The 55,447-nt window shown below is 59.5% G+C and carries 52 protein-coding genes and 3 pseudogenes (2 of these 55 cut by a window edge); 24 read left to right on the top strand and 31 right to left on the bottom strand.

What is annotated here, in order from left to right; genetic code table 11:
• Positions 1 to 1,143, bottom strand: partial view of an NCS1 family nucleobase:cation symporter-1 gene (locus CDA56_RS22020; protein ID WP_014228761.1) — the 5' portion only. It extends 345 nt beyond the left edge of the window; the window shows 1,143 of its 1,488 coding nt (coding positions 1-1,143); the start codon lies at positions 1,141 to 1,143; the stop codon falls past the left edge of the window.
• Positions 1,144 to 1,287: 144 nt separating this feature from the next.
• Between CDA56_RS22020 and CDA56_RS22015 the strand changes: the two genes are divergently transcribed.
• From CDA56_RS22015 to puuE, 3 genes and pseudogenes are all read left to right on the top strand, one after another.
• Positions 1,288 to 2,004: a GntR family transcriptional regulator gene (locus tag CDA56_RS22015; protein WP_014228762.1), complete on the top strand. Its 717-nt coding sequence runs from the start codon at positions 1,288 to 1,290 to the stop codon at positions 2,002 to 2,004.
• Positions 2,004 to 2,876, top strand: a pseudogene (locus tag CDA56_RS22010) (aspartate/glutamate racemase family protein); the annotation flags it as partial. The gene CDA56_RS22015 and the pseudogene CDA56_RS22010, both read left to right, overlap by 1 nt.
• A complete protein-coding gene (gene puuE / locus CDA56_RS22005; protein WP_004849698.1) occupies positions 2,764 to 3,696 on the top strand; it encodes an allantoinase PuuE in 933 nt (310 codons plus the stop codon). The pseudogene CDA56_RS22010 and the gene puuE, both read left to right, overlap by 113 nt.
• A 129-nt stretch (positions 3,697 to 3,825) precedes the next feature.
• Here the strand turns inward: puuE and hpxZ are convergent, their stop codons facing one another.
• The 4 genes from hpxZ to hpxW are packed head-to-tail and all read right to left on the bottom strand — an operon-like array spanning position 3,826 to position 7,384.
• Positions 3,826 to 4,212 (bottom strand): oxalurate catabolism protein HpxZ, encoded by a 387-nt coding sequence (hpxZ, locus tag CDA56_RS22000; protein WP_049071243.1) that lies wholly within the window; start codon positions 4,210 to 4,212, stop codon positions 3,826 to 3,828.
• Entirely contained in the window at positions 4,209 to 5,606 is a 1,398-nt protein-coding gene (locus tag CDA56_RS21995; RefSeq protein WP_048263105.1) for an AtzE family amidohydrolase, read from the bottom strand. The genes hpxZ and CDA56_RS21995 overlap by 4 nt, the downstream gene beginning before the upstream one ends.
• A complete protein-coding gene (gene hpxX / locus CDA56_RS21990) occupies positions 5,603 to 5,791 on the bottom strand; it encodes an oxalurate catabolism protein HpxX (protein WP_047725089.1) in 189 nt (62 codons plus the stop codon). Before hpxX ends, CDA56_RS21995 begins: the two co-directional genes overlap by 4 nt.
• A 9-nt stretch (positions 5,792 to 5,800) precedes the next feature.
• Positions 5,801 to 7,384: an oxamate amidohydrolase gene (hpxW, locus tag CDA56_RS21985; RefSeq protein ID WP_102802854.1), complete on the bottom strand. Its 1,584-nt coding sequence runs from the start codon at positions 7,382 to 7,384 to the stop codon at positions 5,801 to 5,803.
• 168 nt (positions 7,385 to 7,552) lie between these two features.
• Here hpxW and hpxU point away from each other — a divergent pair, with 168 nt between their 5' ends.
• The 7 genes and pseudogenes from hpxU (at position 7,553) to hpxK (ending at position 13,954) form a co-directional block, all read left to right on the top strand.
• Positions 7,553 to 8,392 carry a MurR/RpiR family transcriptional regulator HpxU gene (gene hpxU / locus CDA56_RS21980; RefSeq protein ID WP_025106228.1) on the top strand — a complete coding sequence of 280 codons (840 nt, stop codon included), beginning with the start codon at positions 7,553 to 7,555 and terminating at the stop codon, positions 8,390 to 8,392.
• A 214-nt stretch (positions 8,393 to 8,606) separates the two neighbouring features.
• Complete coding sequence (locus CDA56_RS21975; RefSeq protein WP_014838043.1) at positions 8,607 to 9,392, top strand: transporter substrate-binding domain-containing protein; 786 nt, start codon at positions 8,607 to 8,609, stop codon at positions 9,390 to 9,392.
• Positions 9,393 to 9,401: 9 nt separating this feature from the next.
• Positions 9,402 to 10,066 (top strand): annotated as a pseudogene (locus CDA56_RS21970) (amino acid ABC transporter permease).
• Entirely contained in the window at positions 10,066 to 10,722 is a 657-nt protein-coding gene (locus tag CDA56_RS21965; RefSeq protein WP_014228771.1) for an amino acid ABC transporter permease, read from the top strand. The pseudogene CDA56_RS21970 and the gene CDA56_RS21965 overlap by 1 nt, the downstream one beginning before the upstream one ends.
• Positions 10,703 to 11,443, top strand: coding sequence for an amino acid ABC transporter ATP-binding protein (locus CDA56_RS21960; RefSeq protein ID WP_025106229.1), 741 nt, complete (start codon positions 10,703 to 10,705; stop codon positions 11,441 to 11,443). Before CDA56_RS21965 ends, CDA56_RS21960 begins: the two co-directional genes overlap by 20 nt.
• Positions 11,444 to 11,453: 10 nt before the next feature.
• On the top strand, positions 11,454 to 12,695 hold the full coding sequence (locus CDA56_RS21955; protein ID WP_102802852.1) for a pyridoxal-phosphate-dependent aminotransferase family protein: 1,242 nt from the start codon (positions 11,454 to 11,456) through the stop codon (positions 12,693 to 12,695).
• Positions 12,692 to 13,954: an allantoate amidohydrolase gene (gene hpxK, locus CDA56_RS21950; RefSeq protein ID WP_102802851.1), complete on the top strand. Its 1,263-nt coding sequence runs from the start codon at positions 12,692 to 12,694 to the stop codon at positions 13,952 to 13,954. The genes CDA56_RS21955 and hpxK overlap by 4 nt, the downstream gene beginning before the upstream one ends.
• A gap of 64 nt (positions 13,955 to 14,018) precedes the next feature.
• Here hpxK and CDA56_RS21945 read toward each other — a convergent pair whose 3' ends face one another.
• The gene (locus tag CDA56_RS21945) at positions 14,019 to 15,728 is read right to left on the bottom strand and encodes a pectate lyase (RefSeq protein WP_103813995.1); all 1,710 of its coding nucleotides are present in this window, start codon (positions 15,726 to 15,728) and stop codon (positions 14,019 to 14,021) included.
• Positions 15,729 to 15,796: 68 nt separating this feature from the next.
• Positions 15,797 to 16,498, bottom strand: coding sequence for an oligogalacturonate-specific porin KdgM family protein (locus tag CDA56_RS21940; protein WP_004131233.1), 702 nt, complete (start codon positions 16,496 to 16,498; stop codon positions 15,797 to 15,799).
• 692 nt (positions 16,499 to 17,190) lie between these two features.
• On the opposite strand from CDA56_RS21940, the gene CDA56_RS21935 reads away from it, so the two are divergent.
• Together CDA56_RS21935 and CDA56_RS21930 are read left to right on the top strand one after the other, a co-directional pair.
• The gene (locus CDA56_RS21935; protein WP_102802849.1) at positions 17,191 to 17,727 is read left to right on the top strand and encodes a helix-turn-helix transcriptional regulator; all 537 of its coding nucleotides are present in this window, start codon (positions 17,191 to 17,193) and stop codon (positions 17,725 to 17,727) included.
• A 76-nt stretch (positions 17,728 to 17,803) separates the two neighbouring features.
• Complete coding sequence (locus CDA56_RS21930) at positions 17,804 to 18,118, top strand: chorismate mutase (RefSeq protein ID WP_014228778.1); 315 nt, start codon at positions 17,804 to 17,806, stop codon at positions 18,116 to 18,118.
• A 70-nt stretch (positions 18,119 to 18,188) separates the two neighbouring features.
• On the opposite strand, the pseudogene CDA56_RS21925 reads toward CDA56_RS21930, so the two are convergent.
• Positions 18,189 to 18,332: pseudogene (locus CDA56_RS21925) on the bottom strand (DUF2938 family protein); the annotation flags it as partial.
• A gap of 110 nt (positions 18,333 to 18,442) precedes the next feature.
• Between CDA56_RS21925 and CDA56_RS21915 the strand changes: the two are divergent.
• On the top strand, positions 18,443 to 18,757 hold the full coding sequence (locus tag CDA56_RS21915; RefSeq protein WP_103814061.1) for a nitroreductase: 315 nt from the start codon (positions 18,443 to 18,445) through the stop codon (positions 18,755 to 18,757).
• Between the two features lie 132 nt (positions 18,758 to 18,889).
• Entirely contained in the window at positions 18,890 to 19,792 is a 903-nt protein-coding gene (locus tag CDA56_RS21910; protein WP_064378455.1) for a GGDEF domain-containing protein, read from the top strand.
• 1 nt (position 19,793) lies between these two features.
• Here the strand turns inward: CDA56_RS21910 and CDA56_RS21905 are convergent, their stop codons facing one another.
• Positions 19,794 to 20,627 (bottom strand): helix-turn-helix transcriptional regulator, encoded by an 834-nt coding sequence (locus CDA56_RS21905; protein WP_049082348.1) that lies wholly within the window; start codon positions 20,625 to 20,627, stop codon positions 19,794 to 19,796.
• A 252-nt stretch (positions 20,628 to 20,879) separates the two neighbouring features.
• Here CDA56_RS21905 and CDA56_RS21900 point away from each other — a divergent pair, with 252 nt between their 5' ends.
• Positions 20,880 to 21,647: a phytanoyl-CoA dioxygenase family protein gene (locus CDA56_RS21900; RefSeq protein ID WP_102802848.1), complete on the top strand. Its 768-nt coding sequence runs from the start codon at positions 20,880 to 20,882 to the stop codon at positions 21,645 to 21,647.
• A 358-nt stretch (positions 21,648 to 22,005) separates the two neighbouring features.
• Here the strand turns inward: CDA56_RS21900 and CDA56_RS21895 are convergent, their stop codons facing one another.
• From CDA56_RS21895 to CDA56_RS21875, 5 genes are read right to left on the bottom strand one after another with little or no spacing between them, the layout of a single operon-like run.
• The gene (locus CDA56_RS21895; protein WP_004849743.1) at positions 22,006 to 22,347 is read right to left on the bottom strand and encodes a PTS fructose-like transporter subunit IIB; all 342 of its coding nucleotides are present in this window, start codon (positions 22,345 to 22,347) and stop codon (positions 22,006 to 22,008) included.
• Between the two features lie 15 nt (positions 22,348 to 22,362).
• Positions 22,363 to 23,238, bottom strand: coding sequence for a [formate-C-acetyltransferase]-activating enzyme (locus CDA56_RS21890; RefSeq protein ID WP_025106242.1), 876 nt, complete (start codon positions 23,236 to 23,238; stop codon positions 22,363 to 22,365).
• Positions 23,204 to 25,501: a formate C-acetyltransferase gene (locus CDA56_RS21885; protein ID WP_103813997.1), complete on the bottom strand. Its 2,298-nt coding sequence runs from the start codon at positions 25,499 to 25,501 to the stop codon at positions 23,204 to 23,206. Before CDA56_RS21885 ends, CDA56_RS21890 begins: the two co-directional genes overlap by 35 nt.
• Positions 25,502 to 25,550: 49 nt before the next feature.
• Positions 25,551 to 25,871, bottom strand: a complete 321-nt coding sequence (locus tag CDA56_RS21880) for a PTS fructose-like transporter subunit IIB (RefSeq protein WP_102802847.1) — start codon at positions 25,869 to 25,871, stop codon at positions 25,551 to 25,553.
• A gap of 20 nt (positions 25,872 to 25,891) precedes the next feature.
• Positions 25,892 to 26,968, bottom strand: a complete 1,077-nt coding sequence (locus CDA56_RS21875; RefSeq protein ID WP_004131253.1) for a PTS fructose transporter subunit EIIC — start codon at positions 26,966 to 26,968, stop codon at positions 25,892 to 25,894.
• A 309-nt stretch (positions 26,969 to 27,277) separates the two neighbouring features.
• Here CDA56_RS21875 and ptsP point away from each other — a divergent pair, with 309 nt between their 5' ends.
• Positions 27,278 to 29,779, top strand: coding sequence for a phosphoenolpyruvate--protein phosphotransferase (ptsP, locus tag CDA56_RS21870; RefSeq protein ID WP_104011428.1), 2,502 nt, complete (start codon positions 27,278 to 27,280; stop codon positions 29,777 to 29,779).
• A gap of 532 nt (positions 29,780 to 30,311) precedes the next feature.
• Here the strand turns inward: ptsP and CDA56_RS21865 are convergent.
• Positions 30,312 to 31,403 (bottom strand): tartrate dehydrogenase, encoded by a 1,092-nt coding sequence (locus tag CDA56_RS21865; protein WP_014838053.1) that lies wholly within the window; start codon positions 31,401 to 31,403, stop codon positions 30,312 to 30,314.
• A gap of 82 nt (positions 31,404 to 31,485) precedes the next feature.
• On the opposite strand from CDA56_RS21865, the gene CDA56_RS21860 reads away from it, so the two are divergent.
• Positions 31,486 to 32,433 carry a LysR substrate-binding domain-containing protein gene (locus CDA56_RS21860; protein ID WP_165795094.1) on the top strand — a complete coding sequence of 316 codons (948 nt, stop codon included), beginning with the start codon at positions 31,486 to 31,488 and terminating at the stop codon, positions 32,431 to 32,433.
• A 29-nt stretch (positions 32,434 to 32,462) separates the two neighbouring features.
• Here CDA56_RS21860 and CDA56_RS21855 read toward each other — a convergent pair whose 3' ends face one another.
• The 4 genes from CDA56_RS21855 to puuD form a co-directional block, all read right to left on the bottom strand.
• Complete coding sequence (locus tag CDA56_RS21855; protein ID WP_102802844.1) at positions 32,463 to 33,743, bottom strand: NAD(P)/FAD-dependent oxidoreductase; 1,281 nt, start codon at positions 33,741 to 33,743, stop codon at positions 32,463 to 32,465.
• 2 nt (positions 33,744 to 33,745) lie between these two features.
• Entirely contained in the window at positions 33,746 to 35,233 is a 1,488-nt protein-coding gene (gene puuC, locus CDA56_RS21850) for an aldehyde dehydrogenase PuuC (protein WP_103813999.1), read from the bottom strand.
• A gap of 244 nt (positions 35,234 to 35,477) precedes the next feature.
• On the bottom strand, positions 35,478 to 36,035 hold the full coding sequence (gene puuR, locus CDA56_RS21845) for an HTH-type transcriptional regulator PuuR (protein WP_104011427.1): 558 nt from the start codon (positions 36,033 to 36,035) through the stop codon (positions 35,478 to 35,480).
• Between the two features lie 25 nt (positions 36,036 to 36,060).
• Complete coding sequence (gene puuD / locus CDA56_RS21840; protein ID WP_014838055.1) at positions 36,061 to 36,813, bottom strand: gamma-glutamyl-gamma-aminobutyrate hydrolase; 753 nt, start codon at positions 36,811 to 36,813, stop codon at positions 36,061 to 36,063.
• 224 nt (positions 36,814 to 37,037) lie between these two features.
• Here puuD and puuA point away from each other — a divergent pair, with 224 nt between their 5' ends.
• The gene (puuA, locus tag CDA56_RS21835; protein ID WP_004849770.1) at positions 37,038 to 38,456 is read left to right on the top strand and encodes a glutamate-putrescine ligase; all 1,419 of its coding nucleotides are present in this window, start codon (positions 37,038 to 37,040) and stop codon (positions 38,454 to 38,456) included.
• A 352-nt stretch (positions 38,457 to 38,808) separates the two neighbouring features.
• Positions 38,809 to 40,200: an APC family permease gene (locus tag CDA56_RS21825; RefSeq protein ID WP_102802842.1), complete on the top strand. Its 1,392-nt coding sequence runs from the start codon at positions 38,809 to 38,811 to the stop codon at positions 40,198 to 40,200.
• 121 nt (positions 40,201 to 40,321) lie between these two features.
• Here the strand turns inward: CDA56_RS21825 and CDA56_RS21820 are convergent, their stop codons facing one another.
• On the bottom strand, positions 40,322 to 40,444 hold the full coding sequence (locus CDA56_RS21820; RefSeq protein WP_004849777.1) for a small membrane protein: 123 nt from the start codon (positions 40,442 to 40,444) through the stop codon (positions 40,322 to 40,324).
• 271 nt (positions 40,445 to 40,715) lie between these two features.
• Here CDA56_RS21820 and CDA56_RS21815 point away from each other — a divergent pair, with 271 nt between their 5' ends.
• Both CDA56_RS21815 and agp read left to right on the top strand, forming a co-directional pair.
• Positions 40,716 to 40,940, top strand: coding sequence for a hypothetical protein (locus tag CDA56_RS21815; RefSeq protein ID WP_009653459.1), 225 nt, complete (start codon positions 40,716 to 40,718; stop codon positions 40,938 to 40,940).
• A gap of 139 nt (positions 40,941 to 41,079) precedes the next feature.
• On the top strand, positions 41,080 to 42,327 hold the full coding sequence (gene agp / locus CDA56_RS21810) for a bifunctional glucose-1-phosphatase/inositol phosphatase (RefSeq protein ID WP_025106248.1): 1,248 nt from the start codon (positions 41,080 to 41,082) through the stop codon (positions 42,325 to 42,327).
• Positions 42,328 to 42,466: 139 nt separating this feature from the next.
• On the opposite strand, the gene CDA56_RS21805 is transcribed toward agp, so the two are convergent.
• Positions 42,467 to 42,694: a YccJ family protein gene (locus CDA56_RS21805; RefSeq protein ID WP_004849783.1), complete on the bottom strand. Its 228-nt coding sequence runs from the start codon at positions 42,692 to 42,694 to the stop codon at positions 42,467 to 42,469.
• A 20-nt stretch (positions 42,695 to 42,714) separates the two neighbouring features.
• Positions 42,715 to 43,311: an NAD(P)H:quinone oxidoreductase gene (wrbA, locus tag CDA56_RS21800; RefSeq protein ID WP_004100968.1), complete on the bottom strand. Its 597-nt coding sequence runs from the start codon at positions 43,309 to 43,311 to the stop codon at positions 42,715 to 42,717.
• Between the two features lie 374 nt (positions 43,312 to 43,685).
• Here wrbA and CDA56_RS21795 point away from each other — a divergent pair, with 374 nt between their 5' ends.
• Complete coding sequence (locus CDA56_RS21795) at positions 43,686 to 43,859, top strand: con-10 family general stress protein (protein ID WP_004131287.1); 174 nt, start codon at positions 43,686 to 43,688, stop codon at positions 43,857 to 43,859.
• 235 nt (positions 43,860 to 44,094) lie between these two features.
• On the opposite strand, the gene rutG is transcribed toward CDA56_RS21795, so the two are convergent.
• Genes rutG through rutA form a run of 7 tightly spaced genes read right to left on the bottom strand, consistent with a single transcriptional unit; the run spans position 44,095 to position 49,516 of the window.
• Positions 44,095 to 45,417, bottom strand: a complete 1,323-nt coding sequence (rutG, locus tag CDA56_RS21790; protein ID WP_104011426.1) for a pyrimidine utilization transport protein G — start codon at positions 45,415 to 45,417, stop codon at positions 44,095 to 44,097.
• Between the two features lie 21 nt (positions 45,418 to 45,438).
• Positions 45,439 to 45,933 (bottom strand): NADH-dependent FMN reductase RutF, encoded by a 495-nt coding sequence (gene rutF / locus CDA56_RS21785; protein WP_004849801.1) that lies wholly within the window; start codon positions 45,931 to 45,933, stop codon positions 45,439 to 45,441.
• 9 nt (positions 45,934 to 45,942) lie between these two features.
• Positions 45,943 to 46,533: a malonic semialdehyde reductase gene (locus CDA56_RS21780; RefSeq protein ID WP_014228796.1), complete on the bottom strand. Its 591-nt coding sequence runs from the start codon at positions 46,531 to 46,533 to the stop codon at positions 45,943 to 45,945.
• The gene (gene rutD, locus CDA56_RS21775; protein WP_025106249.1) at positions 46,530 to 47,333 is read right to left on the bottom strand and encodes a pyrimidine utilization protein D; all 804 of its coding nucleotides are present in this window, start codon (positions 47,331 to 47,333) and stop codon (positions 46,530 to 46,532) included. Before rutD ends, CDA56_RS21780 begins: the two co-directional genes overlap by 4 nt.
• Entirely contained in the window at positions 47,330 to 47,722 is a 393-nt protein-coding gene (gene rutC / locus CDA56_RS21770; protein ID WP_004131297.1) for a pyrimidine utilization protein C, read from the bottom strand. Before rutC ends, rutD begins: the two co-directional genes overlap by 4 nt.
• Positions 47,715 to 48,425 carry a pyrimidine utilization protein B gene (gene rutB, locus CDA56_RS21765; protein WP_004849808.1) on the bottom strand — a complete coding sequence of 237 codons (711 nt, stop codon included), beginning with the start codon at positions 48,423 to 48,425 and terminating at the stop codon, positions 47,715 to 47,717. Before rutB ends, rutC begins: the two co-directional genes overlap by 8 nt.
• Positions 48,425 to 49,516 carry a pyrimidine utilization protein A gene (gene rutA, locus CDA56_RS21760; RefSeq protein WP_032749627.1) on the bottom strand — a complete coding sequence of 364 codons (1,092 nt, stop codon included), beginning with the start codon at positions 49,514 to 49,516 and terminating at the stop codon, positions 48,425 to 48,427. The genes rutB and rutA overlap by 1 nt, the downstream gene beginning before the upstream one ends.
• 284 nt (positions 49,517 to 49,800) lie before the next feature.
• On the opposite strand from rutA, the gene rutR reads away from it, so the two are divergent.
• Entirely contained in the window at positions 49,801 to 50,439 is a 639-nt protein-coding gene (rutR, locus tag CDA56_RS21755) for an HTH-type transcriptional regulator RutR (RefSeq protein WP_004849813.1), read from the top strand.
• Here rutR and CDA56_RS21750 read toward each other — a convergent pair.
• A complete protein-coding gene (locus CDA56_RS21750; RefSeq protein ID WP_014228800.1) occupies positions 50,436 to 50,831 on the bottom strand; it encodes a lysozyme inhibitor LprI family protein in 396 nt (131 codons plus the stop codon). The two genes, rutR and CDA56_RS21750, sit on opposite strands and share 4 nt — an antisense overlap.
• 192 nt (positions 50,832 to 51,023) lie before the next feature.
• The gene (gene putA / locus CDA56_RS21745) at positions 51,024 to 54,986 is read right to left on the bottom strand and encodes a trifunctional transcriptional regulator/proline dehydrogenase/L-glutamate gamma-semialdehyde dehydrogenase (protein WP_102802841.1); all 3,963 of its coding nucleotides are present in this window, start codon (positions 54,984 to 54,986) and stop codon (positions 51,024 to 51,026) included.
• A gap of 427 nt (positions 54,987 to 55,413) precedes the next feature.
• Here putA and putP point away from each other — a divergent pair, with 427 nt between their 5' ends.
• Positions 55,414 to 55,447 carry the start of a sodium/proline symporter PutP gene (gene putP / locus CDA56_RS21740; protein ID WP_104011425.1) on the top strand. The gene runs 1,475 nt beyond the window's last position, so 34 of the gene's 1,509 nt are visible here — the first part of the coding sequence; it begins with the start codon at positions 55,414 to 55,416; its stop codon lies off the right edge, out of view.

Raw genomic sequence — 55,447 nt, 5'->3', positions numbered from 1 at the left:
GTGGATCAGCTCCGGCGAGTTAAACAGGTTCCACGGCGTCAGCAAAATCGATCCCACGGCGGCAATCATCCCGCCGGTGCGGAAGCTGATTTTCTGCGGCGAGCAGTTAGAGAAATCGAACGCCGGGGAGACAAAGTTGGCCACGATATTAATCCCGATGGTGGCGGTGATCATGGTCAGCAGGCCAATGGCGACCGCCAGGTCGTTACCCACGCGGCTCACGGTCTCAATCGGGTCGGTGATCATGCGGCCAAACAGCGACTGCGTGCCGGAGACAATCACCACGGTCACGATGGAGAACAGCAGGAAGTTAAACGGCAGGCCCCAGCGGTTGCCGCGGCGGATCTCGCCCATGCTTTTGCCGTAGCGCGAGAAATCGCCAAAGTTGAGCAGCGGGCCGGAGAAGTAGGAGACCACCAGCGCGGTGGCGGTGATCATCTGCCAGGTCTGCTCCCCGGCGCTCAGCGATTTGCTGGCGAGGGTAAAGGAGATCCCGTCAAAACCGGTCTTGTATACAATCCATCCCGCCAGCGCCAGCATTACCACGTAGACCGCCGGGCCGGCGATATCGATAAAGCGCTTGATGGCGTTCATCCCGTGCCAGAACACCATCGCCTGCAGTAGCCACATGGTGGCGAAGCAGAGCCAGCCCAGATGCGACAGGCCAAGGAAGCTGGAAGCGGTGAGCGTCGACAGCGAGGGCCAGAACTTCAGCAGCACCAGCATCAGCGCGTTGGCGGCGAGATAGGTCTGAATGCCGTACCACGCGAAGGCGATAAGCCCGCGGATCACCGCCGGAATATTGGCCCCAAAGACGCCAAACGCCTGACGGCAAATGACCGCGTAGGGCACCCCCGCCATCTGGCTGGGCTTCGCCACCAGGTTGGCGCACAGCTGAACGATGCAAATCCCCACCAGCAGGCACAGCAGCACCTGCCAGCTCGCAAGACCAAGGGTAAAGAAGCTCGCCGCCACCACGTAGCCTCCCATGCTGTGCACGTCCGACATCCAGAAAGAAAAGATGTTGTACCAGCTCCAGTTCTGGTCGCGCGTCGGCGCCAGATCCTCATTGCAAAGCCGTGGGCTGTATCCAGCGTGGGGATCAGCGGCCTTAACCTGATGCGTATTTTGTTGATTTGGCATGAAACCTGCTCCTGTAAATGAACACCCGTTTAAATGGATTGCCGAGGCTGTTGCAGGAATCAGGCCAAAACAGTTAATTTTGTATGCAAGAATTAAATTTTATGTATACGATTCGATATCAAAAAGTGAAAGTCGGAGTGGTTAATGAGCAACCAACATCGTCTGCAGGCCGCGCCAGAACTGCAGGATAAAGACGAATCCATCTATCAGGCGCTGATGACCGCGATCGTCGAGCATCAGCTGCCGCCGGGGAGCAAACTGCCGGAGGAGGCGCTGGCGGAGGTGTTTGGCGTAAGCCGCACCGGGATCAGAAAAGTGCTGCAACGACTCGCGACTGTGCAAATGGTCGCCCTGACGCCCAAACGTGGTGCACAGGTCGCCAGCCCAACGGTCGAAGAGGCGCAGGCGATCTTCCGTACCCGCGCGCTGCTGGAGGTGGCCAACCTGCCGGATGTGCTGACCCGCTGCCAGCCGCCGCACCTGGCGGCGCTGGAGGCCATTATCCGTCAGGAGCAACAGGCGCATGAACGCTATGACGGCCCGGCGGCGATCCGCTATTCGGCCGAGTTTCATATCCAGCTGCAGGCGATCTCCGGCAATCAGGTGCTCACCGAGATGGTGACCCGCCTGAGCCAGCGTTCATCCTTGGTTATCGCGGCGTGGGGATCGCCGTGGCGTCAGGGCTGCCGCTGCGACGATCACGAACAGCTTGTCCAGCTGCTGCGTGACAAGGCGCTCCAGCCCCTGAGCGACGCCTTAAGCCACCATTTTGAACATATTGTCGCCAGCCTCTGTTTTGAGCGCTCTGGCGTGACCCTGCCCGATTTTGCCCGGCTGTTTGCCGGCTATAAGGAGCCGTAATGGCCGCTGTTTGTATACAAGTCATCAACCCCAACACCAGCCTGGCCATGACGGAAACCATCGGTGCCGCCGCGCGGGCGGCTGCCGCGCCGGGAACCGAGATTCTGGCGATCTGCCCCCGCGAGGGCGTGCCGTCGATAGAGGGGCACTTTGATGAAGCCATCGCCGCCGTGGGCGTGCTGGAGCAGATCAAAGCCGGTCGTCAACAGGGGGTAGACGGGCACGTGATCGCCTGTTTTGGCGACCCCGGGCTGCTGGCGGCGCGCGAGCTGGCGCAGGGGCCGGTAGTGGGGATTGCCGAAGCGGCGATGCATATGGCGACGCTGGTGGCCACCCGTTTTTCCATCGTGACCACGCTGCCGCGCACCCTGATCATCGCGCGTCATCTGCTGCACCAGTATGGTTTTCATGACCACTGCGCCGCCCTGCACGCCATTGATTTACCGGTGCTGGCGCTGGAGGACGGCAGCGGTCTGGCGCAGGAGAAAGTACGAGCGCGCTGTATCCAGGCGCTAAAAGAGGACGGCTGCGGGGCTATCGTGCTGGGCTGCGGCGGGATGGCGACGCTGGCCCAGGAGCTGACCCGCGAGCTGCGCGTGCCGGTGATCGATGGCGTCAGCGCGGCGGTCAAAATGGTTGAGTCGCTGGTGGCGTTAGGCCTGTCGACCAGCAAGCAGGGCGATTTAGGGTTTCCGGAAGCCAAGGCGTTGAGCGGCAAATTTCAGGCATTAAATCCCTTTTAATATGAAGAGGTAGCAGATGGCATTTTTGGCAGACGATTACCCGCGCGACCTGCGCGGCTACGGTGGACAGCCGCCGCACGCGCGGTGGCCGAACAATGCGCGCATCGCCGTGCAGTTTGTTCTGAACTACGAAGAGGGCTCGGAAAACCACGTGCTGCACGGCGATGCCGGTTCTGAGCAGTTTCTGTCCGATATTATCGGCGCCGCCAGCTATCCTGACCGGCATATGTCGATGGATTCGCTGTATGAGTACGGCAGCCGCGCCGGTTTCTGGCGCATCCATAATGAGTTCAGCCAGCGGGGACTGCCGCTGACCGTGTTTGGCGTCGCCATGGCGCTGGCGCGTCATCCCGAGGTGGTCGAGGCGATTAAGTCGGCGAACTATGACGTGGTCAGCCACGGCTGGCGCTGGATCCACTACCAGAATATGCCTATCGAGCAGGAGCGGGAGCATCTTCATAAAGCCGTGCAGGTGTTAACCGATCTGTTTGGCAAACCGCCCACCGGCTGGTATACCGGGCGCGATAGTCCCCATACCCGCCAGTTGGTGGTGGAGCACGGCGGTTTTGATTACGACAGCGACTATTATGGCGACGATCTGCCGTTCTGGAGCGAGGTGGCCTGCGGCGACGGGACGCGTAAGCCGCACCTGATCGTACCTTATACCCTCGACGCCAACGATATGCGCTTTGCCACCGCCCAGGGGTTCAATACCGCCGAGCAGTTTTACACCTATTTGAAAGACAGCTTCGATGTGCTGTACGCCGAGGGGGCCAGCGCGCCGAAGATGATGTCCATCGGGATGCACTGCCGCCTGCTGGGGCGCCCGGGCCGCTTCCGCGCGCTGCAGCGTTTCCTTGATTATGTGCAGCAGCACGACCAGGTTTGGGTCTGCACTCGTCAGCAGATTGCCGACCACTGGCGCGACGTTCATCCGTTCCGGGGGTAAAGGCGTTCCCCGGGTCGCGCCGCAAGCGGCTTACCCGGGCTACAGCTCTGCAAACGGCCGCAATCCGGTAGGACCCGTAGCCCGGGTAAGCGCAGCGCAACCCGGGGGATACCGGGAAAGGCGCGGGGCTTAACTCATCAAACTCACCTGGGCGGCGACGATGCGCCAGCCGAAGGGGAAGCGCACCCAGGTTTGCTGCTGTCGGCCAATGCGTTCGCTGCCTTCGCGGGTGAATTCGGTGCTGCACACCGCGTAATCCTCGCCGAAGGTGGTGATGGTGGTGTGCCGCAGCGCGCGCTGCAGGCCGGCGGCCGGGCGGGCGGCGCGAAAGGCGCGGATTTCGTCGATACCGTAGAGATTTTCCCCGGCCCCCAGCCGCACCGTGCGCTTATCGTGCCAGAACAGCTCATCCAGCACCGCGATATCGTTGCTCACCAGCGCTTCCTCATAGCGGTAAAACGCCGCCGTCACCTCCGCGAGAACCAACGGGCGATTAATCTGCTCTTGCGTCATCATGCTGCTATCTCCACCGGGCGGGCGTCGGTAATGCCCATCTCTTCCAGCGCCCGCGCCGCGCGCAGACAGGCTTGTTCATTAAAAGGCGCGGCAATCAGCTGCAGGCCAATCGGCTGACCGTTCGCCGTACGCAGCGGCACGGTGACCACCGGCAGGCCAAGGAAGGAGATGGGCTGGGTCAGCATCCCCATGCTGGCGCGAATCGGCAGCGGCTGGCCGTTAATCTCCATGGTCTGCGCGCCGATGAGCGTCGCGCTGCACGGCGTGGCCGGGGCGATCAGCACATCCGCATGGGCGAACAGGGCTTTAAACGCCTGCTGCGCGTGGCGGCGGAAGCGCTGGGCCTGAAGATACCAGGCCGACGGGATCATCGCGCCCGCCAGCAGTCGCTCGCGGGAGTTCGGCTCAAAACGTTCGGGCTGGCTACGCAGCGCGGGCAGGTACTGATTTCCGCCCTCGGCGGCGCTGATAATAAACGCCGCCGAGCGGGCCAGCTCCGCCTCCGGGAAAATCACAGCCTCATGCGCCGCCAGCGCCCCGGCGACGCGAGCGACGGCCGCACGGGCGTCGTTATCGCACCATGTCGTAAAATAACCGCCGAGCGTGGCGCAGCGCAGGCCTTCGAGACCGCGCGACAGCAGATTCGCCGTGCGCTCGCTGGCCTTGTCGGCCTGAAAACCATCGCCCGGATCGCGACCCTGCAGGGCATCGTAAACCGCGGAAAGGTCGCTGACGCAGCGGGCAAACGGACCGATATGGTCGAGGCTGGCGACGAAAGGATGGCTCCCGGAGCGCGACAAACGGCCAAAGGTCGGCTTGAGGCCGAAGATCCCGCACAGCGAGGCCGGGACGCGAATGGAGCCGTTGGTATCGCTGCCCAGCGAGAAATTCACCAGCCCGGCGGCCACCGCCGCCGCCGACCCGCCCGAGGAGCCGCCTGCGATCCGCGAAAGATCGTGCGGGTTACGCGTCGCCCCGTAGTGGCTGTTCTCGGTGGTAAAACCGTAGGCGTAGGCATCCATATTCAGCATCCCGGAGAGCAGCGCGCCCGCGCTATGCAGCTGGCGCACCGCCCAGCTGTCGGCGGCGGCGGCGGGGCGATCGCTCAGCAACTGCGCCCCGGCAAGGGTGGTATTGCCGGCGACATCGAACAGATTTTTCACCGCGTAGGGAACGCCTGCCAGCGCGGGCAGGGGCTTTTTTTCCCGCCGCAGGGTATCGATATTCTCCGCCTCAGCGAGCATGCGCTTTTCGCTGACGTGGGTCCAGGCGTTGATCTGCGGGTTAACGCGGGCGATGTTCTCCAGGGTGTGGCGGGCGATCTCTTTGGCGCTGAGCTCGCCGGCGGCCAGCGCGCGCTGGATTTCGTGAATCGTCATTTCAGGTAGCTTCATGCTTTATAGACTCCGGCGATTTCGACGCGATCGTCGAGGGGAAAGGCCAGCAGCGGCCCGGCCATGGCGGCAATGCGGCTAAACTGCATCCTGAGCTCTGCGCGCCGCGCATCGTCCAGCTCCAGCGCCAGCAGCTGTTCCATTTGTGTGAGGTAAGCGTCCCATTCGTTGTGCGGTGTGTTCATCATCAGCTCCTAATAGCCGGCGGCGGAGCCGTTGCTGCGCGGATCGCTGGCCCCCTCAAACAGGCCGTTGGGATGGCATACAATCGCCCCGGCGTGGCCCATGGCTTCGCTAAAATCGGCCAGCACGTCAACGTCGTGCCCCAGCTGACGCAGGCGGGCAACGCTTTCGGCGCTGAAGCGGCCCTCCAGCTTGAGCGAGTCGGAAGTCTGCCCCCAGGTACGCCCCAGCAGCCAGCGCGGCCGGGTGATGCTCTCCTGTAGCGGCACGTTTTGCATGACGTAGCGGGTGAAAATAGCGGCCTGAGTTTGCGGCTGGCCGTCGCCGCCCATGGATCCGTACACCATCACCCGGCCATCGTTCAGCCTTGCGGCGGCGGGGTTGAGGGTGTGAAACGGCTGCTTGCCGGGCGCCAGCGCCAGCAGGTGGCGCGGGTCGAGGCTGAACGATGCCCCGCGGTTCTGCCAGACAATGCCGCTTTCCGGCAGCACCACGCCGCTGCCGAACTCGTGGTACAGGCTTTGGATAAAGGAGACCGCCAGCCCGCTTTTATCGATAACCCCCATCCATACGGTGTCGCCCGGGCCTTTGCCCGCGCCCCACGGGGCCGCCCGCTGGTCGTCGATATTCTCCGCCAGCGGCTGCAGCGCCGCCGGCGCCAGCAGGCTCTGGATATCGACATCAAGGTGGCGGGGATCGGTGATATGCGCGTCGCGCAGGCCGAAGGCCAGCTTGGTCGCCTCCACAATTCGGTGGACGGTCATCGCATCGTCGGCATCGGCCATCGCCAGCCTGTCGGTGATGCCGAGGATCGCCAGCGAAACCAGTCCCTGGGTCGGCGGCGCGAGGTTCCACAGTTCGCCGTGCCGGTGCGCCAGCCTGAGCGGCTGGGGGCGGCGAGCGCGATGCTGCCGCAGGTCGCTAAGGGTGACGGGCAGTCCGTACTTTGCCATACCGCGAGCCAGCTGCTCCGCCAGCGGCCCGCGATAGAAGCTGTCTAAACCGTCTTCGGTTAATCGGCGCAGGGTGTTCGCCAGCGCCGGCTGCAAAAAGCGGCTCCCGGCCTTCGGCGGCTGGCCGTCCACCAGAAAGGTTTCGGCGAAGCCGGGCTGGTCGCGCAGTTCGCTGAATTTATCGGCGGTCGCGCTGGCCTGCGAGGCGGTCACCGGGATACCGCCGGCGGCGTAACCGATGGCATCCTCCAGCAGACGCGTCAGCGGCAGCGATTTCCCGGTTAACTCCCGCGAAACCTTAAGCGCTTCGTCCCAGCCGCTGACGGTGCCCGCCACGGTCAGGGCCGCCTGCGGGCCGCGGTGGGGGATCTGCGCGAGGCCGGCGTAGGCCTGCGGCGTCGCCAGCGACCCCGCCGCGCCGCTGGCGTCAATGGCGATGGGATCGCCCTCGGGGGGCACGATAAGCCAGAAGCCATCGCCGCCGAGGCCGTTCATATGCGGGTAAACTACGGCGATGGTCGCAGCGGCGGCGACCATCGCTTCGATGGCGCTTCCGCCTCCGCGCAGAACCGCCAGCGCGCTCTGGCTGGCCAGATGATGGGGCGCAACCGCCATCCCGCGGGCGGCAACATGACTTTGCATGGGGTGTCCTCAATTAAGCGAAATGTCCGCAGAGGGTTGCAAAAGCTGTTCCATGTCTGAACGTAAAGTTTCAATTGCTGCTGGCGATGGGCGTTTTTTGTCGAACTGGCATGCATTATGAAAGACGTTAACGGTATAGTGCGGTGAAACGAAAGTTACAGAGGTCTTATGCAACAGCTTGATGAACGACTGAAAGAGCAGTACCCGTCATTATCGCCCCAGGAGCAGCGGGTGGCGGATTTTATTTTCGATCATTTTGATGACCTGATTAGCTACAACAGCGCCGAGCTGGCGCAGCTGAGCGGCGTATCGAAAGCCACGGTCAGCCGTCTGTTCAAGCGCCTGGGCTATGAAAAATATAAAGATATGCGCGATGAGCTGCGCACCCTGCGCCAGAGCGGAATGCCGCTGACCGATAATCGCGATGCGGTGCAGGGCAACACGCTGCTGGCGCGCCACTATAAACAGGAGATGGCCAACCTGACCCAGTGGGTTAACGCCCTTGATGTCCAGCAGTTCGCCGAGGCGATTCAGGCGCTGGTGAGCGCCCGGCGTATCATGATTATCGGCATGCGCAATGCTTATCCGGCGGCGCTGCATCTGCGCCAGCAGCTCCTGCAGGCGCGCGGGCAGGTGCTGGTGCTGCCGCAGCCGGGACAAAGCTTAAGCGAAGAGCTGGTGGATTTAACCGCCGACGATCTGGTGGTGGTGATGGCGTTCCGCCGCCGCCCGCGAATTATTCGCCCGCTGCTGCAGCAGCTGCAGAGCAGCGGCATTCCGGCGCTGCTGATGTGCGAGCCGCAGGCCCACGGCCTGTTTCCGCTGGCGCGCTGGCGGCTCTGCGCGCCGCTGGATAGCGTATCGGCCTACGACAGCTACGCCTCGGTCAATAGCCTGATCAATCTGCTGTCGAACGCCTTTCTGCACGAAATTCTCGATAAAGGCCGCCCGCGCATTCACGACATCGCCACCCTTTATCAGCAGCTGGACGAGCTGGAGCAACGATAATGGGGCGCCAGCGTGGTGCTTTGCATGATTTTGGTGCGTTAAAATAATGGGGGAACGCGCGGTCGTTCCCTCTTAATTCCTCAATTTCCCTTGTTTTACGTTCGCTTAGCCAAACGACGGGCTAACCCGATGCGCGGCGCTGTATCTGGCATATTAGTTGCAAAAGTGACTTCAAAGAATCTTTTGTTTCATGCTAACGTAACGGGTAAACATCATGAAGAAACTGTTGATCGCACTGGCCGGGGCCGCTTGTCTGTTAACCAACCTCCCGGCGGCGAAAGCTGACCAGCTCCAGGATATTGAAAAGCGCGGCACGATCCGCATTGCGGTGCCGCAGGATTTCCCGCCGTTTGGCTCGGTGGGTACCGACCTTCAGCCGCAGGGCTACGACATCGATATGGCGCGCTATCTCGCCAAAGAGATGAAGCTCAAGCTGCAGCTGGTGCCGGTGACCAGCGCCAACCGCGTGCCTTATCTGCAAACCGATAAGGTGGACCTGGTGATTTCCAGCCTCGGTAAAAACGCCGAGCGCGAAAAGGTGATCGACTTTAGCCGCGCCTATGCGCCGTTCTTCCTCGGCGTGTTTGGCCCGAAAGGCGCGGAGCTGAAAGACCCGGCGGCGCTGAGCGGTAAAAGCGTGGGCGTGACCCGCGGCGCGGTGGAAGATATGGTGCTGACCAGCGTGGCGCCGAAAGAGGCGCAGATTAAGCGCTACGAAGATAACAACACCACGCTGTCGGCCTATTTATCTGGCCAGGTGCAGTATGTGGCCACCGGCAACCTGGTGGTGGCGGCCATCTCCCGGCAGAACGCTGACAAGGCCCCGGTGCCGAGCTTTATGCTGAAGGATTCGCCGTGCTTTATCGGCCTGAAAAAGAACCAACCGGCCCTGAAGGCGAAAGTGGATGCGCTGATTGAGCAGGGCGTAAAAGACGGCACCCTGAACGGTTTGTCTGAGAAGTGGCTGAAAGCGCCGCTGCCTGCCAGCCTCGGCGCGTAAGGTCCGGGCATGACGGAGCAACTTCATTTTTCTGCGCTCTGGCCGCACTGGCCGGAGCTGCTGGCGGGGCTGTGGGTGACCATTCAGCTGACGGTGCTGGCGACGATAGGTGGCCTGACGATTGGCATCTTCGGCGCCGCCATCCGCAGCGGGCGACCCACGTGGTTCAGCCGGATTTGGGGCGGGTATGTCGAACTGATTCGCAACACGCCGTTTGTGGTACAGCTGTTTTTTATCGTCTTCGGCTTACCGAATCTGGGGCTGAAGATGACGGCGGGCGAGGCCGCGCTGCTGGCGATGGTGGTCAATCTTGGGGCCTACAGTACCGAGATCGTGCGCGCCGGGATTCAGGTGACGCCGAAAGGTCAGTGGGAAGCGGGGCGCGTACTGGGGCTGACCCGGACGCAGACCTTTATTCAGGTCATTCTGCCCCCGCGCTGCAGCGCATTTATCCGGCGCTGGTGAGCCAGTGCATCATCGTCATGCTCGGTTCATCGGTGGTGTCGCAGGTCTCTTATGAAGAGCTGACCTTTGCCGCTAACCTGATTCAGTCGCGCACCTTCCTCAGTTTTGAGGTCTATCTGGTGACGACGGGGATTTATTTAGCGCTGTCGATAACGATGCGTCAGCTGCTGATGGCGGCGGGACGTAAATGGCTGGGGGTGCAGGCATGATGACCACCTTTACCGATTGGGACATTGTCCGCAATCTGCTGCTGGCCGGGCGCTGGACGGTGCTGCTGTCGCTGGTGGCGTTTCTCGGCGGCGCGCTGGTCACGCTGCCGCTCCTGCTGCTGCGCATGACCGGCGGGCGTCAGGTAAAACGCCTGATCCGCGGCTATGTCGAACTGTTTCAGGGGACGCCGCTGCTGATGCAGCTGTTTCTCGCCTTTTTCGGCGTGGCGCTGTTCGGCATCGACGTTTCGGCGTGGACCGCGGCGTCGCTGGCGCTGACGCTGTATACCAGCGCCTTTTTGCTCGATATCTGGTTTGGCAGCATCCGCGCCCTGCCAAAAGGGCAGTGGGAAGCCTCGCGCTGTCTGGGGCTGAGCTTTGGCCAGACGCTGTATCGGGTCGTCGCCCCGCAGGCGCTGCGGATCGCCATCGCCCCGACGGTGGGGTTTGCCGTGCAGGTGATCAAGGGTACCGCGCTGGCGTCGATTATCGGCTTCGTCGAGCTGACCAAAGCGGGAACGATGCTGACCAACGTGACGTATCAGCCGTTTAAAGTCTTTGCGCTGGTGGCGCTGGGCTATTTCATTCTGTGTTACCCGCTGTCCCGCTACAGCCGCCATCTGGAGAACAAATTCAATGCCTCTCATCACCATTAATCAGATGCAGAAGTACTACGGCGATAACCACGTGCTCAAGGGCGTCGATCTGGATATCGATATGGGCGAAGTGATCTCGATTATCGGCCGCAGCGGGTCGGGCAAAAGCACGCTGCTGCGCTGCATCAACGGCCTGGAAGGCTATCAGGAAGGCAGCATTAAGCTCGGTGGGATGACCATTACCGACCGCGAATCGCAGGCGCGGGAGATCAGCCGCTCTATCGGCATGGTGTTCCAGAGTTTTAACCTGTTTCCGCATATGACGGCGCTGGAAAACGTGATGCTGGCGCCGCGTCGGGTGCTGAAGAAGAGCGCCGCCGAGTGCCGTGAACTGGCCCAGCGGATGCTGGAAAAGGTCGGATTGGGCGACCGGCTCGATTACTACCCGTCGAGTCTCTCCGGCGGCCAGCAGCAGCGCGTGGCGATTGCCCGTGCGCTGGCGATGTCGCCAAAAGTTTTACTCTGTGACGAGATCACCTCGGCGCTGGATCCGGAGCTGGTTGGCGAAGTGCTTAAGGTGCTGGAGCAGCTGGCGGCGGAGGGCATGACGCTGATTCTCGTGACCCATGAAATGAATTTTGCCCGCGAAGTGGGCGACCGCGTCGTGTTTATGCATCAGGGACGCGTCTGGGAGCAGGGCGACAGCAAAACGCTGTTCGCCAACCCGCAGACCAGCGAACTGAAGCAGTTTATTTCCTCCGTGCGCGGCCTCAATCAATAAGGACTTAAAGATGGATATCACTCAGTTTCCGCAACTCAATCCGCCGTCGCGCCTGCTGATGGGGCCCGGCCCGATTAACGCCGACCCGCGCGTGCTGCGCGCCATGTCGAGCCAGCTGATCGGCCAGTACGACCCGGCGATGACCCACTATATGAACGAAGTGATGGCGCTGTACCGCGGCGTATTTCGTACCGAAAACCGCTGGACGATGCTGGTGGACGGAACCTCAAGGGCCGGGATTGAGGCGATCCTGGTTTCGGCTATTCGGCCGGGGGACAAGGTGCTGGTGCCGGTGTTTGGCCGCTTCGGCCATCTGCTGTGCGAAATCGCCCGCCGCTGCCGGGCGGAAGTGCACACCATTGAAGTGCCCTGGGGTGAGGTGTTTACCCCGGACCAGGTGGAGGATGCCATCAAACGTATTCGTCCGCGCCTGCTGCTGACGGTGCTGGGCGACACCTCCACCACGATGCTGCAGCCGCTGGCGGAGCTGGGGGATATCTGCCGCCGCTATGACGTACTGTTTTACACCGACGCCACCGCTTCGCTGGGCGGTAACCCGCTGGAAACCGACGCCTGGGGGCTGGATGCGGTCTCGGCCGGGATGCAGAAGTGCCTCGGCGGCCCGTCCGGCACCTCGCCGATTACCCTCAGCGCGCGCATGGAAGAGGCGATTCGCCGCCGCAAATGCGTGGAAGAGGGGATTCGCACCGATGCCCACCGCGACGGCGACGAGGAGATGATCTACTCCAACTATTTCGATCTCGGCATGGTGATGGACTACTGGGGGCCGGAGCGCCTTAACCATCATACCGAGGCCACCACCGCGCTGTTCGGCGCCCGCGAATGCGCGCGGCTGATCCTCCAGGAGGGGCTGGATAACGGCATTGCCCGCCATAAGCTGCACGGCGACGCGCTGGTCAAAGGCATTCAGGCGATGGGGCTGGAGACCTTCGGCGACCTGAAACATAAGATGAACAACGTGCTTGGCGTCGTTATCCCGCAGGGTATCAACGGCGACCAGGCGCGCAAGCTGATGCTGGAAGATTTCGGTATTGAAATCGGTACCTCGTTCGGCCCGCTGCACGGCAAAGTGTGGCGGATCGGCACCATGGGGTACAACGCGCGTAAAGACTGCGTGATGACCACGCTCAGCGCGCTGGAGTCGGTGCTGAACTATCTCAAATTCCCCACCACTCAGGGCGCGGCGATGCAGGCCGCGTGGGATCACTATCGCAGCGAGAGCGCCCAATGAGTCCAGCACAACGCCAGCAGGCGGAAATGCAGCAGGCCGCGGCGCGGGTGATGGCCCGCGCCGATGAGCTGGCCGCGATCAGCGAAACGCCGGATGCCCTGACCCGGGTTTATCTCTCCCCACAGCATCTCGAGGCCAACCAGCGGGCGGCGCGGTGGATGACCCAGGCCGGAATGACCGTCTGGCAGGACAGCGTCGGCAATATTTGCGGCCGCTACGAGGGAGAGCAGGAGGGAGCGCCCGCCATCCTGCTCGGGTCGCACCTTGATACGGTGCGCAACGCCGGGCGTTACGACGGGATGCTCGGCGTCCTGGCGGCGATCGAAGTGGTGCACGGTCTGCATCAACAGGGGCGGCGGCTGAAACAGGCCATCGAGATTGTCGGCTTTTGCGATGAAGAGGGGACGCGCTTCGGTATTACGCTGCTCGGCAGCCGCGGGATAACCGGTACCTGGCCCGAGAGCTGGCTGGCGCAGACCGATGCCGACGGCGTCAGCGTGGCGCAGGCGATGGTGCTGGCGGGGCTGGATCCGGCGCGCATTCATCTTGCCGCCCGCCGCCCGGAGGAGATTGCCGCCTACCTGGAACTGCATATCGAGCAGGGGCCGTGCCTCGAGCAGGAAGGGCTGGCGCTGGGGGTGGTCGAGGCGATCAACGGCGCGCGTCGCCTGAACTGCCGCTTTACCGGCGAGGCGGGGCACGCCGGGACCGTGCCGATGAGTCATCGGAAAGATGCGCTGGCCGCCGCCGCCGAGTGGATGGTGCGGGTAGAGACTCTGACCCGCGAGCAGGGCGTAAACCGGGTCGCCACGGTGGGTACGCTGCGCTGCGCGCCCGGCGCGGTTAACGTGATACCCGGCGACGTTACGCTGACCCTGGATATTCGCGGGCCGCACGACCAGCCGCTGGATGCGCTGCTGGATACGCTGCTGAAGGAGGCGCAGGCCATTGCTTCTCGTCGCCAGCTGCGGTTCAGCGCCGAAGAGTTTTACCGTATTGCCGCCACCGCCTGCGATAGCGGATTGCAGCAGGTACTGAGCGAGGCGGTGCAGGCGGTGCAGGGGCGTTCGCTGACGCTGCCGAGCGGCGCCGGGCATGATGCCATCGCCATGGCCGAACGCTGGCCGTCAGCGATGCTATTTGTGCGCTGCAAAGGCGGCATCAGCCATCATCCCGCCGAGTCGGTCACCGCCGACGATGTGGCGCTGGCGATAGCGGCCTATTCGCGCGCGGTGTCGGCGTTGGATGCCGGGAAGTAGCGGCTATCGTTTCGCTTCAGGTAAAGCGGCCACAGCGCAACCCCCACCACGGTGGGGGCCTGTTTTACCTTTTGCCGTTCGGTTTGAGCTGTTCGCCGGGTCTGAGCCTGAACAGCTCGTCATCTCGGGTGGAGTAGCGAACCGTCCCGTCAGCCAGCCGATAAGCACCCTCGGTGAATCCCGCGCCGTTCAGGAACGGCGCCACCGCGTTCGGCGTGTTGCGGAAGGCGGCTTCCAGGGCGAGAAGCGCATAGGGGGCAATACTATCGATACTGGCATATCCGGCCTCAGCATCATCGACAAAAAAACCGTTGAGGCGCTGCTTGTTGATGATGTTCGCGCCGATGCGATCCGCCAGCGTCAAATAGTCCTGCTGCCCGGTGGCCTGCCACAGGTCGATAAGCGCGAAAATCGCATACGGCTGATGGTTCTCCGTTTGGCTATTCAGCCTGCGGTTTGCGCCGCCGGGTTCACCGATATCGCCTAAACCCTGGCCTTTCGCGATGCCGCGGGCGACTTTCCAGATGGCACGATCCGGTTCAAGCGTCCAGGCGCGGGCGTAGGAGAGAAGAAATTCATTTCCCGCCGGATAGGCTTTGAGCACCGTGCCTTTTTTCCCATAATAGCCATCGCGTTTTAACACGTAGCCGGAGAGATCCGTACCGTTGGCCAGCATCGGGCGGAAGGTATTGTTCTGCTCATCGTAAGCGTAGGTCGCGAAGGCCTTGAGGCCATCAAGGGTCCATTTTTTGAGATCGTCACCGTCTTTGCCGAGCGATTTTGCCAGGGCAAGCTGCATCAGCGCATTTTCTGAGTAGAGCGTGCTGGTCCGGCCCTTCAGCAGCATATTGCCCTCCAGCGCGTCCGGGCCCAGTTCGGGGCCAAACTGACGCTGCGCGCGGTCGCCGTATTTCGAATGCGTGTCGCTGTCATCGGTGGTGTCGGCGCGTTTTAGCGGTTGGGTAAACTGGTAGACGCCCAGCCCGGTCTTCTTATCTCGCGGCAGAACGTACTGTTCGGCCAGACGCTTCGCCCACGTCAGCGCGCCAGCGTCACCATCGTATTGATAGAGCAGCGATGCGGAGTAGATAAGGTCGTTGCCGGCATTGAGAAAGCTCAGGCCTTTGGTGGCGAAAAAGGGCGGCTGTTGGACAAAATCACTTTGCCAGAGCGCGCCCATCGCTTTGCCGTACTCCCCGTGACGGCTGGTTTCCAGCGTTTTCCAGTCGTAAACATGAGCGTTCCAGAAAGCCTTGATAAAGCGCGCGGTAGCCTTGTCATCGACGGCAAACATCATGTCGTAATAGGGATACGCGTTCTTAAGTTCATGGACCATCTCCTTTTCGCTCGGGCCTTGAGGCTGCAGCGTTTTCAAATCAACAAAGCGATGGCCTCCCCACAGCAGTAGCCCGCTGGCGTCCTGATAGTGGTCAAAGTAGTAGCGAATATTTTCCGCGACCCGCTGCTTATATTTTGCTTCGCCGGTCAGGTTGCTTAACCCTACCAGCACCCGCATCAAGTTTTGCTGGGCCGAGAAGTTCGACAGTACGGTCACTTTACCGTCCGGAAAGACCCATTCCATTTGCTTGCCGGTGCGAGGATCCACGCCATTGGCCAGCAGAGGAGAGTGATGGCCGTACCGATCTCCCGCTTTATCCAGCACGACGTCAGCGAACTGCTTTACGCTGCTCAGGCGCGCGTTCTCCTGGGCGCCAGCACTCAGTGAGAAGAGACTCAGAGCGCCCAATGCCAGGGTGATTTTTGCAATCTTCATTATTTTCCTCTTAATGAAAATAAGGGTTTAATGAAACCCTTATTTATTATCTGGCTGACAGGAAGTTATCAGAAGGAGTATTTCACACCAACGCGATAACGCGTTTGGCGTTCATCGGTGGCTTTACTGCCGGAAACGTTGCCGATGGCCATATAAGGGGACCAGTTTTTATCGAATTTATAGGTCAGCTTAAAATCATGGGTCCAGTCGTAGCTTTCGTTATCCGCTAAAATAACCCCGGCGGAGTTGGCTTTTTTATAGTCCAGTTCATAATCGAGCTGATAATCTTTGAGGAATTTCCAGGAAATAACGCTGGTCAGATTATAACCGTTCTCTGAGGTATCTTTAGATGTACCGATATTGCCTGAATTGCGCTTGTAGTAAGGGCGGTAGCGCAGTGAGGCGCTGAGGTCATCCGTCAGGTTGGCTTTGCCGCGCAGATAAGGGCGGTAGTTGTTTGAAGACGAACTGGTATCCAGAGAGAAGCCGGGCTCAATCTGGAAGGTTTTATTTATTTTATGCACATAGCTCGCCACCACTTCGGTGCCGTTACTCACGGTTTCATCATAGGCTTTATTTTTATCCTGTGAACCTTTCCATTTCCCTTCCAGCGACAGGCCAAAGCCATTGGCAAAACGGTGAGACATCAGCAGTCTGTCTTTATGATTATTGCCGGCTTTGTCATTGGTTTCATGACGATAATCAAATGTCACCGCGTGGGCAGCAATACTGATAAAAGGGATCGTGACTAATAATAAGGAACGAAACATAGGGTGCCTCTACTTTTTTTATTTTCCAAAGGTACAAGAAATTACCTGCCGTAAAGCAGGCAGTACGATACAAATGAAATTATTAGATGGTAGTGTGGTGCCGGGTGCCTCCCGGTGAATCAGGCGCTGACTTCCTGATTCGTCTATAAAAACGAAACGTCGATGAGGGCATTCCTCAATTCAGCATGACCCCGCCGCTTAGGGGGATTCACCACACATTATTCTTTATTCCCTGGTGATGACTAATTAGTACTGTCCGTAATTTTATTGAAAATTACTTTTACACAAAATGAAATGATGTTTTAAGATCGAGATCTGAATATTAAAAATAGAGGGAAAATATTTTTTATGTCATTTATAAAGATAATCCTAATAATTAATTATTCTTTTGAATCATCTAGTTGAGTGGTTTCTTTGGGTTTATTTTGCGTTTTTATTTGCGAATATAAGGATTTTTTGTGAATTGACGGTAATCTTATTCCTATATTTTTAAGCGCTCAGTTTGTTAAAACTTAAAAGTAGTTAGATGGTTTCAATGGTTAAACCGAAGCCAGTACTGCCGATTCCTTTAAGCTAAACGAAAGCTAAACGGAAAAGAGGGCGGTATTGATCTGCCAGACTGACGACATAACACTCTCCGAAAAGTATCCATATGGAAGGATAATAAAAGACGGTAACCTCGGGACTTCAAGATGACTATTCATGGAAAGGATCGTGTATTTATTTCTGGCGTAGAGAATATAGTGCAGGAGCTGAGCGATGGCGCGGATGCGGGGTTAAGCAACTGCGTGTATGTCACCTGCGGGATGGATATCCAGGAGATATATGCTTTGTTCTCTCGCCATCCGCCGGAGCACTACGCCATCTTCATCACCTCTGAGCGCCATTTTGAGACCATCAACCGGCTGTTTCCGGGCCTGTTAAAGCTCTGTTTGTCAGAGAGGTTGACGGTCGAAGAGCTGCGTCAGGCGTTAAAAGTGATGGGCCTGTTATCGGCCCAGAACCAGAGCGTTGCTTATCTGCCCGATACGTTTAATTTTACCCATGCCGAGCAACAGATCATGAGGCTCAGTTTACGCGGCCATTCTCTGGATGATATTGCCCGTATCCGCGGGGTCAGCCCGTCCACGGTCAGCGTCCAGCGTACCCGGCTGATGAAGCGCATGGGAACCAAAAGCCTGCAGGAGCTCTGCTCCCTCTATGCGGCTATGCGTACCAGCGCTTTCTGAATAAACGCAGGGCTGGAATCTGGCGAAATTTGAGATATTATTCTGAGCCATTGTACTAGTTTAAAGGTTCAAAGTGATGACGTTTTCCACCCTTGCCGATGTCAGAAGCCAGATCGATTCGATTGATAGCGAACTGGTTAGCCTGATTGCTCAACGTGCTGAGTGCGTTAAAGCCGCTGCCGCATTCAAAACTGACCACTCCGCCGTTCGTGCTCCCGCGCGCGTGCAGCAGGTTATTGATCGGGTTCGCGAAAAGGCGGCTGCCGCAGGGTTACCCGAAGTGATTATTGAGAAAGTGTATCGGTCCATGATAGATGCATTCATTGAATATGAGCTTGAGCAACATAATCAGCTACAGCGGCAAAAAAGTAACGGTGTGTTGGGTGAGTGACCCACACGATATTCTCCTGGCGTGAAGGGTCAGTTAGCCTCATTCTGACCCCCGACGGGCTGCTAAGCTATTATCCCCACGCTCTGATAGCCAGTGCCGCGATATAGAGCCCGAATCCCCAGGCCAGATGTGTGAGCACGCTTAGCAAGCGAGCCAGCCACGGGCGAGGTGTTTGCGACGCCGCAATGCCGAAGCCCAATGCGGGCTGAAGTACGCTGCACGCAGCCGGAGCATAGGCATTGTGAAGAGTTTAAAAGGATTGTGGCGAGAGAGCTGAGGCTGGTCAGCTAATTAAGAACCTTATACTTTGACGAGAGCATAATGATGGAAAAAAATTTTACGCCTGAGCAAATCGAAATCATTAATCGCGTGGTTTTTGCGCGTATCGAGCATATGAAAGAGAAAGTGATTGAAACCATTGAGCAGACAGAGCGCGATGCGCACCAGCAGCTGGCGGATTGCGGGATTGATATGACCGATTTCTGTCCGGCTAATCAGCACTTTCTTATGATGACAATCGTCCAGACGCTGATAGATCGGGGGCACGGCGGCGACAGGGCCCTTGCCCGGAAGATAATAACCATGGAGGCGAAGAGACTGAACGTCAGCGTTAACGTTGAAGCTGATAGTTCGAGATAGCCTTGAGGCTGAGTCTGCGGCGGACCAGGAAATCCGCGCCCGTCGCCCTGCATCGCACCTTTACAGTTCGCGCAAACGCTCTGCGCTGTTATGCTAAAAACCCGGCAAGCCGCGCTGTAATGAGACCTGACCATGCCCGAACGCGAAAAAAACATCCATATTCAACCCTCTTCCTCTATCTCTCGAACGCATATTCTTCCGGCACTGCTGGCGATCGTCGCCGTATCGAGCCTGTGCGCGTTCGTCTCGCCGCCGCTGGGGCCGTGGCGCGAAATTTTGACCAATCCAGGGATGTATATCGATCTGCTGGCGCTGCTATTTCTGCTGTTTATGCTCTGGAGTTCGACCAAGGTGCGGATGAACCACGTGGCGGTTAACTGGGTACGCTACGGCCTGCTGCTGTGGATTGCCGGGGGCACTTTCGATCTGATGGACGAAATATTCCACCAGCCGCGCTGGATGGGGTACTACTGCGAAGATCTGCTGCGCCTGTCCGGCATGCTGCTGAGCGCGGTCGGGGTCTACAAAATTATTGAGCGCATCAATCTCCTGTACGTCGACGCGCGTTCGCAATCGCTCAAGGATGAGCTGACCCAGCTGCCCAACCGTCGCTTTTTTATCGACACCATCCGCGAGAAAGAGGGGCGCAGGCTGGCGCTGATGATTGTGGATATCGACTACTTCAAGAAAATTAATGACACCTGGGGACATCTGGTGGGGGACGAAGTGCTGTTTGCCCTTGGCAAACAGCTGGCGAAGCTTACCAGCGATAAGGTGTTGCCTTCGAGGATTGGCGGAGAAGAGTTTGCCATTATTGTCGATGGCCTGTCGGCGCAGGAAGTGGATGAACTGGCGCAGTCGATTTTGCAAAACGCCCGCGCGATCCTGATCAACCACGATAACCCGCTGTCGATCAGCATTGGCGTCGGTCTGCGCCATAAAGACGAGCCGCAGAACCTGTTTATTAAAAAGGTCGATGACGCGCTCTATAAGGCGAAAAATAACGGCCGCGGACGGGTTGAATGGGCCGCGTGAACTATCCCTGCTGCGCGCTGCGGCAGTGGCGACGATATTCGGAAGGCGAGCGCTCGGTGTAGCGTTTAAACACCCGGCAGAAATAGTTGCTGTCGACAAAACCGCAGTTGTGGGCGATCTCTTTGACCTTGAGGTCGTAGCCGCGCAGCATCTTTTTCGCCTTTTCCAGGCGGACGCTGGTGAGAAACTCATTAAAACCGACGGAGCCGGATTTCTGAAATATATGCGACAGGTAGTTGGGCGTAATATGAAAACGCTTCGCTACCGACTCGCGGGTCAGCGGCTGGGTGAGATGCTCTTCGAGATAATCCTGTACCGCCAGAAACAGATCGCGGCTGCGGCTGACGCGCATCTCCAGCCCGACCAGCTGCTCAAGGCAGTGGCTCAACAGGGCCGCGACCACCAGCCTGGCGGTTACCGGGTCCGGCTGCAGGCAGATTTCATTGAGCGACAGCAGCAGGTAGGAGCCCACGCGCGGTCCGAGGCGGGCGACGTTCTGCTTTTCCGTGCGCAGCTGCTTGCCGTCCCAGTGCTGAACGCAAAACCCGAGCTTCTGGCGACCAAACAGAATGCTTAACGTCGACGCCGGCGCGGTCCATTCCGGCAGCGTCCATTTACCCGCCTGAACGTAGAGCACCTGCGAGGCGGAGAGCATTGTCTCCGACAGCGGCAGCCCGCTCTCCTTAAGCTCGCCCTCAAGCACAATTTCCAGCCGTGGAAAGGGCACCTTAAACGCCAGCTCGGGCTCGGAGATATCCGGGTCGGGGAACCTGACGTGCAGATTATCTTTCTGATTTACTAAACGATTTAAAATATCCGCCAGATCGTCAATCATTCCGTATGCCTTAGAAGAGAGCAATTATCCTGTTGATTATAATCTATTTTATCTGCACAGGCTTGTTCTGTATCAGGCGGCTTCGCTAATGCCTGCCCTGCAGGAAGGGGGAAAAAGCTGGATTTTGATGGCCATCACACTTTTCCCTGCCGCGTACGCTCGTCCAGTTTTTCGTAGTTTTGCCCTCATGTATTCCCGCCCGCCGCCGATTAGAGTTTGTTTTGTGTTATCGATAAGTTAAGGAATATAAATATGGAACAACAATCTGCGGTTTATCTGGATGCGCTGGGGGCGAACGTTGCGCTGAGCCCGGCAATGAAACAGGAGCTGGATACCCTGGGCTACACCGTCGTGCTTAACGTGGCGGACGCGGAGTGGCTGGCGGCGATGCGCGCGCTTATCGACGCCATCGTCGAGAGAGAGGGCGATAATCTGGCGATGGAGCACCACCAGGAAGCGACGGCAACCCGCATCGCCAACCTGATTAACAAAGGCGCGATTTGGGAAAAGGTCTGGTCCCATCCGCTGATTCTCTCCGCCTGTCGGTATGTTTTTCAGGGGGATTTTAAAGTCTCCAGCCTGAACGCGCGGGAAGCGTTGTTCAACGGCGGCCATCAGCCGCTGCATGCGGACTGGAAAAAGCCGCGTCACGATTTTCCGAAAGTGCATCTGGTAAATACCATCTGGGCTATCGATGATCTGAGCGCTGAAAACGGCGCGCCGCGCATTATTCCCGGCACCCATTTGCGTCCGGAGCTGCCGGAAGCGGTGCTGGATGACCCGGAGCTGGCGCATCCTGATGAGGTGGTGTTCGCCGCGCCGGCGGGCAGCGTGATGATTTATAACGCCCACGCCTGGCACGGCGGGACGCGCAACCGCGTCGGCAGCAGAAGGCGCGTGCTGCACGGTTTATATATCGACAGGGGGGATACCGCGCAGCAGGATCAGCAGCGCTGGCTGACGCCGGAAACCGCCAGCCGCCTGACGCCCGCGCAGAAATGGCTGCTGGGCGTGGCGTAAAAATCGCATGGAATTGTAGCCCCGATAAGCGCAGCGCGACCGGGGGAAGTCTGAGCAGGCGAAGTGCTATTTCCCCGGGCCGCGGCGCAGGCGCCTTGCCCGGGCGACAAAACGGCAAACGGCGGTGAACCTGTAGCCCCGGTAAGCGCAGCGCGACCGGGGGAAGTCTGAGCAGGCGCAGTGCTATTTCCCCGGGCCGCGGCGCAGGCGCCTTGCCCGGGCGACAAAACGGCAAACGGCGGTGAACCTGTAGCCCCGGTAAGCGCAGCGCGACCGGGGGAAGTCTGAGCAGGCGCGGTGCTATTTCCCCGGGCCGCGGCGCAAGCGCCTTGCCCGGGCTACAAAATCACCGGTGTACTCACGGGATCTCAAGATAAACCACCGGCTTTTTCATAATGCATTTCACCGCGTCGACAATCTGCTGCGGCTGCAGCAGAAAGGTTTTGATGCTGGTCTTAATGGTGCGGATGCCGCTAAAGCGTCCGGCATCGTCAATTTCAATATCCGTCACCAGCAGAACGACATCGGCATGGGCGATGTCGTCGGCCATTATTTTGTTCTCAACCCCCAGCGCGCCCTGGGTTTCAATTTTGATATTCCATTTCTCCTGGTGGCCGACTTTTTCCAGCCGCTCGGCCGCCATATAGGTGTGAGCGACGCCGCTGACGCAGGCCGTGACGGCAACGATAGTGAAATCCATAGCATCCTCCTGGCGTTATCCGCCGACGGTCACGCTAAAACCGGCCCGTTCGGCCAGCGTCCTGAATGGCTGAATCTCAGATTCTGCAGGGGCTTTAATCATCGACATCGACCATTTTTTTCCCAGTAAGTGATATTTGGGTTCGCCGTACTGATGGAACGGCAGAAGATGAATTTCCGGCAGCTTAAAGGGGGCCAAAAACGCCAGAATCCGGCGGAAATTCGCTTCATCAAGCGTGAATCCCGGAATCAGCGGCACCCGGGGGATCACGTGAATATGCGCTTCCACCAGACGGGTAAAGTTATCCAGCACCCGCGGCATATTCATCCGCAGCTGCTCGCGGGCCAGCGTTTCATCCATGATTTTCAGATCGAACAGCACTTCATCGCAGGCCTGCGCCAGCGGAAAAAAGCGGCGGTAGGCGGTATCGCCCGCCGTTTCAATCGCCGTTCTGATCCCCCATTCGCGCAGGCGGCGCAGCAGGCGCGCGGCGAATTCGGCCTGCATCAGGACTTCGCCGCCCGACAGGGTCACGCCGCCGCCGGAGGCGCGGAAGAAGACCTCATCCTTCAGCACCTCTTTAAGCAGATTATCGAGGGTGACGTCGCGGCCAATCTGCTGCCACGCGCCGGAAGGGCACTCGACCACGTCCTGCTGGCAGCGGGAGCAGCGCAGGCACTTGCTCTCCCGGCGTACGGTCTGAATTTGCGGCGAGATCGACTCCGGATTGGCGCACCAGGGACAGGTATGCGGGCAGCCTTTAAAAAACACGACGGTGCGGATCCCCTGACCATCATTCAAAGAGTAGCGCTGGATATTAAAAATGCGCGCCTTATCGGCGCGCGTTTCCAGGACTTCACAGCTGATGCGCGGTGCGGCGGATAATGTCATCCTGAATCTCCTGCGACAGCTCGACGAAAAAGGCGCTGTAGCCCGCAACGCGCACCACCAGGCCGGCAAAATCCTGCGGCCGCTGCTGGGCTTCGCGCAGCGTATCGGCGTTAACCACGTTGAACTGAATATGCTGCAGCTTCAGCCTGGTGAATGCCTGCAGGAAGTCGGCCAGCTTATTGAGGCCGCCGTCGCCGGCAAGGGTCGCCGGGATGAATTTGACGTTCAGCAGCGTACCGTTGGAGAGCAGAAAGTTATCCAGCTTGCTGACCGACTTAAGCACCGCGGTCGGCCCCTGCACGTCCTGGCCGAGCATCGGCGAGAGCCCGCCGTCCGCCAGCTGCTCTCCGGCCAGGCGTCCGTCCGGAGTGGCGCCGACGACCGAGCCGAGCGGCACGTGGGCAGAGACGGTATAGGAGCCCGGCGTAAAGCGACCGCCGCGCGGGTTGCGGTACTGCTCTACCTCTTTGCAGTAGAATCGCAGCAGATCGGCGCTGATGTTGTCCACTTCGTCAATATCGTTGCCGTATTTCTCGAAGCGGTTGATCAGGCGCGCGCGGATTTTTTCCCCTTCCGGCGTCTGGAAGTTGGCTTTCAGCACCGCGATCAGTTCAGCGAAGCTGAGCCGTTTTTGCTCAAACACCATCCCTTTAAGCGCGTGCAGCGAGTCGCTGAGGTTAGCGATGCCGATGCCCTGGACCCCGGAGAAGTTATAGCGCGCGCCGCCTTCGGTGATATCCTGGCCGTGCTGCACGCAATCCTCAATAAAGGAAGAGAGCAGGGGAACCGGCGCCCAGTCGCGGTGGCCGATATCGCAAATATTGCTGCCTTCGACCATCAGCCTAATGTAATAGCGAATCTTGTCGCGGATCTGGTTGATCAGCCCGTCCCAGGTGATGTCAGGGTTACTTTCGTTTTCCAGCATCACGATTTCCATCACCTTCAGCAGGTTGAACATGGCGATATCGTGCAGGCCGTAGGTGCGCCCCGGGATCGACAGCTCAACGCAGCCAACCACCGAGTAATCCCGCGCGTCATCCAGCGAGACGCCGCGGTTGAGAAACGCCGGGATCACCACTTCATCATTGAAGATTTGCGGAATGCCGGTGCCGAGGCGAATGGTCTCGGCGGTTTTGCGCAGGAAAGGGCGATCGACCAGCTCGTTGACCCGCACGCCGAGGTTCGGCTGCGGCAGGCGAACGTTCTGGTAGGCGTCGAGGGATAAAAACGACAGGATATTGACCGCGCTGCGTCCGGTCTCGGTCAGGCCGCCGAGCAGGGCGGTATAGCCGGTCGGGAAGCCAGCGAAGTAGCGCGCGCTGCTGGTGGAGCGCAGCAGGACAATATCGTTGCACTTCACCCACAGCGACTCCAGCAGCTCCTGAAGAAACTGCGGATCCTGGCCGCGATTCAGCGAAGCCTGATAGTACGGCAGCATGTACTGGTCAAAGCGGCCCAGCGAAATGGAGCTGGCGTTGGATTCATACTGCAAAATGATGTTCATATACCAGAAGAGCTGGCAGGCCTGCCAGAAATCTTCCGGGCGGTGCACCGCGTTATGGCGGGAGATGTCCGCGATGGTCTCCAGCTCTTTGCGCCGCTGCCCGTCGCCGCAGCCGGCGGCCATGTCATCGGCAAGCGCCGCATAGCGCAGAATATGGCGCTGGGAGGCTTCCAGCAGGATCAGCACCGCCTGATAAAAATTGTTCTGCGGGTGCCGCTGACTCACCGCTTTCATCTCCGCCACCAGCGCGGCGAGGCCGTTTTCCAGCAGGCGAGGGTAGTCGATGATGATATGTCCCTGGCCTTTATCGGTCTGGTTGACGCTAAAAATCTGCGTGCTGACGGCGGCCTTCACTTCATCGGTCATCTGGGCGTTGATGAAGTCCTTCATCGAGCGATTTTCCCAGTAGGGGAACAGCACTTCGCGGTAGATGCGCTTATCTTCTTCGCTGATGTTGAAGCGGTCCTGCGGGCGGGTCGGGAACTGGTCCAGCTCCTTGAGCAGCCAGTAGGGATCCATCTCCGGGGACATAATCCCGGCGCGCGGCTTGATGGTCCGGTTGCCGGCAATCAGTTCATCATCACGAATCGAAATCTGCACATGATCGAGGACCCATGCGGTCGCTTTCGCCCGGCGGATCATCACCGGCTCCCCCTCGGTCTGTTTATGGCTGGCGGTGTAGAGCAGCGCTCGCTCGAGGGAGATTTCGCGCGGGTTGGCGAACAGACGATCTTTTAAGCGTTGAGTGCGATTGGTCATGACAAACTCCATGTTATTTTGCGGGGCGCAGGGCGCCCCGGGCATTCAGTCAGGCATTCTGCGAAAGGTGGCTGTCGATTTTGTTCATAATGGCTTCGGCGCGCTTCACGGCATCGCTGATGTTGACGCGCACGATGGTTTTACCGGCAAAGCGCTTTTCGAACTTGATGCCGATATCTTTGGTCAGAATCACCATATCGGCGCTGGCGACGTCTTCCGCGGTCAGCTCGTTTTCGATGCCAATGGAGCCCTGGGTCTCAACTTTGACCTGCCAGCCTTTGGCTTTAGCGGCGCTCTCCAGCGATTCGGCGGCCATATAGGTGTGGGCGACGCCAGACGGGCAAGCGGTAACGGCGATAATTTTGGTCATACAATATTCCTTCCCGTGTCTCAGTTAATTTCGAAATCAAGATCCATCTCGTCATCGGCTTTGGCGTCAGACGTTTTCTTTTTCGCCAGGGCCTTAAGCAGGATGACGCAGGCGGCGCTGACGATGGCGCCAACCGCGAGGCCGGCAATAAATCCGCCTTTACCCTCAACGACCGGCAGAACGATAAGCCCGCCCCAGCCGGCATAGCACTGGGCGCCGAGCAGCGCGGCGGTGACGCAGCCGGCGGCGGCGCCGATCATATTGGCCGGGATAACGCGCAGCGGGTCGGCGGCGGCGAAGGGGATCGCGCCTTCGGTCACGCCAACGCAGCCCATCACCAGCGCGGCCTTACCGGTTTCGCGCTCTTCCGCGGAGAAGTATTTACGCCCAATCAGCGTTGCCAGGCCCATGCCCAGCGGCGGCACGGCGATGCCGACGGCGGCGATGGCCACCACGCTGTAAACGCCCTGGGAAACGCAAATCAGCATGAAGGCGTAGGCGACTTTATTCACCGGACCGCCCATGTCGAAGGCCAGCATCAGGCCCATGATGATGGCGAGAATCACGATGCTGCCTTCGCGCATGCCCTGCAGCCATCCGGTCAGGCTGGCGGTGAGCGCGCCAATCGGCTCGCCGAGGCCCCACATCATGATCCCGGCGGTAATAAAGGTGCCGATAATCGGGATAACGAAGATGGGCATCACCGAGCGCAGCACCTTATGCACCGGGATTTTCTTCAGGTAGTAGACCACCAGCCCGCCAATGATCCCGGCAATCAGCGCGCCGAAGAAACCGGCGCCGAAGCTGTTGCCGACCCAGGCGCCGATGGCGCAGGGAGCCAGCGCCGCGCGGTCGGAGATGGAGTAGCCGATATAGGCCGCCAGAAACGGCACCATTAGCGTCAGGCCGGCCACGCCGATATCAAACAGTTTTTTCAGGTTAGGGTCGGTGGCGGCATCGGGCACCGCGCCCTTGCCGTACAACATGACGGAGACTGCCAGCAAGATCCCTCCGGACACGACAAACGGGATCATATGTGAAACCCCGGTCATGAGGTGCTGGCGGGTATTTTTTAATATTTGCACCAGTTCATTCATTGTTATTCTCCTGAGCGCTGCGTGGCCCGTGACTGAGTTGATGCTTCAACCTTAGAAAAAGGGCGGCGCATAAAATAGTAGAGAAAAAGTGCATTTACTGGATATTTGTAAGGCCAGAGGAAAATTGCGATCCACCTCAAATCTTAGCGCTGGTGGGTTTTTGGCGCCGTTAGTCAGGCGATTTGTGACCGCGAGCATAAAAAAGAGTCGGGCATACAATTATCCAGTAATTGCCACTTTTATCGTGTAGTGGCGGGCCGGTTCTTTCTTTACCTTTTGGCTAAATACGCATTATTCAGGAGGAAGGCGATGGCTCTGGTAATTGAATTCATATGTGATTTGCCCAACGGCGTGCATGCGCGTCCGGCAAGCCTGGTAGAAACCCTGTGCAATACTTTTTCGTCTTCGGTCGAATGGTTAAATACCCGCACGGAAGGACGCGGAAACGCGAAAAGCGCGCTGGCGATTATCGGCACCAATACCTTGAAGGGGGACCGCTGCCAGCTGGTCGTCAGCGGCGAAGATGAACAGCAGGCGTTTGACGCGCTGTCAGCATTCATCAGCGAGGAGTTCCCGCACTGCGATGCGCCGCTGCCGACGGCGGAATCCATGGACGTTCAGCCGGTTCCTGAATCCCTCTCGCGCCTCAATCCCACGCTGTTTCACGCCCAGCCGGTCTGCGCCGGCAGCGCGGGCGGCAGGCTCACCCATCTTAAGTCCCTCGACCTGCGCGATTCAGGCGCGCTGCCTGCAGCGGGCGCAATTGAACAGGAACAGGCGGCGCTGGACAGGGGCCTGACCCTGCTGGTGAAAAATATTGAGTTCCGCCTGCTGGATAACGACGGGACCGCCAGCGCGATCCTTGAGGCGCATCGCTCTCTGGCCACCGACGCCTCGCTGCGCCAGCATCTGCTGGGCGGGCTGCTGAGCGGCCTGAGCTGCGCTGAGGCGGTGGTCGCGACCGGCGAACATTTTTGCGCCCAGTTCAGCGCTTCCGGCAATAGTTATTTGCAGGAGCGGGTGCTGGACGTGCGCGATGTTTGCTTCCAGCTTCTGCAGCATATCTACGGTGAGGATCGTTTTCCGGCACCGGGTAAGCTGACGGAAGAGGCTATCTGCCTCGCCGATGAACTCACCCCCAGTCAGTTTCTTGAACTGGATAAAACCCTGCTTAAAGGTCTGCTGCTGCGCAGCGGCGGCACCACTTCACATACGGTGATCCTCGCGCGTTCGTTCAATATTCCCACTCTGGTGGGCGTCGATATGGAGGCGCTGCTGCCGTGGGTCGATCGGCGAGTGCAGATTGACGGTAACGCCGGGCTGGTGGTGGTGAATCCCGATGAAGCGGTGGCGCGCTACTATCAGCAGGAGGCCTGGGTGCAGGCGCAGATCCGCCGCCAGCAGCAGACCTGGCTGGATAAAGCGGGGCGTACGGAAGACGGTATTCGCCTGGAGGTGGCGGCCAACATCGCCCATTCGGTAGAGGCGACGGCGGCCTTCAACAACGGCGCGCAGTCGGTAGGCTTGTTCCGCACCGAAATGCTCTATATGGACAGGCCCAGCGCGCCGTCGGAAAACGAGCTGTATAACCTATTTTGCCAGGCGCTGGAGCCGGCCAACGGGCGCAGCATTATCATCCGCACCATGGATATCGGCGGCGACAAGCCGGTGGCCTACCTCAACATTCCGGCGGAGAACAACCCGTTCCTCGGCTACCGGGCGGTGCGTATTTATGAGGAGTATCAGGCGCTGTTCCGCACTCAGCTGCGGGCGATTCTGCGCGCTTCCGCGCACGGCGTGCTGAAAATCATGATCCCGATGATCTCCTCGATGGAGGAGATCCTGTGGGTGAAAGAGCAGCTGGCGGATGCTAAACAATCGCTGCGCAGCGAACAGATTCCGTTTGATGAAAAGATCCCGCTGGGCATTATGCTCGAGGTGCCGTCGGTGATGTTTATCATCGACCAGTGCTGCGAAGAGATTGATTTCTTTAGTATCGGCAGCAACGACCTGACCCAGTATCTGCTGGCGGTGGATCGCGATAACGCCAGGGTGACGCGCCACTACAACAGCCTCAATCCGGCCTTTTTGCGCGCGCTGGATTACGCGGTTCAGGCGGTGCATCGCCAGGGTAAATGGATCGGCCTGTGCGGCGAGCTGGGGGCCAAAGGTTCCGTGCTGCCGCTGCTGGTGGGGCTGGGGCTGGATGAGCTGAGCATGAGCGCGCCGTCGATCCCGGCGACCAAGGCGCGTCTGGCGCAGCTTGACAGCCGCGCCTGCCGTCAGCTGCTGAATCAGGCGATGCAGTGTCGTACTTCGCTGGAGGTCGAGCACCTGCTGGCCCAGTTCCGTATGACCCAGCAGGACGCGCCGCTGATTACCCCTCAGTGCATTACGCTGAACAGCGACTGGCGCAGTAAAGAGGAGGTGATTAAGGGCATGACCGACAATCTGCTGCTGGCCGGGCGCTGCCGCTATCCGCGTAAGCTGGAAGCGGATCTGTGGGCCCGCGAAGCGGTGTTCTCCACCGGGTTAGGGTTTAGCTTCGCCATTCCGCACAGTAAATCGGAGCATATTGAGCAGTCGACCATCAGCGTCGCCCGTCTGGCGCAGCCGGTGGCGTGGGGCGACGACGAGGCGCAGTTTGTGATTATGCTGACGCTCAATAAGCATTCGGCGGGGGATCAGCATATGCGTATTTTCTCGCGGCTGGCGCGGCGCATTATGCATGCGGAGTTCCGGCAATCGCTGGTGACGGCGCAGAGCAGCGAGGCGATCGCGGCGCTGCTGCAGCGCGAGCTGGAGCTGTAATTCGGTCCGGAGAATCTCCCCGGTGGCGCTGCGCTTACCGGGGCTACGGGTTTCCAGCCGTCTGCGGGGCAGTAGCCCGGATAAGGCGTTTACGCCGCGACCCGGGATTTCCGGGCCCGGAGCCTGAGGGAGGCAGATTGGGTAGCCCGGACAGGCGCGTAAGCGCCGCCTCCGGGACGATGTTCTTGCAGCTACGATATGCCTCTGAAACAACGTGTTATGCAGCGATGCCCTGGTGCCCGCTGAAATCGGCGAACCGGAGGTCCGAAGACAAGGGCTGGCCGCCAGGGATGGCGGACAGAGGCGAATCGAGACAGCGATGTCGAGTTGAGCCGACCGCAGGCTGAGGTCCGGGAGGTGAGCGCAGTGCGCAGCACCGATTTCTTTGCGGGACCGCGGGGATTGTAAAGGGGGAGACGGTTTTCTCCCCCTTTACCCGTTCACCTACCACGGTGAGACATTTTCTGCGGGATAATAGTGAACGGAACCCTTGCACACTTTCCCGGAGGCGGCGCTTACGCGCCTGTCCGGGCTACTTTTGTTCAACAATCGCCCGACAAATCGCCTCGCCCACCTGCTGGGTGGAGGCGCTGCCTTGCATATCCGGCGTCTTCGGTCCGCTGGCAATGGTCTGCTCAATCGCCGCCAGAATACCGTCGTGGGCGGCCTGATAGCGTGCGTCCCCGTTGCCGAGGAAGTCGAGCATCATCGCGCCGGCCCAGATGGTGGCAATCGGGTTGGCGATATTTTTGCCGTAAATATCCGGCGCCGAACCGTGTACCGCTTCAAACAGCGACGGAAAGGTGCGATCCGGATTGAGGTTTGCCGACGGGGCAATGCCGATGGTGCCGGTACAGGCCGGGCCGAGATCGGAGAGGATATCGCCGAACAGATTGGAGCCGACCACCACGTCAAAACGCTCCGGCTGCAGCACGAATCGGGCGCACAGAATATCAATATGCTGCTTATCCCATTTCACCTCCGGGTAGTGCTGCGCCATCGCTTCGACGCGCTGGTCCCAGAAGGGCATGCTGATGGCCAGACCGTTGGATTTGGTCGCCGAGGTCAGGGTTTTGCGCGGGCGGCTCTGCGCCAGCTCGAAGGCGTAGCGCAGGATCCTGTCAACGCCGCGACGGGTAAATACCGACTCCTGAATCACCACTTCATGCTCGGTCCCCGGATTCACATGGCCGCCGAGGGCGGAATATTCCCCTTCGGTGTTTTCACGCACCACGTAGAAATCGATATCGCCGGGCTGTTTACCCGCCAGCGGGCAAGGGACGCCGGGGAACAGGCGCACCGGACGCAGGTTGACGTACTGGTCGAACTCGCGGCGGAACTTCAGCAGCGAGCCCCACAGGGAAATGTGGTCCGGCACGATATCCGGCCAGCCGACCGCGCCGAAGTAGATCGCATCAAACGTTTGCAGCTGCGCGCGCCAGTCGTCGGGCATCATGGCGCCGTGCTGCGCGTAATAGTCGCAGCTGGCCCACTCAAAGTGCTCGAAGCTTAACGCCAGCCCCCAGCGTTCGGCGGCGGCCTGCAGCACGCGGACGCCTTCCGGCAGCACTTCTTTACCGATGCCATCGCCGGGGATGGCGGCAATACGTAAGGTTTTATTCATTGTTATTCTCAGTTTGAGGTAAGGAAAATTGACTTCACCGCTATCCTATAATTGACTGATTCATAATTAATCCCGTTAACTGGTGAAACATAAAACACGAATCATGAATAATCTGCCGCTGCTGAACGATTTACGCGTATTTATGCTGGTTGCCCGCCGCGCCGGTTTTGCCGCCGCCGCGGAAGAGCTCGGCGTCTCGCCAGCTTTCGTCAGCAAGCGCGTGTCGCTGCTGGAGCAAACGCTCAACGTCCAGCTGCTGCACCGTACCACCCGGCGCGTGGCTATCACCGAAGAGGGCGAGCGCATCTACGAATGGGGACTACGCATTTTGCAGGATGTCGACCAGATGATGGATGAGCTCTCCGATGTGCGGCAGGTGCCGCAGGGGACGCTGCGGATTATCAGCAGCTTTGGCTTTGGCCGGCGGGTAGTCGCGCCGGCGCTCTCCGAGCTGGCCCGTCGCTACCCGCAGCTGGAGATCCGTTTTGACGTCGCCGACAGGCTGGTGGATTTGGCCAATGAAGGGGTCGATCTGGATATTCGCGTCGGCGACGATATCGCGCCCAATCTGATAGCCCGCCAGCTTGCCAGCAATCACCGCATCCTCTGCGCCTCGCCGGCGTTTGTCGCCCGCTATCCCCGGCCAAAACAGCTCAGCGATCTCGCCGCGCTGCCCTGTCTGGTGATCAAAGAGCGCGACCGGCCCTTTGGCGTCTGGCAGCTGCGCAATGATAAAGAGGGGGAGCACGCCATCAAGGTGACCGGACCGCTGTCGTCTAACCACGGTGAAATCGTCCATCAGTGGTGCCTGGAGGGACAGGGGATTGCGCTGCGCTCGTGGTGGGACGTCAGGGAAAATATCGCCAGCGGCAATCTGGTGCAGCTGCTGCCGGAGTACTATCAGCCCGCCAATATCTGGGCGGTATACGTGTCGCGGCTGGCGACCTCGGCCAAAATTCGTACCACCGTGGAGTTTTTGCGCCACTACTTCCAGCAGCGATTTCCGCCGCGCAACGGCGAGGAAAAATAGCCGACGGCCGGCGCCGTCGGCTGAGGAGATTACACGCCGAGCCGATCGCGCAGGCTGTAGTAAGCCGCGCCCATGGCGGTAAACGGAATACGCAGGCTGCGCCCGCCGGGGAACGGATAGTGCGGCAGCCTGGCGAAGGCGTCGAAACGTTCGGCGTCCCCGCGCAGCAGCTCCGAAATCAGCCGTCCGGCGAGGTGGGTACAGGTGACCCCGTGGCCGCTGTAGCCCTGCATATAATAGATATTGTTATCGAGGCGGCCAAACTGCGGCATTCGCGAGAGGGTCAGCAGGAAGTTGCCGGTCCAGCGGTAGTCGATTTTCACCCCCTGCAGCTGCGGGAAGGTTTTCAGCAGCTTCGGCATAATCAGCCGCTCAACGTCGTCCGGATCCCGCGCGCCGTACACCACGCCGCCGCCGTACAGCAGACGGTTGTCGGCGGTCAGGCGGTAGTAATCCAGCAGATAGTTACAATCTTCTACGCAGTAGTTTTTCGGGATCAGCGAGCGCGCCAGATCCTCAGACAGCGGCGTGGTGGTGACCACCTGGGTGCCGCACGGCATGCTGCGTTTCGCCAGCTCCGGCTCGAGCTTATCGCCGAGATAGGCGTTACCGGCGACGATCACGTAGCGGGCGGTGACCTGTCCGCGCGCGGTGGTCACCACCGCCGGGCTGCTGTGCTGAATGCCGGTGACCGGTGATTGTTCGTAAACCCGGCCGCCGTTGAGCCGAATGGCGTCCGCTTCGCCAATCGCCAGATTGAGCGGATGGATATGACCGCCGCTGTGGTCCAGCAGCGCGCCGGCGTAGCGATCGCTGTCCACTTCGCGACGAATGGCGCTGGCATCCAGCAGCTCCAGCTGGGTATTGCCGTAGCGCTCCCAGTTCGCTTTCTGCTCTTCCAGGGTCTCCAGCTGTTTATGATTCAGCGCGACAAACAGCCCGCCGGGGCGATAGTCGCAGGCAATCTGATAGCGCTGGATACGTTCACGAATAATGTCGCCGCCTTCAAACATCATGCTGCCGAGCATTTTCGCGGCATCCGGGCCGTAGGTTTTTTCGATAACGTCGATATCGCGGCTATAGGAGTTGACTAGCTGGCCGCCGTTGCGTCCGCTGGCGCCGAAGCCGATGCGCGCGCCTTCCAGCAGAACCACATCGTAGCCCATTTCGGCCAGATGCAGCGCCGAAGAGAGGCCGGTATAGCCGCCGCCGACGACGCAGACGTCGCAGCCGATCGATTCGTCCAGCGTCGGGAACGGCTCATAACGGTTGGCGCTGGCGGCGTAATAGCTGGTGGTATGTTCGCTCATGATTAAGACTCCAGGGCAATCCAGATAGTTTTCAGTTCAGTGAATTTTTCCAGCGCGTGCAGGGACTTATCGCGTCCGTTGCCGCTCTGCTTATAGCCGCCGAAGGGCACGGTCATATCGCCATCGTTGTAGTTGTTCACAAAGACGGAGCCGGCTTTCAGACGGCGGCTGACGCGGTGAGCGCGGGAGAGATCGCGGGTCCAGACCGCCGCGCCGAGGCCGTAGCGGCTGTCGTTGGCCAGCGCCAGCGCCTGCTGTTCGGTTTTAAAGCGGGTCACCACCAGCACCGGGCCGAAGATCTCCTCCTGGCTGAGGGCGGAGGCGGGGTCGACGTCGACGAAGATGGTCGGGCCGACCGCCGCGGGCCACGGATTTTTACGTCCATCCAGCAGCAGCGTGCTGTGCGCTTCGCCGGCGCGAATAAAGCTGTGGACGCTATCGGCGTGGCTATTGTCGATCAGCATGCCCATGGTGGTATTCGGGTCGAGCGGATTGCCAGGCTGCCAGCCCTTTGCCTGCTCTTTTAGCAGGTCGAGAAAGCGGTCGGCGATGCTCTCCTCAAGCAGCAGACGGGTACCGGCGATACAGACCTGGCCCTGATTGTAGAAAATACCGCCGGCGGTGGCGTTAACCGCTTTTTGCAGGTCCGGGCAGTCGGCAAAGACGATATTGGCGCTTTTACCGCCCGCCTCCAGCCAGACGCGCTTCATATTACTGTCGCCCGCGTCTTTCAGCAGCTGTTTACCGGTGCGGGTGGAGCCGGTAAAGGTGATGACTTCAACGTCATGATGCTGCGCCAGCGCCTGACCGGCCTCATGACCGAAACCGCTCACCACGTTGAATACGCCGTCCGGCAGCCCGGCCTGTTTCGCCAGGCCCGCCAGGCGCAGAGCGGTAAGCGGGGATTTTTCCGACGGCTTAAGCACCACGCTGTTGCCGGACGCCAGCGCCGGGCCAAGCTTCCAGCAGGCCAGCAGCAGCGGAAAATTCCACGGCACCACCGCCGCAATCACGCCAATCGGTTCGCGGACGATCATGGCCAGCTCGTTGCTGCCGGTGGGGGCGACTTCGCCGTACACTTTATCGATGGCTTCGGCGTACCAGCGGATCGCGCGGGCGGCGCCGGGGACATCGTCGCGCAGGCTGTGGCGAATCGGTTTACCGGTGTCGAGGGTTTCCAGCAGCGCCAGCTCTTCGCGATGGGCTTCCATCAGGTCGGCGAATTTATGCAGCACCGCTTTGCGCTGGGCAGGGGAGGCCTGCGACCAGTCGCCGCGATCGAAGACGCCGCGGGCGGCCTGGACCGCGCGATCGACGTCGGCCTTTTTGCCGCGCGCGACCTCGGCGAGCGTCTGCTGGGCGGTAGGGTCGACGGTGGCGAACACGCTATTATCGGCGGCGGCGCTGTATTCGCCGTTAATAAATAGCCGCGTTTCAATCGCGATATTGTTTGCTTTTTCTTGCCAGTAAGCCAGGTTGTGAAAATCCATCATGACTCCTTAATGACATAATCGGAAAAATAAAAAAGTGGTGATTTCAGACCCTCAGGGCGCAGGGCGTCCCCGGGGTTGAGTACCGTTTAAATTGCCCATTAACAGGCGTGAATTATCCGGGGCCAGCGGAATAAGTCTTTCCGCATTGCGCAAGGTGAACTGCGTTATCTTCGCGCCGCCGGAGTTCGCCTCCGGCGGCGCAGGCCTGAAGAAAGCCTGGAGAAAACCTCAGGCAAAAAAATCAGAATGTGGTGGGGGTATGGGCGCTGATAATTCGGCAGATACCCGCCGAGGTGTTGCTGAAGCTATGCGGTATGCCGGTGTTAATGGCATAGCTTTGCCCAGCCACCAGATGATACGCCTGACCGTTGATGGTCAGCACGACTTCACCTTCCAGTATGGCGCCTATCTCCTCACCCTGATGCTTGATCCTCTCCCCGGTTGTGGTTCCAGGCTGGTACGTTTCAAAAATCATCGCCAGCGTGCGGTTCGGATTGCCATTATGAACCAGCTTCATCGACATCCCCTGACTGCCGATTTCAATCAGATCGTCCTGATTGATAACCACCTGCGGTTCAGCCGGTTTTTCTGGTTCAGAAAAGAATTCCGAGAGCGACAGCCCGTAGACTTTCAGCAGCTTTTGCAGCGTACTGATCGCAGGACTGACTTTGTCCTGCTCTATGGTGCTGATGGCACTATGTGTTAACCCAGACAGTTCGGCGGCACGACGCTGTGAGAGACCCAGCTGTTGGCGGATCTCTGACAGACGTTTCCCTGGCGCCAGTCCGTCATCGCTCATATTTGCATTTCCTTAACGGTAGTGGTCAGAGTCGCTGTTTTTCAGCAATATAGCTCTGACAGGCGGTGATAAAACCTTCAAACAACATTCGCGACAGGGCGTATTCGCTACTGTTCCATTCAGGATGCCACTGCACGCCGAGGGCGAAAGGGTGGTCGTTAACGCTGACCGCTTCCACCAGCCCGTCCGGAGAACGCGCCTCCACGCGCAGCCGTGGACCCGTCGTTTTTGCTCCCTGCCCGTGTAACGAGTTTACCCAAAACGTGTTGCAGCCCGGTATTAACTGAGAAAGTAATCCTCCTTGCTGAACCTGAACTTCATGCGAGGGCGCATATTGCTGCTCGACGGGAAGTTCGGGGTCTTCGCGGTGTTCAAGAAGCTCAGGCTGCTCGAACAGACGACGATACAGAGTCCCGCCGGTGGCGACAACCAGTTCCTGTAGTCCACGGCAGATGGCGAAAATGGGGATGCGCCTTTCGAGCGCGGCGTCGATCAGCGCCATGCTCAGAAGATCACGCCCGGGATCGGCGTCAGGCTCATCGCCGTTTTCACCATAGAGGTGCGGCTGTACGTTGCTCGGGCTGCCGGGCAGATAAATGCCGTCCAGTTTCGGCAGTAGCGCAGAAAGCAGTTCCGGCTCGGCCAGCGCGTGCGGCAGGGCAATCGGCACGCCGCCGGCGTTCACAATCGCGTTCAGGTACTTCTCTTGCAGAGTCTGGGTCTGGTGACCCTTAAGCCTGTTTCGACACATCACCACGCCAATAACTGGCTTGTACATTATATTTTCCATGATCGCCCTCACAAAGTGGACTAAATTATGACCGGATTAGCGGGTAAAACGGCCATTTCGTTCAATATTTTCTCAATCTAGCAGTGGATATAGCCCTTTGCAAACTTAATTTAACATTTGACAAACAATTTGTTTGCATACACATTCGAAGAGTGGACATTATATTTAACAGTGCCATTCAGGGTCCGAAACTAAAACAACGGCGGTGAATCATGGAAACCAATATCGTAGAAGTTGAGAATTTTGTTCAGCAGTCGGAAGAGAGACGGGTCAGCGCATTCACCTGGGAAGTGAAGCGCTACCTCGAGCGTTACCCCAATACGCAATACGTTGATGTGCTGCTAACCGACCTGAACGGCTGCTTTCGCGGTAAGCGGATCCCGGTGTCCAGCCTGAGCAAGCTGGAGAAGGGGTGCTATTTCCCGGCTTCGGTGTTTGCGATGGATATTCTCGGCAACGTGGTGGAAGAGGCGGGGCTCGGCCAGGAGATGGGCGAACCGGACCGCACCTGCGTGCCGGTGCTGGGAACCTTAACCCCGTCTGCGGCGGACCCGGAATACATTGGTCAGGTTCTGCTGACCATGGTTGATGAAGATGGCGCTCCCTTTGACGTTGAGCCGCGGAACGTGCTGAACCGGCTCTGGCAGCAGCTGCGCCAGCGCGGGCTGTTCCCCGTGGTAGCGGTAGAGCTGGAGTTCTATTTACTTGACCGCAAGCGCGACGCGGAAGGTTACCTGCAGCCGCCGTGCGCGCCGGGAACCGGCGATCGCAATACCCAAAGCCAGGTTTACTCCGTCGACAACCTCAACCACTTTGCCGACGTGCTTAACGAAATCGATGAGATCGCCCAGCTCCAGCTGATCCCCGCCGACGGCGCGGTGGCGGAAGCCTCTCCCGGCCAGTTTGAAATCAACCTCCACCATACCGATAACGTGCTCGACGCCTGCGATGATGCGCTGGCGTTAAAACGTCTCGTGCGTTTGATGGCGGAGAAGCATAAGATGCACGCCACTTTTATGGCGAAACCCTATGAAGAGCACGCCGGTAGCGGGATGCATATCCATATCAGCATGCAGAACAACAAAGGCGAGAACGTGCTGGCGGACGCGGACGGCGAAGATTCCGCGATGTTAAAACGCGCGCTCGCCGGGATGATTGACCTGATGCCGGCGTCGATGGCGCTGCTGGCGCCAAACGTGAACTCGTATCGTCGTTTCCAGCCGGGAATGTACGTGCCGACCCAGGCGTCGTGGGGGCACAACAACCGGACGGTGGCGCTGCGCATTCCGTGCGGCGATCGGCACAATCACCGCGTCGAGTATCGCGTGGCCGGGGCGGACGCCAACCCTTATCTGGTGATGGCGGCGATTTTTGCCGGCATCCTCCACGGTCTGGATAATCCGCTGCCGTTACAGGAAGAGGTGGAGGGCAACGGCCTCGAGCAGGAGGGGCTGCCGTTCCCGATTCGCCAGAGCGATGCGCTGTGGGAGTTTATGCAAAACGATCATCTGCGCGAGCGGCTTGGCGAACGCTTCTGCCACGTTTATCACGCCTGTAAAAATGACGAATTACTGCAGTTTGAGCGTCTGATCACAGAAACTGAAATCGAGTGGATGTTGAAAAACGCCTGATTTTCGCCCCGCGAGGGGCGCTTTAGCATTATCACGAGTAGCATCATGCGGCCTGAGCGGAGCCTGGTCGGACGTTTTTGCTGGGAGCCCAGCCATTCCCGGATGTCGCGTTAAGGAGCGCAGGCGGCAACGGGGCTTCAGTTAACGACACAGTGTGTAACGAGGTAGGAAATGATGCAGATGTTTAAATATCCGCAGGGAGAAGGGGGCCGTCATGGCCGCATGGAATGCGTCGCCACCGCCGCTCGTCGGTTCTTTTTACCTTTTGATTTGCCATTAACCCCGTTGCGAAGCAGGTTGGTTTCCCGGTCTCTACGACCGCAAACCCAGGTGTGCAGCGGGGGAAATGGCTATGTCTATTAATCCCTCTCTCGATAACTCCTCCGGAGCGGAAAAACCGCGCCTGCGCAAGTCTCTCAAGCTGTGGCAGGTGGTGATGATGGGCCTCGCCTATCTGACGCCGATGACGGTTTTCGATACTTTCGGCATCGTCTCAGGCATCAGCAACGGCCACGTCCCGGCGTCCTATCTGCTGGCGCTGGCCGGGGTGCTGTTTACCGCCATCAGCTACGGCAAGCTGGTGCGCCAGTTTCCGCAGGCGGGTTCGGCCTATACCTATGCGCAGAAGTCGATCAGCCCGCACGTCGGTTTTATGGTGGGCTGGTCATCGCTGCTGGATTATCTATTCCTGCCGATGATCAACGTGCTGCTGGCGAAGATTTATCTTTCCGCGCTGTTTCCGGACGTGCCGCCCTGGGTGTGGGTGGTGACGTTTGTGGCTATTCTCACCGCGGCGAACCTGAAAAGCGTCAACCTGGTGGCGAACTTCAACACCCTGTTCGTGCTGGTGCAGATCTCGATCATGGTGGTCTTTATCGTGCTGGTGGTGCAGGGGTTGCATAAAGGGGAAGGGGTGGGCACCGTCTGGTCGCTCCAGCCGTTTATTAGCCAGAATGCGCACCTGATCCCGATCATTACCGGGGCGACGATAGTCTGCTTTTCGTTCCTCGGTTTCGATGCGGTGACCACGCTTTCCGAAGAGACGCCGGACGCCGCGCGGGTGATCCCGAAGGCCATTTTCCTTACTGCGGTCTACGGTGGGGTGATTTTTATCGCCGCCTCGTTCTTTATGCAGCTCTTTTTTCCCGATATTAGCCGTTTTAAAGACCCGGACGCGGCGCTGCCGGAGATCGCCCTCTACGTTGGCGGCAAGCTGTTCCAGTCGATTTTCCTGTGCACGACGTTTGTGAATACCCTGGCCTCAGGCCTGGCTTCGCACGCCAGCGTGTCACGGCTGCTGTACGTTATGGGCCGCGATAACGTTTTCCCGGAGCGCATTTTCGGCTACGTCCATCCGAAATGGCGTACCCCGGCGCTGAACGTGATCATGGTGGGGATTGTCGCGCTGTCGGCGCTGTTCTTTGACCTGGTCACCGCCACGGCGCTGATTAACTTTGGCGCGCTGGTGGCGTTTACCTTCGTTAACCTGTCGGTATTTAACCACTTCTGGCGGCGTAAAGGTTTTAACAAAACCTGGAGAGATCGCTTTCACTATCTGCTTTTGCCGATGGTCGGCGCGCTAACGGTTGGCGTACTGTGGATTAACCTGGAGGCGACCTCGCTGACGCTGGGTCTGATATGGGCGGGCCTCGGGCTGCTGTATCTGACGTATCTGACCCGCCGCTTCCGCAAGCCGCCGCCGCAGTTTGACGGCGCCAAAGCGGAACAGGCCTGGGAATCGTAACGATTTTTTACGCCGACACAAAGGCAGGCGATTGAGCCTGCCTTCTTTTTTGTCATTCTCGTTTGAAATCAGGCGCTCGGGAGAGATAGCAGGGGCAGAAGGTAAGAATAGTGAGGACGTATTATTTCTTTTTCTTATGAGTTGGCAGCTGTGCAGAGCGCCGATCCTTCACATAGGAGACCAGGCTGAAGATGGCTACTCCCAGCAAAACCACCGCGACGATAAAGAGCAGGATACCTGACATAGATTAACCTAATGTTATGTTTAACATGAAGAAAAAATACCGTGATATCGAGATAATAGCATCGGGATATTTCTTAAAGATGACCCGATGAATCAGACGAGAATAGACTGCCAGCAATACACTGAAATTATTATTTACATGAATAAATGTGAAGAGTAAAGCAAAGGTGTGGTGAAAAAATGAACGGGTTACACTCGTTTAAGCGAATTTACAGACGAGAGCCCTACAGGCTGCTACCCTTGGCCCGCTTAAATAGGGTTGAGAGTAATAAATGTTTAACAAGCATATCATCGGTCTTATTGGGCCGTTGTTGATTCTGACTTCATTCCATAGCCTGGCTGACGCCGGGCACCCGTCAATTCGTGAACGTATTGTCGAGCAGGTGTTAAAACCCTGCGAAGGAAAAAAAGCCGGCGATAAAGTGCTGATCGTCGACCATCGCGGCGGCAAGCATGCGGCTATCTGCACGCTGGCGGCGGTACCGCTACCGGAGTAACGCCCTCCCTCTGATTTCAGCCCCCCTTCGTTCTGGCGGAAAACGTATTTCTTTCCGCACTTTGCGAGCCATTGCCCGGAAAAATGTCATAAATTTGTCACAATTAAGGCGATGATAATCACTGACTGAGGATTAAGGGATGAGAAAAAGTCTACTCGCTGCCGCCGTGACCGGCGTTATTTTACTCTCCGCCGGCGTCCAGGCGCAGGAACAGGCGGCACCGGAGGGGTACCAGCTTCAGCAGGTGCTGATCATGAGCCGCCATAACCTGCGCGCGCCGCTGGCGAACAACGGCAGCGTGCTGGAGCAATCAACGCCGAAGTCCTGGCCTGAGTGGGATGTCCCCGGCGGCCAGCTGACCACCAAGGGCGGGGTGCTGGAAGTGTATATGGGGCACTATATGCGCGAATGGCTGGCGCAGCAGGGGCTGGTGACCAGCGGCGAATGCCCGCCGGAGAACGCGGTCTACGCCTATGCCAATAGCCTGCAGCGCACCGTCGCCACCGCGCAGTTCTTTATCACCGGCGCGTTTCCCGGCTGCGGCGTGACCGTGCACCATCAGGAAAAAATGGGCACCATGGACCCGACGTTTAATCCGGTGATCACTGACGATTCCGCCGCGTTTAGCGAAAAGGCGGTGCAGGCGATGGAGAAAGAGCGGCAGGGGATGCAGCTGAGCGAAAGCTATAAGCTGCTGGAGGAGATGACCGACTACCGTAACTCCCCGTCCTGCAAAGAGAAGCAGCAGTGCTCGCTGAGCGACGCGAAAGATACCTTTAGCGCCAAATATCAGCAGGAGCCGGGCGTTTCCGGGCCGCTTAAAGTCGGCAACTCGCTGGTTGACGCCTTTACGCTGCAATATTACGAAGGTTTCCCGAAAGACCAGGTGGCGTGGGGCGAAATCGCCAGCGATAAGCAGTGGCAGGTGCTGTCGAAGCTGAAAAACGGCTATCAGGACAGTCTCTTCACCTCGCCGGAAGTGGCGCGCAACGTGGCTAAACCGCTGGTGAAATATATCGATAACGCGCTGGTGGGCGACGCGGCGAAAGCGGCGAAAGTCACGCTGCTGGTGGGGCACGATTCCAATATCGCCTCGCTGCTGACGGCGCTGGATTTTAAACCTTATCAGCTGCACAACCAGTACGAACGTACGCCCATCGGCGGCAAGCTGGTGTTCCAGCGCTGGCATGATAAGAGCGGCAATCGCGATTTGATGAAGATTGAGTACGTGTATCAAAGTACCGAACAGCTGCGCAATGCCGACGCGCTGACCCTGCAATCGCCGCCGCAGCGGGTGACGCTGGCGCTGAACGGTTGTCCGGTCGATGACAACGGCTTCTGCCCGATGGACACCTTTAAAAAGGCGATGGCCGAGGCCACGAAGTAGCAGAGTATAAAAAACCCGGAGCAATCCGGGTCTTGCTGCCGATGTTTAGCCTGGTCTTGTAGCCCGAACAGGCGCAACGCCCCGCCTCCGGGAAGCTCATGCAATAACTCCCGGAGGCGGTACTGCGTACCTGTCCTGGCTACACGTTCTTGCGTTCGATAGTTTGTTCGCCCCAGAACAGGGAGTCTTTGTCGGTTTTGGCGAAGGCGAGGGGCAGGACTTCATCGCTGCCTTCTTCCCAGATTTTCTCCGCCAGCTTTTCATCGTAATTGGCTAATTCAAAAATCGCCTCGGCAATTTCGGGAGACGTATTGCGCAGACTGGCCCATTCACCCACGCGGTGGGCCTTTGCTTCTTGATTCGGCATGCTTGTCCTCCTGCTGAAGATTAACCGTGTAATTTCACTGCCAGACCCGCAACGTGTTGCCCCTGATAGCGGGCAATGGCTAATTCTTCTTCACTTGGCTGGCGTGAGCCGTCGCCGCCGGCAATGGTGGTGGCGCCGTAAGGCGTGCCGCCGCGAACCTGCGAAACATCAAACAGCTCCTGGGCGCCGTAGCCAATCGGTACAATAATCATCCCGTGGTGGGCAAGCGTGGTCCAGGTCGAGGTGATGGTTTGCTCCTGACCGCCGCCGGTACCGGTTGAGCTGAATACGCTGGCCAGTTTGCCGTACAGCGCTCCGGACGCCCACAGGCCGCCGGTCTGATCGAGAAAGGTGCGCATCTGTCCGGACATATTGCCGAAACGGGTTGGGGTACCAAAGATGATGGCGTCGTACTCAGCCAGCTCCTGCGGCGTGGCGACGGGCGCGTTTTGCGTTTTCCCGCCTGCTTTGGCAAAAACCTCTGCCTGCATGGTTTCCGGCACGCGCTTCACGACCACTTCAACGCCATCTACCTTGTTTGCTCCTTCGGCGACGGCATGCGCCATGGTCTCAATGTGTCCGTACATGGAATAATAAAGCACCAGAATCTTAGCCATTTGCATCACTCCTCGGTTGCGTTATGAGCCAGCCAGTCGACTGGCTACCTTTAAAGATAAGACCTCTGGCGAAGAGTGCAAATGCAACAATCATTTATTTGATTTATAACAACATTGCTAACATTCAGGGCTGTTGCAAAAAGATACATCTTCAGCGGCGCCATTTTAGGCTGTCATAAGAGTCGCTTAGCGCGCGTCCGGCGCAATAGCGGCAGTTCTTATACAAAATCTATTTCAGAATGTGACGATATCCACCCGGCACGGCTTTCCTTCGCTAACCTTAAAAGCACGTGATACGCAACCCGTATCGCGGAGGCCAGAGCCTCGTGTTTCACCTAATGCAGCATGATGTCTAACCTAAATGGAGGTCAGTAATGGCAAACCATCGTGGCGGTGCCGGCAACTTTGCCGAAGACCGTGAAAGAGCATCAGAAGCAGGTCGTAAAGGTGGCCAGCATAGCGGGGGGAACTTTAAAAACGATCCTCAACGCGCTTCCGAAGCGGGCAAGAAAGGGGGCAAAAACAGTCATGGTAGCCGCGAAAGCTAGCGCGCCGGATTGTTGCTGATGGGGGTTAATCTCCCGGGCCCGACCCCATCACCCTCGCCGCCGACGTCACGTCGGCGGTTTTTTTTCCACTTTGCAGGTTCCGCTGAGCGGGAGGAACGCCCGGCTCGCGGCGTAAACGCCTTAACCGGGCTACGGGTTGACGCTGTTTTGTAGCCCCGGTAAGCGCAGCGCGACCGGGGATTTCCCGGTACGGGTCTGCTGGCGTCGCACGCTTTCATACCGGGGTGACGTTGGTTTGCCCGGCCTCACGCGGACGGCGGTTAAGCAGAGCGTGGAGCAGGATCGCGCCGAAGGTGGCCGTCCCGATGCCGCCGAGGGTAAAGCCGCCGAGCGAAAGCGCGAAGTCGCCCGCCCCCAGCACCAGCGTCACCGCCACCATAATCAGATTTGCGTTCTGGCTCAAATCCACGCGGTTCTGCACCCAAATTCGCGCGCCCGCGACGGCAATCAGGCCGAACACCACAATCGATGCGCCGCCGATCACCGGTCCCGGAATGGTATGGATCAGCGCGCCAAATTTCGGTGAAAACCCAAGCAGCATCGCAATCAGCGCCGCCGCGACGAAGACCAGCGTCGAGTACACTTTGGTGACCGCCATCACGCCGATATTCTCCGCGTAGGTGGTCACACCGCTGCCGCCAACCGAGCCGGAGAGCATTGTTGCCAGTCCGTCGCCGACGAACGCGCGGCCCATATACGGGTCCATATTGCGCCCGGTCATCCCGGCAACCGCCTTCAGGTGGCCGAGGTTTTCCGCCACCAGAATCACCGCCACGGGAGCGATCAGCATCATTGCCTGGCCGTTAAAGGTCGGGGCGGTCATCTGCGGCAAACCGAACCACGCCGCCTGCTCAAGCAGGCTAAAATCCAGCGGCTTGCCCAGCCCGAGGCCGTTGGCCAGCAGCGCGTACAGCGCGCAGGCGATAATCAGCCCGACGAGGATCAGCAGCCGCTGCAGCATCCCGCGGGTAAACACCGCGACCAGGCCGATGCACAGCACCGTCAGCACCGCCATCCAACCGTCGAACGGCGTTGCTGATACGCTGCGTACCGCGATGGGCGCGAGGTTAAGGCCTATCGCCATGACCACCGCGCCGGTGACAACCGGCGGCATCAGCCGCTCAATCCAGCGGGTGCCGATTTTCATCACCACCAGGCCAATCAGGGTATAAACCAGCCCGCAGAGGATAATGCCGCCCAGCGCGACGCTAAGGTGCGGGTTAAGCCCCTGGCCGTTGAAGCCGGTAACGGCGATGACCACGCCGACAAAGGCGGCGCTGGAGCCAAGGTAGCTCGGCACGCGCCCGCCGGTAACCAAAAAGAACAGCAGGGTGCCGATGCCGGACATCAGGATCGACAGATTGGGATCCAGCCCCATCAGGATTGGCATCAGAACGGTCGCGCCAAACATCGCCACCGCGTGCTGAACGCCCATCACCACGGTTTGCCCGACCGACAGCCGTTCATCGGGGGCCACGACGCCGGACGCGGCGGAGGGGGAGGTTAACTGCCTGCGAGGAAAATCGAAGAGAGCCATGATGAGATCCTGGGTTTAGGGTTAACAGGCTGGACGCATCAGCGTGTGGTAGCCGCGGTCGAACCACATCAGTCCGCGCGGTTCCGGATGGCGTACAATCGCCGCCACTTCGCAAAACAGGATGTCGTGAGTTCCGACGCTGACGATCTGGCTGATGCGGCAGTCGAAGCTGACCAGCGCCGCTTCCAGACGCGGACAGCCGGTCGCGCCGGTTTGCCAGTCGGCGGCGGCGAAGCGCTCCGCCATCGGCGTTTTACCGCCGAAAACGTTCGAGAGCTCTTCCTGGCCGGCCGCCAGGGTGTTGACGCACAGCGCCTGGTGCTGGCTGAAGATCGGCCACACCGAGGCGGAGCGATTCAGGCACACCAGCAGCGTGGGCGGCGCGTCGGTAACGCTGCAGACGGCGCTGGCGGTAAAGCCGGCGCGGCCTGCGGGACCATCGGTGGTGATGATGTTGACCGCCGCCCCGACGTGGGCCATGGCGTCGCGAAAGCTTTGTTTATCGGCAGTAGACATGCGGGCTCCTTATGCCAGCTGGCAGGCATCATCAAAAGGCAGACGCGGCAGGCGAGCGTACAGCTTGCCGGGATCGCCGTAGCCAATGTTAATCAGCAGGTTGCTTTTCCAGGCGCCGTCGGCAAAAAACGCCGCATCGACTTTTTCGCGGTCAAAGCCCGACATGGGGCCGGTGTCGAGGCCCAGCGCGCGGCAGGCGAAAATCAGGTACGCCGCCTGCAATGAACCGTTGCGAAAGGCGGTCTCTTCCACCATCTGCGGGCTGGAGGTAAACCAGCTGCGGGCGTCGCCGTGAGGGAACAGCTCCGGCAGCCGGTCATAGAACGCGCTGTCCCAGGCGACGATAGCGGTGACCGGCGCCTGCAGGGTCTTCGCAACGTTGCCGCTCGACAGAGCCGGGCGCAGCTTCTCTTTGCCTTCCGGTGTGCGGATGAAAACGAAGCGCGCCGGGGAGCAGTTAGCGGAGGTCGGTCCCATTTTCAGCAAGGCGTAGATTTCACGCAGCTGCTCGTCGCTGACCGGCCTGTCCAGCCAGCCGTTGTGGGTTCGGGCCTCGGTAAACAGCGCGGCGCAGGCGGCCGGGCTAATGGCTTCGCTCATAGGTTCTCCTGGGGGACGGGCAGCATTGCGGCCAGCCCATCGCATAAAATAGGGTTAAAGGTGGCGGTATCGGTGACGTTGCAGGCGTGGCCGCCCCAGGCCATTTCCGCCAGCTGGCTGCCGGGGATTGCCGCCTGCAGCACGCGGGAGCAGGAGGCCGGGACCAGCAGATCGTCAGCGGCGCTGATAATCAGCGTCGGGCAGGTTATCGCTGCCGCCCGCCGCGAAAAATCGGCCTGCTTGAGGGCGTTCAGCCTTTTCAGTAAATTCTCTTTGCCCTGGAAATGGCTGATGGCGAGCGCGTCTTCGGCCTCCAGCCGCGGCAGGCGAGAAGCCATCCACTCCGCCGGATAGAGGAACAGCGGCTGCGCTTCTACCCACGCCTGCGCGCCGCCCGCGTGCAGCAGGCGTTCGCGCACCAGAAAGCAGCGGCGGGTATGCGGGGAGAGCGTCAGCCAGCCGTTCACCAGCACCAGGGCGCTTATCGCTTCGGGATGGTCCAGCGCCAGCTGCAGACCGATCAGCGCGCCCAGGGCGTGACCGACCAGCGCAAAACGCACAATCCCCGCCGCCTGCAGCGCTGCGTTAAGCTCCTGCGCCATGGCCGCCATGCTGTAGCCGACGGGCAGCGGGCCGCCGTTTTCACCGGTGCCGTTATGGTCATAGCTCACCAGCTGATAGTGCGGTTCGAGCGCCGCCCGCTGCGGTAGCCAGTAGCCGCCCGCGCCGCCGAGCCCGGCGCTCAGAACCACCACCGGCGCGCCCGGATAAGGCGCCGGGGAGACATTTAGCTTCATCATGCCGGCTTCCCGATATGCGCGACGGTGGCTATTTCCACCAGCGCATCGGGCTTCACCAGCCCGCACTGAATGCAGAAACGCGCCGGTTTGTCGCCGGGGAAGAACTCCGCGTAGACCTCATTAATCGCGGCGTAGTTTTTCCAGTCGGTGATAAAGATGCTGTTGAAGGTCACATCCGCCATACTGCCCCCCGCCGTCTCGATAACGCTCTTGATGGTTTCCAGCACGTGGCGGGTTTGCGCCTTTGGGTCGCCGATATAAACCACGTTGTTTTGCTTATCGAACGGCAGGGTGCCGGAGACGTAAACCACGCCGTCGGCCAGCGTGCCCGGGACAAACGGGGCGATAGGCGTGGTGGTGCCTGGCGGAATAATCACCTGTTTAGGCATAACGTTTCTCCTCGGAAAAGGCGCGCGGCGCGGCGGGCTCAAGGGCGGTACAGAAGCTGGCGACATCGCTGACCCAGCCAAAGAAGGTTTCGATATTGAACAGCGCCGCCTGCTGGGCGAACGCCGGACCGGCCTGATGGGTGGCGTCTTCCAGCACGATACCGAAATACTCGAGGAAGAAGCCGTCGCGCAGGGTCGATTCCACGCAGACGTTGGTGGCAATACCGGTAAAGATCAGATGGCGGATGCCGCGGCTGCGCAGAATGCTGTCGAGCGCGGTGTTAAAGAAGCCGCTGTAGCGCGGTTTCGGCAGCACGATATCGCCGGGCTGCGGCTTAAGCTGATCGACCAGCTGATAGTCCCAGCCGCCTTTCGCCAGCAGCTTGCCCTGCAGCTCCGGGTTCTTTCGCATGGTTTTCAACGCGTTGGATTTATGAAAATTCGGCGAACCGGGGCCGCCGGCCTCCACGTACTGGTCGTCCCAGCCGTTCTGGAACCAGATAATCAGCATCCCGGCGGCGCGCGCGGCGGCCACGGCGACGTTGATATTGTCGATAACCGGGCGGGTGGCGGAAACGTCAAATCCGGCGAGGTCGAGATAGCCGCCCTGGCTGGCGTAGGCGTTCTGCATATCGACAACGATCAGCGCGCTCTGCTGCGGCGCAAAGGTCAGGGATTCCGGGCGAGCGGGCAGGGTAATCATCAGGCAACCTCTTGAGTCATGGTGGCGATATGGTCGCGGCAGCGCATCAGCGGCTGAATGCGCTGACCAAAGGCTTCGATACCGATAAGGAAATCATCAAACGTCAGCAGCACGCCGTCGGTGCCGGGGACCGCCGCCACTTCGTCGAGCATGCGGGCGACGCTGGCGTAAGAGCCGACAAGGGTGCCCATATTGATGTTGACCGCCGAGGTGGGATCGGCCATCTGGCGCACGTTGGTGTCGCTGCCGGAGCGGGTGTCTTTCTGGCTCTGTTCGGTAAGCCACGCCAGCGCTTCGTCATCGGCGCCGGCTTTGTAATGTTCCCATTTGGCGCGGGCCGCCTCGTCGGTCTCGTCGGCGATCACCATAAACAGGACGTAGGAGCCGACGTCGCGGCCGGTTTTTTCCGCCGCCTGCATCATGCGCGCGGCGGTGGGGGCAAAGGCGGCAGGGGTGTTCACGCCTTTACCGAAGCAGAAGTTGTAGTCAGCGTGTTGGGCGGAGAACGCCATACCGGCGTCGCTTTGCCCGGCGCAGATCACTTTCATCGGCTGCGACGGCTGCGGGCTGACGCGGCAGTCGTTCATCGTGAAGTAGTCGCCTTTAAAGTCGCTGCGCCCGGTTCCCCACAGGTCGCGCAGGACCTGGACATATTCGGTGAGATAGTCGTAGCGGCTGGCGAAGTAGTCGTCGCCCGGCCAGATGCCCATCTGCTCGTATTCCGGTTTTTGCCAGCCGGTGACCAGATTGACGCCAAAGCGGCCGCCGGAGATAGAGTCGATAGTTGAGGCCATGCGGGCGACGATCGCCGGGGGCAGCGTCAGCGTGGCGGCGGTGGCGTAGATCTGAATGCGCGAAGTGACGGCCGCCAGTCCGGCCATCAGGGTGAAGGATTCCAGATTATGATCCCAGAATTCGGTCTTGCCGCCGAAGCCGCGCAGTTTAATCATCGACAGCGCGAAATCGAAGCCGTAGTGTTCGGCTTTTTGCACGATGGCCTTATTGAGCTCAAACGTCGGCATGTACTGGGGAGCATGGGTGGAAATCAGCCAGCCGTTATTACCAATCGGAACGAAGACACCAATTTTCATACCTACCTCTCTGCATGTCGTTGAACAAGAAGGCGCGGCGCTGCATCCTGCATCTCCCTCAATCACCTCGCCTGAAAGATAAAGCAAAGGCGATGCCAGTTTTGCAAAGGCTAATGTTATTAAGGTGTTACTGGATGGTTGCTGAAAATAGCAGCAATAAAAGTGGACTGAATGGTCAAAATAGGTGCACGAAAAAACCGCAGTCGTGCGCAATCAGGGTGCAGAGAGTCGTGTCGGCGCTGGGCTTTTGCTATGCTGATGGCGTGAAAAGAAGGAGATAACGAATGGCACAGGGCGGCGTGAAAAAGATCGGCAAACGCTCACAGGCGGTGAGCGCGAAAAAAGAGGCTATCCTGGCCGCCGCGCTGGACGCGTTCTCGCAGTTTGGTATCCACGGTACGCGGCTTGAGCAGGTCGCCGAACTGGCCGGGGTATCGAAAACGAACCTGCTCTACTACTACCCGTCGAAAGAGGCGCTGTATATTGCCGTGCTGCAGCAGATTCTGGCTATCTGGCTGGCGCCGCTAAAGGCCTTCCGCGAAGATATCAGCCCGCTGGTGGCCATCGGCGAATATATCCGCCTTAAGCTGGAGGTTTCCCGCGATCACCCGCAGGCGTCAAGGCTGTTCTGCCTGGAGATGCTGCAGGGCGCGCCGCTGCTGATGGGCGAGCTGACCGGCGATCTGAAAGCGCTAGTGGATGAAAAGTCGGCGATTATTTCCGGCTGGGTCGAGAGCGGCAGGCTGGCGCCGGTTGACCCGCAGCATCTGATCTTTATGATCTGGGCGACCACACAGCATTACGCCGATTTCGCCACTCAGGTTGAGGCGGTAACCGGCGCGACGCTGCGCGATGAGGCGTTTTTTCAGCAAACCGTCGATAACGTCCAGCGGATGATTATCGAAGGGATTCGCGTACGTTAATTGGCGGGCGGCAGCGGGCAGCTCTGATCGCCATCCTCGCACTGCAGCAGCGAGGCGAGGAACGATTCGCGCTCGACGGTTTTATCGGACATGCACTGGTTGATCAGCATCGGCTGTACGCTGCCGCCTTCAGCGCCGGAGGCGAGGAATTGACAGTCGGCGTCGCGCAGGGCAATCCACGACAGCTGCGCTTTTTTCAGCAACTCCTGCTGCTTGCCGGAGGCGCGCTTCAGCGCTTCCTGGTACGTTTCATTTAGTTTTTTGTCGTCAGCCTGGTACCGCTCGGCGGTGCACTGGTTCATTTCCGTTTGATTGCTGGCGTTGCTGCATTCGTCCGCCAGCGCATGGGTGCTTGCCAGCAGCGCGGCAAAAGCGAGTAAAGTGCGTTTCATTGGTCAACTCCCATAAAAAAAGCTCCCGTCCGGGAGCCTTAATTAACCACAGCCTGCGTCTGGTGTCATTAGCTGACGTTGTGCCGTCTGCTTTCCCGGGGGCGGCGCAAAGCGCCTTGCCCGGGCTACTGATAGTGCGGGCTGTGGTTGGGTAGCCCGGGTAAGGCATCAGCCGCAACCCGGGAAGCGGGCTTAGCCAATCGTCATCAGGCTGGCGTTGCCGCCGGCCGCGGCGGTATTGACGCTGAGCGAACGTTCAATATAGAGGCGCTCCAGCAGCAGATTGCTCTCGCCGCGGGCGAAGCCCTGCACCGACACGATCGCGCCATCGCGCGCCGCCACCTGTTCGCACAGCTCCCGCAGCTGATCGGAATCGCCGTGGTAGATAACCGCATCGAAAGGCTCGGTCGTCAGGGTTTCCGCTTTGGCGAAGTAGATCCGCGCGCTGACCTCACGCGGCAGCTTTTTCGCCAGCTCGCGCTGCAGAGGGGCGTCCGGCCACAGCACTTCGCAGCCAACGGCGGTCACGCCCGCCAGCTGGGTGAGCGCGTCCTGCTCATTATCGGCCACGCACAGCACGCGGTCGCGCGGCATAAAGGTCAGGGTGTTGCGCTCGCCGGTTGGCCCCGGCAGCAGACGCTGGGTTCCGGCCTGCGCCTGCTCGCTGAACTGCTGGCACAAAGCCTGCAGCTCCGGGCGATCCGCCGCCCACTGCTGTAAAGCGACCAGCGGTTTTTCCAGCAGCGTCTTCAGCTGCGCGTCCAGCGGATACTCCGCGTCCTGGCGGGCGAGGGTAATCCCGACGGCGTTCTGCGGGCGGCTGGAGAGCAGTCGATACAGGTACAGCGGGCCGCCGGCTTTTGGACCCGTACCCGACAGGCCCTCGCCGCCGAACGGCTGCACGCCGACCACGGCGCCGACCATATTACGGTTGACGTACAGGTTGCCGACGTTGGCGCTGCCGGTGACCTGAGCGATGGTTTCGTCAATACGGGTATGCACGCCGAGGGTCAGACCGTAGCCGGAGGCGTTAATCTGTTTGACCAGCCCGTCCAGCTCGTTGCGGTTATAGTGCACTACGTGCAGCACCGGGCCGAAGACCTCTTTTTTCAGCTCATCGAAGCTGTCGAGCTCAATCAGCGTCGGCGGAACGAAAGTACCGCTGGTCCACTCGCGGGAATCTTCGCCGGTTTCGCGCACCGCCTGGAAGACTTTGCGCCCTTTGGCGCGCAGCGTCTGGATGTGGCGCTCAATATTCTCTTTGGCTTCGGCGTCAATCACCGGCCCGATATCGGTGGTCAGACGGCCCGGATTGCCCATCCGGCACTCGGCCATCGCGCCGCGCAGCATGGTCAGCGTATGATCGGCGATATCATCCTGCAGGCAGAGTACGCGCAGGGCGGAGCAGCGCTGCCCCGCGCTGTCGAACGCCGAGGCGAGCACATCGATCACCACCTGCTCGGTTAATGCTGAAGAGTCGACGATCATCGCGTTCATGCCGCCGGTTTCGGCGATCAGCGGCGTCGGACGACCCTGAGCATCCAGCCGGCTGGCGATATTGCGCTGCAGCAGGGTGGCGACTTCGGTTGAGCCGGTAAACATCACGCCGCGTACGCGCTCGTCGGAAGTCAGCGCGGCGCCGACGGTTTCCCCGCGGCCCGGCAGCAGCTGAATAACCCCCGGCGGTACGCCCGCTTCCAGCAGGATCGCCACGCCCTGAGCGGCGATGAGCGGCGTCTGCTCGGCCGGTTTTGCCAGCACGGTATTGCCTGCCGCCAGCGCGGCGGCAATTTGTCCGCTAAAGATCGCCAGCGGGAAGTTCCACGGGCTGATACAGACGACCGGGCCCAGCGGGCGATGGGTTTCGTTGTCAAAATCGTTGCGCACCTGACCGGCGTAGTAGTGGAGGAAGTCCACCGCTTCGCGCACTTCGGCAATGGCGTTACTGAAGGTTTTCCCCGCTTCGCGCACCAGGATGCCCATCAGGGTCGGCATCTGGCCTTCCATCAGCACCGCGGCGCGTTCGAGGATCGCCGCGCGCTCCTGCGGAGGGGTGGCGAACCAGATTGGCGCGTTGTTAACCGCGCTGGTCAGCGCCTGCTGAACTTCGTCCTCGCTGGCTTCGCGCACGTAGCCGACGATATCTTTTGGCTCTGCCGGGTTCACGACCGGCTGCATTTCGCCTTCGGCCACCGGGTGCTCCAGCATCGGCAGTGCCTGCCATTTATGCAGCGCGCTGTTTAATAACGAGGAGGAGAGGGAGGCCAGACGATGCTCGTTGGCGAGATCCAGACCGGCTGAATTGCTGCGGTCTTTGCCGTAAAGGTCGCGCGGCAGCGGGATTTTCGGGTGCGGAAGACCCACCTGGCCCTCCTGCTGGGCCAGTTTTTCCACCGCGGCGACCGGGTCGGCAACCAGCTCATCCAGCGGCAGGGTGCTGTCGGCGATCCGGTTAACAAACGAGGTGTTGGCGCCGTTTTCCAGCAGACGACGCACAAGGTAGGCCAGCAGCGTTTCGTGGGTGCCGACCGGCGCGTAGATACGGCACGGGCGGTTGAGTTTGCCATCGGCGACTTTACCGGTCACCTGCTCGTACAGCGGCTCGCCCATGCCGTGCAGGCACTGAAATTCGTACTGTCCCGGGTAGTAGTTCTGCCCGGCCAGCTGATAAATTGCCGCCAGGGTGTGGGCGTTATGGGTCGCGAACTGCGGATAGATCAGGCTCGGCACCGCCAGCAGCTTTTTCGCACAGGCCAGATAGGAGACGTCGGTGTAGACCTTGCGGGTATAGACCGGATAGCCTTCGAGACCGTCCATCTGCGCGCGTTTGATTTCGCTGTCCCAGTAGGCGCCTTTGACCAGACGAATCATCAGGCGGCGACGGCTGCGGGTCGCGAGGTCGATCAGGTAGTCAATCACGAACGGGCAGCGTTTCTGATAGGCCTGGATCACAAAGCCAATCCCGTTCCAGCCCGCCAGCTCCGGTTCAAAGCAGAGTTTTTCCAGCAGATCGAGAGAGATCTCCAGGCGATCGGCCTCTTCGGCGTCAATGTTGATACCGATATCGTACTGGCGCGCCAGCAGGGTCAGCGATTTCAGGCGCGGGTAAAGCTCTTCCATCGCGCGGTCGTACTGGGCGCGGCTGTAGCGCGGGTGCAGCGCGGAGAGCTTAATCGAAATGCCCGGTCCTTCATAAATGCCCCGTCCGTTGGAGGCTTTGCCGATGGCGTGGATCGCCTGCTGGTAGGAGACCATATAGGCCTGGGCATCGTCGGCGGTCAGCGCCGCTTCGCCCAGCATATCGTAGGAGTAGCGGAAGCCTTTGTCTTCCAGCTTGCGGGCGTTGGCCAGCGCTTCGGCGATGGTTTCGCCGGTGACGAACTGCTCGCCCATCAGGCGCATCGCCATATCGACGCCTTTACGAATCAGCGGTTCGCCGCTTTTGCCGATAATACGGTTCAGCGAGCGCGACAGGCTGGTTTCGTTGTGGGTCGAGACCAGCTTGCCGGTAAACAGCAGCCCCCAGGTGGCGGCGTTGACGAACAGCGACGGGCTGCGGCCGATATGCGACTGCCAGTTGCCGTTGCTGATTTTGTCGCGGATCAGGGCATCGCGGGTGGCTTTGTCGGGAATGCGCAGCAGCGCTTCCGCCAGGCACATCAGGGCCACGCCTTCCTGCGAGGAGAGCGAGAACTCCTGCAGCAGGCTCTGCACCATTCCGGCGCGGCCGCTTGCGGTTTTCTGATTGCGCAGCTTCTCCGCCAGCTGATAGGCGAGCTTGTGCGCCTGTTCGCCGAGAGTCTGCGGCAGGCGAGCCTGCTCCAGCAGCATCGGCACGGCGTCGGTTTCGGCCCAGCGCCAGGCGGCGGTGATCGACGCGCGGGAAACGGACTGCGGCAGGATCTGCTCGGCGAAATCGAGGAAGGGCTGATAAGGTTCGTCAGCCGGATGACCGGCCTCATCGCTTTCGTTCGCCGCGCCGGACAGCAGCGCCGGCAGCTCCGGCAGCGTCTCGTCGTTTTCCAGCTTTTCCAGATAGTTGAAAATGGCCTGTTTAATCAGCCAGTGCGGCGTGCGGTCAATACGGCTCGCCGCGGATTTAATGCGTTCACGCGTCGCGTCGTCAAGTTTTACACCCATGGTGGTGGTGCCCATGTCAGGAACTCCTGTAATAGAACGTCTTCGTGCCAAGATGAGGTTGCGTAGAAATATCTACCATGTTGCAACTTTGTGCAACCTTGTTAATTGAGAATTGTGTGGCAGGTAGAAAAACGCCGGGAATGTTAAAAATGATGATGAAAATAGCAGGTATTTATCCCCTGTCTAATAAGGTATTTCTATGCGTCACTTAACACTTTTGCGTGGTGCAACCGCTAAAAACGTGAGAGAGTGCAACCTATAACAAAATGAAGTTTGGTCCCGGAAGCATTTCGTGTAAATGCTGTGTTAAATCGTTTGTGAAAAAACAAAGCTTCCGTCAGGATACGGTCGCCCAATACAACCAATAGGCCATTGCCCCGTTCCGGTAGTGGATAAAACGACAAATTTGGACGCTGTCGACAAAAATTCTGGAGATTTTTACATGGCTATTAGCACACCCATGTTGGTGACTTTTA

Source organism: Klebsiella michiganensis (genome assembly GCF_002925905.1).
Classification (GTDB): domain Bacteria; phylum Pseudomonadota; class Gammaproteobacteria; order Enterobacterales; family Enterobacteriaceae; genus Klebsiella; species Klebsiella michiganensis.
This window is presented reverse-complemented; position numbering and strand designations above follow the sequence as displayed.

What these genes read in the sequence shown, in the direction of transcription:
- CDA56_RS22015 (WP_014228762.1), top strand. Translation starts at nt 1,288, where the DNA reads ATGAGCAACCAACATCGTCTGCAGGCCGCGCCAGAACTGCAGGATAAA.
- puuE (WP_004849698.1), top strand. Translation starts at nt 2,764, where the DNA reads ATGGCATTTTTGGCAGACGATTACCCGCGCGACCTGCGCGGCTACGGT.
- hpxZ (WP_049071243.1), bottom strand. Translation starts at nt 4,212, where the DNA reads ATGATGACGCAAGAGCAGATTAATCGCCCGTTGGTTCTCGCGGAGGTG.
- CDA56_RS21995 (WP_048263105.1), bottom strand. Translation starts at nt 5,606, where the DNA reads ATGAAGCTACCTGAAATGACGATTCACGAAATCCAGCGCGCGCTGGCC.
- hpxX (WP_047725089.1), bottom strand. Translation starts at nt 5,791, where the DNA reads ATGAACACACCGCACAACGAATGGGACGCTTACCTCACACAAATGGAA.
- hpxW (WP_102802854.1), bottom strand. Translation starts at nt 7,384, where the DNA reads ATGCAAAGTCATGTTGCCGCCCGCGGGATGGCGGTTGCGCCCCATCAT.
- hpxU (WP_025106228.1), top strand. Translation starts at nt 7,553, where the DNA reads ATGCAACAGCTTGATGAACGACTGAAAGAGCAGTACCCGTCATTATCG.
- CDA56_RS21975 (WP_014838043.1), top strand. Translation starts at nt 8,607, where the DNA reads ATGAAGAAACTGTTGATCGCACTGGCCGGGGCCGCTTGTCTGTTAACC.
- CDA56_RS21965 (WP_014228771.1), top strand. Translation starts at nt 10,066, where the DNA reads ATGACCACCTTTACCGATTGGGACATTGTCCGCAATCTGCTGCTGGCC.
- CDA56_RS21960 (WP_025106229.1), top strand. Translation starts at nt 10,703, where the DNA reads ATGCCTCTCATCACCATTAATCAGATGCAGAAGTACTACGGCGATAAC.
- CDA56_RS21955 (WP_102802852.1), top strand. Translation starts at nt 11,454, where the DNA reads ATGGATATCACTCAGTTTCCGCAACTCAATCCGCCGTCGCGCCTGCTG.
- hpxK (WP_102802851.1), top strand. Translation starts at nt 12,692, where the DNA reads ATGAGTCCAGCACAACGCCAGCAGGCGGAAATGCAGCAGGCCGCGGCG.
- CDA56_RS21945 (WP_103813995.1), bottom strand. Translation starts at nt 15,728, where the DNA reads ATGAAGATTGCAAAAATCACCCTGGCATTGGGCGCTCTGAGTCTCTTC.
- CDA56_RS21940 (WP_004131233.1), bottom strand. Translation starts at nt 16,498, where the DNA reads ATGTTTCGTTCCTTATTATTAGTCACGATCCCTTTTATCAGTATTGCT.
- CDA56_RS21935 (WP_102802849.1), top strand. Translation starts at nt 17,191, where the DNA reads ATGACTATTCATGGAAAGGATCGTGTATTTATTTCTGGCGTAGAGAAT.
- CDA56_RS21930 (WP_014228778.1), top strand. Translation starts at nt 17,804, where the DNA reads ATGACGTTTTCCACCCTTGCCGATGTCAGAAGCCAGATCGATTCGATT.
- CDA56_RS21915 (WP_103814061.1), top strand. Translation starts at nt 18,443, where the DNA reads ATGGAAAAAAATTTTACGCCTGAGCAAATCGAAATCATTAATCGCGTG.
- CDA56_RS21910 (WP_064378455.1), top strand. Translation starts at nt 18,890, where the DNA reads ATGCCCGAACGCGAAAAAAACATCCATATTCAACCCTCTTCCTCTATC.
- CDA56_RS21905 (WP_049082348.1), bottom strand. Translation starts at nt 20,627, where the DNA reads ATGATTGACGATCTGGCGGATATTTTAAATCGTTTAGTAAATCAGAAA.
- CDA56_RS21900 (WP_102802848.1), top strand. Translation starts at nt 20,880, where the DNA reads ATGGAACAACAATCTGCGGTTTATCTGGATGCGCTGGGGGCGAACGTT.
- CDA56_RS21895 (WP_004849743.1), bottom strand. Translation starts at nt 22,347, where the DNA reads ATGGATTTCACTATCGTTGCCGTCACGGCCTGCGTCAGCGGCGTCGCT.
- CDA56_RS21890 (WP_025106242.1), bottom strand. Translation starts at nt 23,238, where the DNA reads ATGACATTATCCGCCGCACCGCGCATCAGCTGTGAAGTCCTGGAAACG.
- CDA56_RS21885 (WP_103813997.1), bottom strand. Translation starts at nt 25,501, where the DNA reads ATGACCAATCGCACTCAACGCTTAAAAGATCGTCTGTTCGCCAACCCG.
- CDA56_RS21880 (WP_102802847.1), bottom strand. Translation starts at nt 25,871, where the DNA reads ATGACCAAAATTATCGCCGTTACCGCTTGCCCGTCTGGCGTCGCCCAC.
- CDA56_RS21875 (WP_004131253.1), bottom strand. Translation starts at nt 26,968, where the DNA reads ATGAATGAACTGGTGCAAATATTAAAAAATACCCGCCAGCACCTCATG.
- ptsP (WP_104011428.1), top strand. Translation starts at nt 27,278, where the DNA reads ATGGCTCTGGTAATTGAATTCATATGTGATTTGCCCAACGGCGTGCAT.
- CDA56_RS21865 (WP_014838053.1), bottom strand. Translation starts at nt 31,403, where the DNA reads ATGAATAAAACCTTACGTATTGCCGCCATCCCCGGCGATGGCATCGGT.
- CDA56_RS21855 (WP_102802844.1), bottom strand. Translation starts at nt 33,743, where the DNA reads ATGAGCGAACATACCACCAGCTATTACGCCGCCAGCGCCAACCGTTAT.
- puuC (WP_103813999.1), bottom strand. Translation starts at nt 35,233, where the DNA reads ATGGATTTTCACAACCTGGCTTACTGGCAAGAAAAAGCAAACAATATC.
- puuR (WP_104011427.1), bottom strand. Translation starts at nt 36,035, where the DNA reads ATGAGCGATGACGGACTGGCGCCAGGGAAACGTCTGTCAGAGATCCGC.
- puuD (WP_014838055.1), bottom strand. Translation starts at nt 36,813, where the DNA reads ATGTACAAGCCAGTTATTGGCGTGGTGATGTGTCGAAACAGGCTTAAG.
- puuA (WP_004849770.1), top strand. Translation starts at nt 37,038, where the DNA reads ATGGAAACCAATATCGTAGAAGTTGAGAATTTTGTTCAGCAGTCGGAA.
- CDA56_RS21825 (WP_102802842.1), top strand. Translation starts at nt 38,809, where the DNA reads ATGTCTATTAATCCCTCTCTCGATAACTCCTCCGGAGCGGAAAAACCG.
- CDA56_RS21820 (WP_004849777.1), bottom strand. Translation starts at nt 40,444, where the DNA reads ATGTCAGGTATCCTGCTCTTTATCGTCGCGGTGGTTTTGCTGGGAGTA.
- CDA56_RS21815 (WP_009653459.1), top strand. Translation starts at nt 40,716, where the DNA reads ATGTTTAACAAGCATATCATCGGTCTTATTGGGCCGTTGTTGATTCTG.
- agp (WP_025106248.1), top strand. Translation starts at nt 41,080, where the DNA reads ATGAGAAAAAGTCTACTCGCTGCCGCCGTGACCGGCGTTATTTTACTC.
- CDA56_RS21805 (WP_004849783.1), bottom strand. Translation starts at nt 42,694, where the DNA reads ATGCCGAATCAAGAAGCAAAGGCCCACCGCGTGGGTGAATGGGCCAGT.
- wrbA (WP_004100968.1), bottom strand. Translation starts at nt 43,311, where the DNA reads ATGGCTAAGATTCTGGTGCTTTATTATTCCATGTACGGACACATTGAG.
- CDA56_RS21795 (WP_004131287.1), top strand. Translation starts at nt 43,686, where the DNA reads ATGGCAAACCATCGTGGCGGTGCCGGCAACTTTGCCGAAGACCGTGAA.
- rutG (WP_104011426.1), bottom strand. Translation starts at nt 45,417, where the DNA reads ATGGCTCTCTTCGATTTTCCTCGCAGGCAGTTAACCTCCCCCTCCGCC.
- rutF (WP_004849801.1), bottom strand. Translation starts at nt 45,933, where the DNA reads ATGTCTACTGCCGATAAACAAAGCTTTCGCGACGCCATGGCCCACGTC.
- CDA56_RS21780 (WP_014228796.1), bottom strand. Translation starts at nt 46,533, where the DNA reads ATGAGCGAAGCCATTAGCCCGGCCGCCTGCGCCGCGCTGTTTACCGAG.
- rutD (WP_025106249.1), bottom strand. Translation starts at nt 47,333, where the DNA reads ATGATGAAGCTAAATGTCTCCCCGGCGCCTTATCCGGGCGCGCCGGTG.
- rutC (WP_004131297.1), bottom strand. Translation starts at nt 47,722, where the DNA reads ATGCCTAAACAGGTGATTATTCCGCCAGGCACCACCACGCCTATCGCC.
- rutB (WP_004849808.1), bottom strand. Translation starts at nt 48,425, where the DNA reads ATGATTACCCTGCCCGCTCGCCCGGAATCCCTGACCTTTGCGCCGCAG.
- rutA (WP_032749627.1), bottom strand. Translation starts at nt 49,516, where the DNA reads ATGAAAATTGGTGTCTTCGTTCCGATTGGTAATAACGGCTGGCTGATT.
- rutR (WP_004849813.1), top strand. Translation starts at nt 49,801, where the DNA reads ATGGCACAGGGCGGCGTGAAAAAGATCGGCAAACGCTCACAGGCGGTG.
- CDA56_RS21750 (WP_014228800.1), bottom strand. Translation starts at nt 50,831, where the DNA reads ATGAAACGCACTTTACTCGCTTTTGCCGCGCTGCTGGCAAGCACCCAT.
- putA (WP_102802841.1), bottom strand. Translation starts at nt 54,986, where the DNA reads ATGGGCACCACCACCATGGGTGTAAAACTTGACGACGCGACGCGTGAA.